Genomic DNA, 55,449 nt, shown 5'->3' on the forward strand with positions numbered 1-55,449 from the left:
ATCGCCGTGGGCATCTCGGGCGCCATCCAGCACTTGGCTGGGATGAAGGACTCGAAGATCATCGTCGCGATCAACAAAGACGAAGAAGCACCGATCTTCCAGGTTGCAGACTTCGGCCTGGTTGCCGACCTGTTCGACGCTGTGCCGGCCCTGACCGACGCCGTCTGATCGGACACCGCAAAAGACACGAAAGGCCCGCCCACCCGGCGGGCCTTTTCCGTTTCAGACCCTGTGAGTCGACAAGCTGGCCAGAAGTTTGTTGGCAAGCCGCACAACTTATGTTTCACGCAGCCGGTATTAGGGACGCTGGCCAAAAATGATCTCTGCCACCGTCGCATCTGATAGAGAAAACCACCAGACAGTTATGCGCCTGTGTCAAAAGTACGGCTTGCTTGCATCTGGTTTCCAACTGAATCGCAGAACCAAATAGACGAAGAAAAAAGGCGGGTATGGCGGACAAGGGGCAAATACGTGGTCACCAAGGAAGGCAACAAATCACCTAACCAATTGTTTTATTTAATTAATTGAGATGGCGGTGCTGTCAGACGAATTCGAACTCGTCTCAAAATGCTAGATGCTCTAACTTCTAGCAAGCAAACAAATTGCACCAATCGGTTAACGATTGGGCGCGGAGTTCTTTAAATCTGATACGGGTCTCGAGGTGACGTTGGTGGCTGAACTGGTTAAAAATAGCGGCGTGGATTGAGGTGAATTTCTGTAAGCTTCGCATCGATCTAAAGCGGCACATCGCGCGTTCTCGTCGTCGAAAATGTAAGTGCGAGTTTTCTGATTGGTTGTTCTCGTACTGTCCAGTTTCGTGGCGACCGAGCAGATTCAAATCACGCAAGGCTGCGCGATATGAACCCAATTTATCGGTCACAATTTCATGTGGCGAGCCATGAGCGGAAAGCAATTTCCTCAGCATTTTAAGGGCAGCTCGGCGATCACGCCGCTTCGAAACGAAACTTTCGAGAACCACGCCCTCGTGATCGATAGCGCGCCATAAGTAGAAGCGCTCGCCATTGATTTTCACAAATACTTCATCAATGTGCCAACGCCAATTCGAGTGGCCCCCTACCCTTCGCCGCCGGATTTCCTTCGCGAACATCGGCCCGAAACGGTTCCACCAAAATCGGATCGTCTCGTGTGTGATGTCGATACCGCGCTCATGCAGAATGTCTTCGACCTGGCGCAAACTGAGCGGAAATCGGACGTAATACATCACTGCAAGCTTGATGATTTCGGGACTGGTTTTGAAGTACTTGAACGGGGAACGCTTACTCATGGATCGAGAAATCGCAGATCAAGCTTGGATCGGCAAGTTCCTCTGACAGGATCCTCCAGAAGCCACTGGTCAATCTTGTCTGTGAAACCATCAAGCATAGGGCGACGAATATCCTGAACCCGCTGATAGCCCGGCGGCAAAGGATATGCGCACATCTTCTTGACAGTGCCCCGCGCCAAACCAAAATCCCGCGCGATCGAACGTTGACTACGACCCTCATCAAAATGCGCACGGCGCACCTGCAAATAAACTTCCACGGTGTAAATCCTCCAGCCCTCCCTGCNTAGTAGTATTGGAGAAAATCATGCGAAGAAAAAGCGTCGTAGGGATAGCAATGGCAGCCATGCGATTTGCGACCATTTCAGAGGCAGAACAATTCGACGGAAAAATGAACTGTCAGGTCAAGACCAATACGGTGATTGAAATCGAAGAAGGGCTTCCCAGTACCTATACAGGTATTGAGGATAGATTTGAGGTTGGTGATACGCTTGAACTAACCTATGAATTTGGCGATAGCTTGCCTGAGTTTTACCTGTCTTTAGAAGACGTCAAGCGTGGCATACCCGTCACGTACTCTTATGTAGGTGGCGATGATTTACTCGAAGCCATTTCAGCGCCCAAACGAAGCGACATCCTAGTTTTTGAAGATGACTTTTCTCAAACTTCGTTTGGCAAAGACTACATTCGCATCGAAGTTATCGGACATCCTGAACTTCGCTTGACGCGCTACTATAAGAGCGACTGGCAGGGAATTGCATCGGGGTTTATTGCGGCCGCTCATGCGGCCCAAATATATACATTAGATTGCAGAACAGTTTCAGGTGATATCGACAATACACTAGAGGCGCTATTCGAGCTTTCAACAAACGAAAACTATGGAGAGTAAGGGCGTCTAGTTGATCAATAATGAGCGCACCCTTTACTATCAATAGCACTCCAGCAGCCTCGGAGCTCGCAACACAAGGTCATCTTCGGAGCAAGCATCTTATTGTTCGTCGGCTGGAGACAAACTTGGAGGAACTGAAGTGAAGTTTACCTTTTTTTCTGCTTTTCTTTTGTCTTCCGGCGCGTGCTGGGCTTCGGAAGATAACACGATTAAGACAAGCAATCTGCTGGAAGTATGTACCCGAGCAGACATGCACTGGATTGACTTTTGCAATGGGTTTTTCCAAGCCGCTCACGACGCGGCAACAATCCAAGGCTATGTGTGCACACCCCTTGGGGTCACCCGTACAAATTTAGTAGAACTCTTTGAAACGGAAGTGACTAAACTAATCTCTATCGATTCCAGTATCTCTGAGGCAAGTGGGCTAGCTACCGCCATTTCCATCCTGACTGATGCCTTCCCGTGCAACAACTGAAAGATTGAGTTTTACACTGCTCCACCTAGAGCTTCGATCAAGTTAGCCCCAACCTTCCGACAGGAACTAGAGGTACTGTGCAGGTCACGGGAGCGGCGAACTAGCAATAGGGAGCCTGACGGATGTATCGCCGAGCATCTTTGGTCTCGAATTTCCGATACCGTCCACCCGAGTATCTGGCGCAATCGAGTGCGTTGCCTGTCGCGATGACGGAGGCGGCAAGGTCGTGCTCACCGACATAACAAATGCCAACATAGCGGTCGTAAGTTTTGTCACCATTCAAATGGCACACGACGATTTTCCCAGCGACCAGCTTCTGGAGCGCTTGCGTGGCCGCCCTATACCGTGCCTTACCTCGCTCGGGTGCGTCGATGCCGTTTAGCCTAATCTTGATCTTCCCAACCCAAAGGGTGTCTCCATCGATGACACGGGCGCGCCCTTTGATTTCAGCCGCCTGCGCAGCAGTCGCCAAGGTGGCGAGTGCAAAAATCAGAAGAAGAAGTCGTGTCATCGCAAACTCCGATACAAAACGGCGGGCGAAATGGGGGACAGCAGCTTTTCTATAATGACTAACATGTTGGAAAATTATAGTTATTCCGAGATTAATGGCGGAGGAGGTGGGATTCGAACCCACGGTAGACTTTCACCTACGTCGGTTTTCAAGACCGGTGCATTCAACCACTCTGCCACTCCTCCGACGGGTTGAGGCTTAACTTCCATCAAGCGATTCTGAAAGTGAAGAATTCACGCGGGAAGGTGCTCATGGGGGATGGATGTAATTGCCACTCTTTTCTCGCGTGGATGTTGTGTTTAGACTGCCTGCAAATCCGGGGGATACCCTGTACGAGCAGTCTGGATCCAACGATCCCAAATCAGAGAACCTAGGGGCGCAAAATGTCGATAAAGACCACCGTGAAAGTGGCCATGGCACTTGGAGGTGCCTTTCTTGTTGCTGCATGCGACGACACCAATCTTCCCGGCTTCATGAAAAACGCCAATTCAGGCGAGAAAAGCGTGCAAACGGCGGCCCGTCAGGGAAAAGTCATCGAGCGTGACGTCGAAGCGCCCGAGGTCTTTCAGGTGACCGAGAAAGGTCTTTGGGACGGACGCCCCAGCCTTGGTGGCGTCTGGGTCGCGCACCCCAATGCGACAGATCCGGAACGCGTGATCATTCGAAATCCTGCAAATGGGAAAACCGCCGTGGCGGCCCTGTTCCGTCGCGAACGAGAAATTCCGGGACCGCGCCTGCAAGTATCGTCTGAAGCTGCTGCCGAGCTTGGGCTTTTGGCTGGCGCACCCGCCGAATTGACCGTGACAGCCTTGCGCAAAGAAAAGGTCCCTGTGGCGCCCCCGCCCGAGGCCGAACCGGTTCTTGAAGATCCGGAAGAGATCTCGCAATCGACGCTAGATGATCCGATTGCTGCTGCTGAAGCCGCACTGGACCGGACCGAGAAAACGACGCGACGCATTGGCACACGCCCCGCGCCCAAGCCCGCCGCCAAGCCCGAGGCCGGTGCAAAACCTGCCGCCGCGGCCAAGCCCGCAGCTGATGCCAAGCCCGCCGCCCCTGCTCCGGCAAGCAAGCTTTCCAAGCCCTTTATCCAGATTGGCATCTTCTCGGTCGAACAGAACGCGAAGAACACGGCAGAGTCTCTGCGCGGGGTCGGGATTATTCCGACCATCAAACCGGGCGACTCGAACGGCAAGAAGTTCTGGCGCGTGGTTGCTGGCCCGGCGACAAACAAGGCCGAGCTCGCTACTTTGCTGAAGAAGATTGAAGGACTTGGCTTCGTCGACGCCTATGCCGTCTCGAACTGATACCGGAACGCAGATATCGGGCCCAAGGCCCTACAGAGCAACCAAAGGACACACCCTGACTATGTTTCGTCGCCTGACTTTGCGCATTTCGACCCTTGTGGCGTTGGTTTTCCTTGCAGCACTGCCCGCGCACGCCTTTGATACGCGCGCCACATCGGCTTATGTGTTGGATGTGACCACGGGCACCGTTCTGCTTGAGAAGAAAGCGGATCTTCCCCTGCCGCCAGCGTCGATGTCCAAGCTTATGACGGTCAACATGCTGTTCGAAGCGCTGGCAGATGGCCGCGTGACGTTGTCGACCCCGTTTGGCGTGTCTGACCGGGCGGCTAATATGGGCGGCTCGACCATGTTCCTGACCCAAGGCGACCGCCCCACGGTCGAGGATTTGCTGCAGGGGATCATCGTTCAGTCGGGCAATGACGCCTGCGTGGCTGTTGCCGAAGGCCTGGCGGGCACCGAAGACGCTTTTGCCCGCATGATGACCGACCGCGCCCGCAACATGGGGCTGGAAAACACCAGCTTCGGCAACGCCTCGGGCTGGCCGCATCCGATGCAGCGCATGTCGATGAAAGATCTGGCGCTTCTGGCACGCCATCTGATTGTCGAGTTCCCGGACTACTACCGTTACTTCTCGCAGACTGAATATCATTACAAAGACCGCGCGCCGGACAACCGCTTCAACCGCAACCCGCTTCTGCGGCTTGGCATCGGTGCAGACGGATTGAAAACCGGTCACACGCAGGAAGCGGGCTATGGTCTGGTTGGCTCGGCCCGTCAGGGGGATCGTCGCATCGTCTTCGTGATCTCGGGCATGACCTCGGAAAAGGAACGCGCGGAAGAGGCCGAGGCCATCGTCAACTGGGCCTTCCGTCAATTCACCATGAAAACCACGGTCAAAGCCGGTCAGCGCGTGGCCGAGGCGCCCGTTTGGCTGGGTTCAAGCGCCTCTGTTGGGCTGGTCCCGGCCGAGGATGTGAATATGCTGATCCCCGCAGGGCAGCGTGGCGACATGACCGCAACGGTCAGCTGGACCGGCCCGATCCCTGCGCCGATCGCACAGGGGCAAGAACTGGCCCAGATGGTCATCAGCCGCGATGGGTTAAGCGACACGGTCGTGCCCCTTTATGCCGAACACGGCGTCGGCAATGCGGGCTATACCAAGCGCCTGACCACCGCCGCCAGCAAGGTTCTGACGATGGTCATGGGTGGCGACGCCCCGCCCCCGCTGGCGCTTCCCGGCGCGTCGTCGACGACAAACTGATCTGACATGGGCGGGTTATTCATCAGCTTCGAGGGCATCGACGGCTCGGGCAAGTCGACGCAAGCGCGCCTGCTGGCCGAGGCTTTGCGCGATGCGGGTCACGATGTGGTCCTGACCCGCGAACCCGGCGGGTCCGCCGGGGCCGAGGAAATCCGCGCGCTTGTGCTGGAAGGTGACCCCGACCGCTGGTCGGCCGAGACCGAGCTTCTGCTCTTCACCGCTGCCCGCCGCGACCATTTGGAGCGACTGATCAATCCGGCCTTGGCCGAAGGCAAGATCGTCATCACCGACCGTTTCGCCGACAGCACGCGCATGTATCAAGGCACGCGCTCGGGTGACAAACGTGCACAGGTCGACGCGCTGCATGATCTGATGATCGGCTGCGAACCGGATGTGACCTTCCTGATCGACATGGACCCGGATCTTGGTCACGCCCGCGCCAAGGGCCGCGGCGGCACCGAAGAACGGTTCGAGGATTTCGGCGCCGAGTTGCAGCACAAAATGCGCGCAGGTTTTCTGGAGCTTGCCCAAGACCACCCCGACCGCTTCCGCGTGATCGACGGCACCCGCGACATTGATGTGGTCGCCGCCGATGTGCTGGCGACGGCACTGAACGACATCAAGGCGCACGCATGAGCACCGATCCCGACGACATCCCACAGCCCGACCGGATCGAAGGCGCCCCGCATCCGCGTGAGGCGACCCAGCTGATCGGACAGGACGCCGCGGAACAGGCGTTTTTGTCGGCCTATAACTCGGACCGGATGCACCACGGCTGGCTGATTTCCGGCCCGCGCGGCGTCGGCAAAGCGACATTGGCATGGCGCATCGCGCGCTTCCTGTTGGCCACCCCACCCGATGACGGCGGCATGTTCGCGGCCCCTGCCCCGGACACGTTGGACATTTCGCCCGACCACCCGGTCGCTCACCGGATTGCGGCCCTGTCGGAACCCGGCCTCTTCCTGCTGCGCCGTCCATGGGACGAAAAAGCCAAGCGCCTGAAGGGCGAGATTACGGTGGACGAGGTGCGTAAGCTGAAAAGCTTCTTTGCTCTGTCCTCGGCCGGTGGTGGGCGCCGCGTGGTGATCGTCGATGTGGCGGACGAGATGAACACCAACGCCGCCAACGCGCTGTTGAAACTCCTGGAAGAACCGCCCGAGGGTGCTGTGCTCCTGCTGATCAGCCACCAACCCTCGCGCCTTCTGCCCACGATCCGCTCTCGCTGCCGCGAGTTGCGTCTGCCTCCCTTGACGCCGGACGCACTGTCACAGGTCATGGCAGGGCTGGATGAAACGCCATCAGTGGACGAGGTTCTGCGTCTGAATGAGTTGGCCGCTGGATCCGCAGGCGATGCCCTACGCCTTTTACACCTGAACGGCTTGGGCACCTATGGCGACTTGGTCCAGATCTTTCAAAACCGCGATTTCGACCGCCCCCGTGCGTTGAAACTGGCAGAAAGCGCGGCCGGCAAAGCCAATGCCGAGCGCTATGCGCTGATCCTGCATCTGTTTGACCTGTTTCTGGCCCGACTGGCCCGCCACGGGGCCGGGTTTCACCCAGCGGCCGAGGCCGCGCCGGGCGAAGCTGCTTGCCTTGCGCGCCTATCGCCCCACTCCACTGCGGCGCGCTCTTGGGCCAGCCTGCAACAGGAATTGTCGGCCCGCGCAAGCCATGGACGGGCGGTGAACCTTGACCCGGCTGCGCTCATCCTTGATATGGTTTTCAAGATCAACGACACGGCCGTGAAATTGGCGGCCTGAGGCAAGGACGCCCCCTATGAGCACGCCGAAAATCACCGACAGCCACTGCCATCTGGACTTCCCCGATTTCGAAGGGCGTCTGGACGAGGTGATTGCCAATGCCGCCGACGCAGGCGTGGCCCGCATGGTGACGATCTGCACCAAGATGGCCAATCTGCCACAAGTGCAGCCCATAGCCGAAGCCCACGCGCCCATCTTCTTCGCCGCTGCCACCCACCCGATGAGCGTAGCGTCGGAACCAATGGTCTCGGTCGAGGAACTGGTGGCGCTGGCCGCTCATCCCAAATTCGTCGGCATTGGCGAAACCGGGCTCGACTATCACTACACCGCCGAAAGCCGCGACGTGCAGATCGAAAGCCTGCGGATCCATATCGAGGCCGCGCGCCAAACGGGTCTGCCCCTGATCATCCATTCGCGTGACGCCGATGACGACATGGCCCGCATCCTGACCGAGGAACACGGCAAAGGCGCGTTTGACTGCGTGATGCATTGCTTCAGCTCTGGTCCCGAAATGGCGCAGGCCGCACTGGATCTGGGCTTTTACCTGTCCATGTCCGGCATCGCCGCTTTCCCGCGCAGCAAAGAGGTACGCGAAATCTTTGCCGCCGCCCCGGTCGATCGCATTCTCGTCGAAACCGACGCGCCATATCTGGCCCCGCCGCCCCATCGCGGCAAGCGCAACGAGCCGGCTTTCACCGTACACACTGCCAAAGTGGGCGCCGAGCTATATGGCCTGAGCTATGAAGACTTCGCTGCGCAGACCGAAGCGAATTTCGAGCGCCTCTTCGCTAAGGCCGCCGCGTATCAGGTGCCCGCATGACGGAGCGCGCGCCCGGTACTTATTTCACCATCCTTGGCTGCGGATCCTCGGGCGGCGTGCCGCGTTTGGGGGGCCAATGGGGGGATTGCGACCCGGATAACCCCAAGAACCGCCGCACCCGCTGCTCGGCGCTGGTCACCCGCGTGGGCGAGGATGGAGGCGTCACCCGCGTTCTGATCGACACCTCGCCCGATATGCGCAGCCAGCTTTTGGATGCAGGCGTCGGGGCATTGGATGCGGTGGTCTATACCCACAGCCACGCGGACCACATGCATGGCATCGATGACCTGCGGATGATCGTCTACAACATGCGCAAGCGCGTGCCCGTCTGGGCCGACAGCCCCACGCAGACTGCGCTGATGTCGCGCTTTGGCTATGCGTTCATACAGCCCGAGGGTTCAAGCTATCCGCCCATTCTGGATCTGCACGCGATCCGCGACGACGAAGACGTGGTGATTGACGGCGAAGGTGGCCCGATCCGCCTGACCCCGTTCGAGGTCCGTCACGGCAATATGGACTCGCTGGGCTTCCGTATCGGTGATCTGGCCTATTTGCCGGATGTCAGCGAGATCCCCGAGGACGTGACCCATGTGATCCAAGGGCTGCAGACCTTTGTTATCGACTCGCTGCGTCGCTCGCCCCACCCGACCCATTTCAATCTGGATGATGCGCTGGAGTGGATCAAACGCTCTGGCACCAAGCAGGGCGTGCTGACCAACATGCATATCGATCTGGACTATGACACGGTCCTTGCGGAAACGCCGGACAACGTGACCGTGGCCTATGACGGGATGGTTCTGCCCATTCGGCATTCATGAACGCGCTGATCGATATCGTCCTGCCAGTCTTTCTGGTGGTCGGTTTCGGCTATGTCGTGCGCTGGCGCAATGTGTTGTCGGATGGCGCTGTTGATGGGCTGATGAAGTTCGCCCAAAGCGTCGCGATCCCCTGCCTTCTGTTTCTGGCCATAGCCCGGCTGGATCTGAAATCCGAGTTCAACGCGCCGCTGCTGCTCAGCTTCTATGCAGGCGCACTGAGCGGTTTCTTCGCGGGGCTTCTGGGGGCCCGATATTTGTTTGGCCGACCATGGCCCGACGCGGTGGCGTTCGGGTTCGTCTCGCTCTTCTCAAACTCGCTTTTGCTGGGCCTTCCCATCACCGAACGCGCCTTCGGCCCGGATGCTCTGGCTGGGAACTATGCGATTATCGCGCTGCATGCCCCGTTTTGTTATGCGGTGGGCATCACCGCGATGGAGATCGCACGCGCCCAAGGCAACGGCGCCCTGCAAACGCTGCGCCAAATTGGCCGGTCGATGTCGCGCAACATCTTGGTCTTGGCCATCGCAGCTGGCTTTGTCGTGAACCTGACCGGCCTGCATCTGCCCGGTGTATTCGTCGAGGCCGTAGCGCTTGTGGGTCGCGCCGCCCTGCCGACGGCACTCTTTGCGCTTGGGGGCGTGCTGTATCTGTACCGGCCCGAGGGCGATCTGAAGATCGTGGCGTTCCTGTGCCTGATTTCGCTGGGCCTGCACCCCGCCATCACGTGGAGCTTGGGGAGCACCTTCGCCTTGGAAACCGACGCGTTCCGGTCGGCCATCCTGACCGCCGCCAGCGCACCGGGGATCAACGCCTATGTGTTTGCGAACCTCTATGGCGTGGGCAAACGCGTGGCGGCCACGACGGTTCTGGTGGGCACGGCGCTGTCCATCTTTACCGTCTGGGGCTGGCTTGCCCTTTTGGGCGCTGCCTGACCCATCCCACAACTGCTTTCCTAGGTATTGTTACCAATAGAAGTGCGAGAATAATTTCTCGTAACATATCTATTGTGGCGAATCGTCAATCAGACTATATTCGACCAAACGGTCAGCAATACTCCAAGCCGCCGCAAGCTTATCCCGCGCCGCGCTTGGACATTCCGGGAGGGATATATGGAAGCTTTCATCTGCGACGCGGTGCGCACTCCGATCGGTCGATATGGCGGGGCGCTGTCCAGCGTTCGGGCCGACGACCTTGCCGCACTGCCCATCGCCGCTTTGAAAGAGCGCAACCCAGATGTGGATTGGGCGTCGATTGATGACGTGATCTATGGCTCGGCCAACCAGGCAGGCGAAGACAACCGCAACGTGGCGCGCATGGCCGCCCTTCTGGCCGGTTTGCCGGTCGAGGTTCCGGGCACCACCATCAACCGCCTGTGCGCATCCGGCATGGATGCTGTGGGCATGGCGGCCCGTGGTGTGAAAGCAGGCGACTATGACCTGTGCATCGCAGGCGGCGTCGAAAGCATGAGCCGCGCGCCCTTCGTGATGCCCAAGGCCACCAGCGCCTTCACCCGCGCCAATACGGTTTACGACACCACCATTGGCTGGCGTTTCGTGAACCCGAAGATGGACAAGCTGCACGGCACCCATTCGATGCCGCAAACCGCCGACAACGTGGCCGAGGACTATAACGTTAGCCGCGAAGACCAAGACGCATTTGCAGCCCGCAGCCAAGCCCGCTGGGCCGCTGCGCATGAGGCTGGCATGTTTGCGGATGAGATCATTCCGGTGACCATCCCTCAGCGCAAGGGTGATCCGATTGTTGTCGACACCGACGAACACCCCCGCCCCGGCACCACCGCTGAAAAGCTGTCTGGCCTGCGTGGCGTGAACGGCCCGGACCTGACGGTTACGGCGGGCAATGCCTCGGGCGTGAATGATGGGGCAGCGGCGATGCTAATCGCGTCAGAGACCGCAGCCAACGCCAACAACCTGAAACCGATGGCCCGCGTGGTGGCCATGCAGGCGGCCGGTGTTGCGCCCCGCGTCATGGGCATCGGACCGGTTCCGGCCAGCCGCAAGGCGCTGGATAAGGCTGGTCTGACCATCGACCAGATCGATGTGATAGAATTGAACGAAGCGTTCGCAAGCCAAGGTCTTGCCACGCTGCGCGAACTGGGTGTCGCGGATGATGATCCGCGCGTGAACCCGAACGGCGGTGCGATTGCACTGGGCCACCCGCTGGGCATGTCCGGCGCGCGCCTTGTACTGACCGCCGCATATCAACTGCAACGCACCGGTGGGCGCTATGCGCTGTGCACCATGTGCGTAGGTGTGGGACAGGGCGTTGCCCTTATTCTGGAAAGGATCTGACGATGTATGCACAGATGATCACAGCCGAGGCCTCGGACGAGGATCCCAAGCTGCTTGAAGAATTTCAGGCGCGGATTGACCGCGACGAAAAGATCGAGCCGAAAGACTGGATGCCGATGGCGTATCGCAAGACGCTGATCCGCCAGATCGGCCAGCACGCGCACTCGGAAGTCGTGGGTCAGCTGCCGGAAGGCAACTGGATCACCCGTGCGCCGACGCTAGAGCGTAAGGCGATCCTGCTGGCGAAAGTGCAGGACGAGGCCGGACATGGTCTGTATCTGTATTCCGCCGCGGAAACGCTGGGTGTGTCGCGCGATGAACTGGTCGAGCTCTTGCACGAAGGCAAGATGAAGTATTCGTCGATCTTCAACTACCCCACCCTGAACTGGGCCGATATTGGTGCCGTGGGCTGGCTGGTGGATGGCGCGGCCATCGTGAACCAGGTGGCGTTGCAGCGGACATCCTATGGCCCCTACAGCCGCGCGATGATCCGGATCTGTAAGGAAGAAAGCTTCCACGCACGTCAGGGCTATCACGCGATCATGCAGATGGCGTTTGGCACGCCTGCGCAGAAAGCCATGGCACAAGACGCCGTGAACCGCCTGTGGTTCCCCGCGATCATGATGTTCGGCCCGTCGGACAGCGAAAGTGTCCACTCGGAGCAGTCGATGCAGTGGAAGATCAAAGTGCGTTCGAACGACGACTTGCGCCAGCAGTTTGTCGACCAGACCGTCCCGCAGATCGAGTATCTGGGTCTGGATCTGCCTGATCCCGGGATCAAGTGGAACGAGGAACGCGGTCACTATGACTATTCGGACCCCGACTGGTCCGAGTTCTTCAACGTTATCAAAGGCAAAGGCCCCTGCAACGTGGACCGTCTGAACGACCGGACCAACGCTTGGGAAGACGGCGCATGGGTGCGCGATGGTCTTCTGGCCCATGGCCGTAAAAAAGCCGCTGCACGCACAGCCGCCGAATAAGGAGAGATCACATGTCGAAAGAATGGCCCCTCTGGGAAGTTTTCATCCGCGGCCAGCACGGCCTGAGCCACCGTCACGTGGGCAGCCTGCACGCGCCGGACGCTGAAATGGCAATCAAGAACGCCCGCGACGTCTATACCCGTCGCAATGAAGGCGTGTCGATATGGGTTGTAGAAGCCCAGCACATCGCAGCCTCGTCGCCTGAAGAAAAAGGTCCACTTTACGAGCCCTCGAACTCGAAGGTCTATCGTCACCCGACCTTCTTCGACATCCCCGAAGAAGTGGGGCACATGTAATGGCTGACAACGCACTCTTTCAATTTCTGCTGCGGATGGGCGACAACAGCCTGATCCTCGGCCATCGCGTCAGCGAATGGTGTGGCCACTCGCCGGTGCTGGAAGAAGACATCGCTCTGGCCAACACGGCGTTGGACCTAATCGGCCAGACTCAGTTCTGGCTGGGCCTTGCTGGTGAAGTTGAAGGCAAAGGCCGCTCGGCTGACGATCTGGCTTTCCTGCGCGACGCTTGGGATTACCGAAACGTCCTGCTGTGTGAGCTGCCCAACGGTGACTTCGGCCAAACCCTGATGCGTCAGTTCCTGTATGACGCATGGGCGTCGGTGATGATGGGTCGTCTGATGACCTCGTCCGACGAACGTGTGGCTGCGATTGCGGCCAAGGCATCCAAGGAAGTGGCCTATCACGTGGAACGCTCGGGCGACACGGTGGTTGGTCTTGGCGACGGGACCGAAGAAAGCCACGCCCGCATGCAGGCCGCGCTCGATTACCTCTGGCCCTATGTGGGCGAGATGTTTGATAGCGACGAGGTCGACGCGGCCATGGTTAAGGCAGGTATTGCCCCCGACCCTGCAAGCTTGCGCGAAGAATACGACGCGCTGGTGGGCAAGGTTCTGGGTCAAGCAACCCTGACCATCCCGACCGACACGTTCCACCACAAGGGCGGGCGCACGGGCTATATGCATACCGAGCATCTGGGGCACCTTCTGTGCACCATGCAATGGCTGCAGCGCGCTTATCCGGGCGCGACCTGGTAAGATGGGTCAGCCGTCAGTTGATACGATCTGGGACTGGCTGGACCAGGTGCCCGACCCCGAGATCCCCGTGATCTCGCTGGTCGACCTGGGCATCATCCGGGATGTGAAATGGGAGGGCGACACCCTAAAGGTTGCCGTCACCCCCACCTATTCCGGCTGTCCGGCCACGTCCGTGATCAATTTCGATATCGAAACCGCGTTGCGCGACCGCGGGATCGAGAAGCTGACCCTGACACAGCAGCTGTCCCCCCCGTGGACCACCGACTGGCTGTCGGAAAAGGGCCGTGCGAAGCTTGAAGAATACGGCATCGCCCCACCCTCGCCCAAAGGCGAACCAGACCGCTGCCCCAATTGCGGCGGCCACAATCTGGAACGCACCAGCCAATTCGGCTCGACCCCATGCAAGGCGCTCTGGCGATGCCGCGACTGCCTTGAACCCTTTGACTATTTCAAGTGCATCTAGCGCACTGAGGAGACCCATTATGGCGCGCTTCCACAATCTTACTGTGACCGATATCCAGAAAACCATCCGCGATGCGGTGGTGGTAACGCTCACCCCTGACGACCCCGAAGCCTTTGACTTCACCCAAGGCCAATACATCACCTTCCGTCGCGACTTTGACGGGCAGGAACTGCGCCGCTCCTACTCGATCTGTTCGGGTCTGGACGACGGCAAGCTGCAGGTGGGTATCAAACGTGTCGATGGCGGTGCGTTCTCGACCTGGGCCAATGAAGAGCTGACCCAAGGCGCGACCATCGAAGCCATGACGCCGATGGGTAACTTCCACATCCCGCTGGATGCGACCACCAACCGCCACTATCTGGGCTTTGCCGGTGGCTCGGGCATCACGCCGGTTCTGTCGATCATCAAGACCACGCTGGCCCGCGAGCCGCAGTCGGAATTCACCCTAGTTTACGCCAACAAGGCCGTAACCACGATCATGTTCCGCGAGGAACTGGAAGACCTGAAGAACCGCTATATGGGCCGCTTCAACGTGATCCATATTCTGGAGAGCGACGCGCAGGAAATCGACCTGTTCACCGGTCTGGTGGACGAAGCGAAATGCGCCGCGCTGTTCAAGAACTGGATCGACATCAAATCCGTCGACACCGCCTTCATCTGTGGCCCCGAGCCGATGATGCTGGGCATTGCCAAGGCGCTGCGCGATCATGGGCTGGACGACGCACAGATCAAGTTCGAACTGTTTGCATCCTCGCAACCGGGTCGTGCGGCCAAGAAAGCCGCCAGCTCGACCGCTGCAACCGGCGACGGCATCGAGGCTGTGATCGCGATGGACGGCGCCAGCCGCACCATCACCATGGATGGCGAGACCTCGATCCTGGACGCAGCCCTCGCCAACGACATGGACGCCCCTTACGCCTGTAAGGCCGGTGTTTGCTCGACCTGCCGCTGTAAGGTTCTGGAAGGCGACGTGGACATGATCACCAACCACGCGCTGGAAGATTACGAGGTCGAGAAAGGCTATGTCCTCTCGTGCCAGTCCTTCGCGCGTTCGGGCAAAATCGTCGTCGATTTCGACCAATAAGGAGACCCCAATGTCTGATATGAGCATCACCGATTATCTGGCTCAGGGCGGTGTCCTGACCAATCCCGAAAACGTCCCCGCGCGCTATCGTGCCGAACTGATGCGCCTGATGGCCACCTTTGTGGACAGCGCGCTGGCAGGGGCTGCCGGCTTTGCCGACATCATCAATGACGGCCCGGGCATCAAGGAACGCATCGCAGCCGCCAAGATTGTGCTGGAAAAGACCGACAATGCCGACAAGGTTCTGTCGATCATGGGCGACTTCGGCGCCAACACCGCGCGCTATGCCAACCACCACCCGTGGACGGATCGTCTGGACCGCGACGCCGATATCGGCACCTCGCGTACCGATACGGACATGCGCCTGTCGGTCTTCAACTACCCCATGCAGGGCTGGTCGGATGCCGTGGTCATGAACCTTCTGATGGGTCTGGCCGTGGGCGTGCAAATGAGCGAGTTTAAACGCGTGTCCTATGCGCCGCTCGCCGAAGCCTTCCGCGCCGTTGGCCCGGTCGAGGCCCGTCACGCCGAACTTGCCGCCGAGGGCATCGAACGTCTGGTGGAAACCGGCACCAGCATGGCCGACCTGCAAGCCAGCGTCGACTATTGGTGGCCCCGCGTGGCGGCAAGCTTTGGCAAAGACGTGTCTACCCGCGCCAGCCAGCTGCAGGCCTTCGGGCTGCGCCATTCCAGTAACGCGGAACTGCGCGAGGAATGGGAAGCTGCTGCGGCCGCTCAACTTGAAAAACTGGGGCTGAGCGCGCCTTAAGCGCCGCCCCGACCGCATACGAACAGAGGACAGAGAATGACCCTGATGAAAGTCTCCAGCTTCGCGGCTGGTCAATGGATTGCACCGGGTGCGAATGCCCGCCCCATCGCCTCGGCCATCACCGGGCTGCCGCTTGCAGAAGCGGGTGGCGCGGATCTGGATATGCAGAAGATGATCGACTATGCGCGCAATGTGGGCGGCCCAGCGCTCCGCGAGATGGGCTTTCACGACCGCGCCAAGATGCTGAAGGCTCTGGCGATGCATCTGGGTCAGCACAAGCAGGAACTCTACGACCTCAGCTTCGACACAGGCGCCACGCAATCGGACCACATGATCGACATCGACGGCGGAGTGGGCACTGTGTTCGTCTTCGCCTCTAAGGGTCGACGCGAGATGCCCGATGGCAAGATCTATATCGACGGCGAACTTGAACAGCTGTCTCGCCACGGCACCTTCATGGGCATGCACATCGCGACCCCCCTGCAAGGTGTGGCCGTGCATATCAACGCCTTCAACTTCCCTGTCTGGGGGATGCTGGAAAAGCTGGCGCCGACGCTTCTGGCCGGTGTGCCCGCCATCGTGAAACCTGCGACGGCCACGTCCTATGTGACAGAAGCCGCCGTGCGCATCATGCTGGACAGCGGCATCTTGCCTGAAGGTGCGTTGCAGCTGATTTCTGGCGGTACGGGCGACCTGCTGGACCGCCTTGGTCCGCAGGATATCGTCAGCTTCACCGGCTCGGCGCAAACCGCGTCAATGCTGAGATCGAACCCGAATATCCTGAAAAACTCGGTGCGTTTCGTGGCCGAACAGGACAGCCTGAACGCGTCGATCCTTGGCCCGGACGTCACGCCCGACACCCCCGAATTTGACCTCTTTATCAAAGAGGTACATCGCGAGATGACCACGAAGGCCGGTCAGAAATGTACCGCCATCCGTCGCATCATCGCGCCGGAGGCACAGGTTCAGAACGTGATCGAGGCGCTATCGGCCCGTCTGGACAAAACCGTCATCGGCGACCCGCGCGCCGAAGGCGTGCGCATGGGGGCTCTGGTCTCGGCCGGTCAGAAAGCGGATGTGCTGGAAAAGGCCGCCGCGATTGGGTCAGAAAGCAAGCTTGTCTATGGCAACCCGGATGACAATGACTTCGCCGGAGACGTGGATGCAGGCGCCTTCGTAAAGCCGATGCTGTTCCACTGTGAAACCCCCGACACCGCGACCATCGTGCATGAATGCGAGGCGTTCGGCCCCGTGTCGACCATCATGGGATACCGCGACATTGCCCACGCCATCGAGCTGGCGAACAAAGGCGAAGGCTCGCTGGTGGCATCCGTGATTACAGGTTCGGGCGACGTTGCCCGCGAAGTGGCGATGGGCGCAGGTGCCTTCCACGGGCGCCTTTACTTCAACAACGCGACCTCGATGAAGGAATCGACCGGTCACGGCTCGCCCCTGCCCCACATGGTGCATGGTGGCCCCGGTCGTGCAGGCGGCGGCGAGGAAATGGGCGGCGTGCGTGGCGTGCTGCACTATATGCAGCGGACTGCTATTCAAGGCAGCCCCGACATCCTGACGTCCATCGGCAACCGCTGGGTGCCGGGTGCTGCCGAGATCAAAGGCCCCGCCCACCCGTTCACACGTAAATTTGGCGAGCTGTCGATCGGCGAAACCCTGCACACCAAATCGCGCGAGATCACGCTGGATGATATCGAGCACTTCGCCAACTTCACCGGCGACACCTTCTATGCGCACATGGACAGTGCTGCTGCCAAGCGGAACCCGTTCTTCCCGGACCGCGTGGCGCATGGCTATCTGCTGTTGTCCTTCGCCGCTGGCCTGTTTGTGGAGCCTAACGAAGGTCCCGTTCTGGCCAACACCGGCCTTGACAACCTGCGCTTTATGAAGCCGGTTGAGGCTGGTGACAGCATGAAAGTCCGCCTGACCGTGAAGGCCAAAACACGCCGCACGGACGAGTATGGCGAGGTGCGCTGGCATGTCACCCTGACCAATCAGGATGACGAACTGGTGGCAGAATACGAGCTGCTAACAATGAACGCCTATTGAGGACCCGATGACACTGACCGACCCGCTTCATGACACTCTGGCGCAGTTGCGCGACAGCAGTGATTTGCGCGTCTGGTCGGTGATCGTCACCTTGATGGGGGATCTGACCGTTATGGGTACGCCGGGCGCAGATGCGTCCGGCGTTTCCGGTCAGGCCTTGGGCAAAGTCATGGCTGCCCTTGGCATCCGCCCCGAGGCCACCCGCGTGGCGCTGCACCGGCTGCGCAAGGATGGCTGGATTGAAAGCACCCGACACGGGCGCCGGTCAGTCTATCACCTGACACCGGACGGGCTGGCCCAGACCAAAGCGGTGGCGGATCGCATCTACGGCCCAGCCCGGCCCACGCCTGACCAATGGCACCTGCTGGTCCTGCCCCCACAGGCCGAGGATGATGGCAGCTTTGACAGCCTGATCGCCGAAGGCTTCAGCGAGCTGATCCCCGGCGTATTCCTGGGCACATCTGCTCCGCAAACCACGCCCGACGCCCTGCATCTTTCTGATCCGAATACCGAGCTGCCCAGCTGGGTCATCGCAACGCTCGCGCCGCCAAAATTGCAAATAGATTCGGAACAGTTGCGAAACGCAATTGACCGCCTGCCCCTTGATGCATTGCACGACTTACCTGCGCTGGATCGCGCCGCGCTCCGCTTGGTTTTGCTGCATGAATGGCGCCGTATTGCCCTGCGTTTGCCCGACCTTCCCGTCGAGGCGATCTGCCCCGCGCTTCAAGTGCGTGGTTTAGTACAAGAGGCACTGTCCGCACTTGGCCCTCTGTCGATTGAAGAGCTGACCTCCTAAACGAAAACGGCCCCGCGCAATCTGCACAGGGCCGTTCCATCAATTGCATTCCAGATCAGGCGTGTTCCAGCATGCCCTTCTCAGAAGCAAGCTCTTGCATGCGTTTTTGCAGCTTCTCGAACGCGCGCACCTCGATCTGACGGATGCGCTCGCGGCTGACGTCATAGACGCCCGACAGGTCCTCAAGCGTGACCGGTTTGTCCTGCAGACGACGCTGGGTCAGGATGTCTTTCTCGCGGTCATTCAGAACCTCCATAGCCTGCGCCAGCAGCTCGCGACGGACGTTCATCTCGTCGGTTTCTGCATAGTCGCCTGCCTGGTCAGCATCTTCGTCTTCCAGCCAGTCCTGCCACTGCATCGCGCCTTCGCCGTCGTTGGACACAGTCGCATTCAGCGACGCATCCCCGCCCGACAGACGACGGTTCATGGAAATCACCTCTTCCTCGGTCACGTTCAGATCTTCAGCGATTTTCTGAACGTTCTCAGGACGCAGATCCCCCTCTTCCAGCGCACCAATGCGCGCCTTCGCCTTACGCAGGTTGAAGAACAGCTTTTTCTGGGCCGAGGTAGTGCCAAGTTTCACCAGCGACCACGAGCGCAGGATGTATTCCTGGATCGAGGCACGGATCCACCACATGGCATACGTCGCCAAACGGAAGCCCTTTTCCGGGTCAAACCGCTTCACGGCCTGCATCAGACCCACGTTCGCTTCGGAAATCACCTCGGCCTGCGGCAGTCCATAGCCGCGATAGCCCATAGCGATCTTGGCCGCCAGACGCAGGTGCGAGTTCACCATCTGGTGCGCCGCATCACGATCTTCGTGATCCGCCCAGCGTTTGGCCAGCATATATTCCTCTTCCGGCTCCAGCATCGGGAACTTCCGAATCTCCTGAAGGTAGCGGTTCAAACCGCCTTCGGGCGTCGGGGCCGGTAAATTCTTATAGTTGCTCATTGGCGCAAACTTCTCCTGTCCGTTACCCTCATGTTTAAGGGCTTAACATCGAGATAAGCCTTACAACACTGTTTTCAAGAGGGTGTCGTCGAATTTCGTTACCAGAGTATGAACCTATGAGGGCGATTGTAAGAGGATGACACATTGCCTCACGGATTCGTGCAGAAAGTTGCAAATGCAAATTATAGCAGCGGAGCCATCATTCCAACCCCGTTGATCAGAACCCGTCTGGTAATGGACCAGCTTTCAACCTTCTTGCGCGACACGGGCAGCGAGGCGTTCAGGAAAAGCTCTTGCTTGGCCACAATCGCGCCAACCGTGTCCGGATCTGCCAGCATCATGCAATTCTCATAGTTCAGATCAAAACTGCGTCGGTCCAGATTGGGCGAGCCGATCAGAGCAACCTGCCCGTCCACGGTCAGGATCTTCGCGTGCAACAGGCCGGGTTGGAATTCGTGAATCTCAACCCCCGCCTTCAGTAGCGCACGATAGAAGCTGCGCGAAGCAAAACCGACGAAGTGACTGTCATTGTTGGCGGGCAGGTTCAGCCGCACCCGCACTCCGCGCACGGCGGTGGCGCAGATCTGCTGCTGCAGCGCCTCGGACGGCACATAATAGGGCGTGGTAATCACCACCTCTTCCTGTGCCGAGGCCAGAAGCATCTGCGCCATATCCGGCACACCCTGCACGCTGATATTCGGGCCAGTGCCCGCGACAACGGCTGGGAACCCCCCGTCCGGCACCGGCGTCTCGCGCTGCAGCACAGACGAGATGTCCGCCCCGCCATTCACCATCCAATCCGAAACAAACAGCCGTTGCGACTGCCACGCAACCGGCCCCGTGATGCGCATCATAATATCGACCCAGGGCGCGAATTTTTTCTTCACCAGAAAGGCCGCATCGGCGCAGTTCTGGCTGCCCACATAGGTCGTATCATGGTCGATCACGATGATTTTGCGGTGGTTGCGAATATCAAGGCGGCGGAAGAAGGCAGCGAACAGGGCGAAGCGGAAGGCGAAGGCCACGACGGTCTCGACCCCGGCCTCTTTCATGCTTTTCCACAGGGGATTGGCCAGCAACCCGCGCGACCCCAGCCCGTCAACGATGACCCGACAGGTCACACCCCGTGCGGCGGCTCGCTTCACGGCCTCAGCCACGCGGGTCCCGTTGCGGTCCGTCAGCCAGATATAGAACAGCAGATGCACGTGATCGTGGGCCGCGTCGATATCCGCGATCAGCCAATCAATGCTCTCGTCGCTATCCGTCGTGACCTTGGCGTGATTGCCTGCCACCGGCTGAAACCCGTTGACCGACGCCGCGCGCGCGAAAGATTGGCGATACAGCAAGGGTAGCTCGGGCTGCGGAAGTTCCCCTTGTGGTCGCTTGGGAAGTTCGCGTCGCAAGTCTTTGAGTTTTTTGTCAGACCGACGATCCGAGCTTGTATCCCCAAGGAAAAAATAGGCGATAACCCCCACCAGCGGCAGAGACAGAATCACAACGACCCACGCCAGACGTGACGCGGCCGAGCGGTGCTCGCGCGTAACGGCGCGCGCAATGGTTCCGATGTCCAGAAGCACCAAAACCACGGCCCAGATACCGCCCCAGGATGCCCAGGAAAGCTCGGTCATGCTCGCTCTGCCTCACGCGTATGCGTGCAGTTCAGCCCGCACGCAGGGTTTCAATTAGCTCTAGCATATCGTCAGGAATGGGCGCTTCAAAGCTGAGTTTTTCGCCCGAGACCGGATGCACAAACCCCAATGTCGCGGCATGCAGGGCTTGACGTGGGAAGGCGCGTGCGGCCTCAACAGCCTCGGGGCCGATCACCTTCACGTTCAGCTTACGCCGCCCGCCATAGGTGGGATCTCCGATCAGCCCATGTCCTGCATGAGCCATGTGCACGCGAATCTGGTGGGTTCGGCCCGTTTCCAGCCAGCATTCGATCAGCGCGGCCTGCGCCGGCGTGCCGAAGCTTTCCAAAATCCGCGCTCGCGTCACCGCGTGGCGTCCGCCCGAAAACAGCACCGCTTGCTTCTGACGGTCTGTCTTGTGACGTGCCAGCTGGGTGGTGATCTTCAGGATGTTGCCCTTCTCAAAGCTCGTTCCCTTGATCCCGCCCAGACGCGGATCCGCCTGATCCGGCGCACCGTGGGTGACAGCCAAATAGTGCCGCTCGGCCGAGTGCGCTTCGAACTGTTTTGCCAGCCCGTGATGCGCGGCGTCCGATTTCGCAACCACCAGCAGGCCAGACGTGTCTTTGTCGATCCGATGCACGATCCCGGGGCGCTTTTCGCCGCCGACACCGGACAGGTTGCCGCCGAAGTGATGCAGCAGAGCATTCACCAGCGTGCCCGTGGGCGTGCCGGGCGCGGGGTGTACCACCATGCCCGCCGGTTTGTTCACCACGATCAGATCATCATCTTCGTAAACGATGTCCAGCGGGATATCCTCAGGGCCGATATGGCTTTCATTGGCCTCGGGCACGCGGATCTCCAACTCGTCGCCCTCAGCCAGTTTCGCGCGCGGATCATCCATCACCTGCCCGCCCATCATGACCGCGCCTTCGGCGATCAACTTGGCCAAACGGGACCGCGACAGGTTTGCTTCCTCTGGCACATCGCGCGCAATCGCCTTATCAAGACGCTTGGGCGGGTTCTCGGCTATGATGACCCGGACAATCCGGTGCGAGGTAGACATGGACAAAACTCCTGAACAGGAACTAGACGCGGCCCTAGAGGACAGCGTGGGCCTTGGCACCGTGCGCTATCTGAAAACGATTGTCACGGCAATGACAGTGGCAACGATTCTGGGAATGATCGTGCTGATCACGGTTGTGGTGCTGCGATTCTCTCAGACGTCGCCCGAGGCGACATCCCTGCCCCTGCCCGACCAGATCACCCTACCTGAAGGCGTCAGAGCCGAGGCCGTTACGCTGGGCCGCGACTGGATTGGCATCGTGTCGGGCGATGAAATATTGATCTACGAGACAGACGGACAGCTGCGAAAACGTATCAACCTGCGCTGAAGTGGTCTGTTTTTAAGGGGGGATGGTACCGACACCCCGGCTCGAACGGGGGACCTCTTGATCCACAATCAAGCGCTCTAACCTACTGAGCTATGTCGGCACGCTGGATGCGTTTACCCCCACCCGCGGGGCATTGCAAGAGGTCCCGGCTTGAAAAATGCACGAAAGCGCACTAACCCGATCAGAAGAAATTCAGGAGGCCACACATGGGCATCAACGACGAAAGCGACATCGACGCAAACCTTCAGATCGGGCCGACCTCGATGGGTATGGTGCGCCTTTATGTAGAAGGTGGCGGCGTGGAACTGCCGATGGATTTCGAACCGGAAGAGGCCGAAGAAATCGCGGAAGAGATGCTGGCCGCCGCCAAGCAGGCCCGCGCCTTGGCAGACAGCACCAAATCGAAGAAAAAGTAACGTTTTCTAGACGTTGACCAAAGCCGCCACGCCGGGATCGCGGAACCCCTGCAACCGGCGTGCGGCATGGGTTGCGAATTTATGCACCATCACTTTGCGCCGGGCTGGGGCCAGCTTGTCTTCCGGCCCCATGCGCAAAATCTCGGCATCATAGCTGTCTGCGATAATCAGCCCGGTGTCGTCCGGTAAAAGTTCGGTCGGAAAATCGGAATCAACGGCCCAGAAATAGCGGTCGCACCATTCCAGATAGCCTTCCCATTTATTGTCCGAAGTGAAATCCACGCGCGAGGATTTGCATTCAATCACCCAGACCTCGCCCTTTGGCCCCAAGGCCATCACATCGACCCGCAACCCGCGTGCCGGCACCAGTTCTTCGACCGTGACAAACCCGTGGCTCAGCATGTGGCGACATACGCCGCGCGCCAGCAATTGTCCGGGCATCAAGATTTGCGATTGGCTGTCCATGCCCCACACGAACATTTCATGAACAAAATGTCAATGCAGCGTGCGTGGCGGCCCGCCCCCTTGCGCCCAGCGCCCCCCGCGCCTATCTAGGCCAAGGCGGCTTCTGCCCTTCGCGTCACATGCGGGTAAAATTCCGGTGGCCTTAAGCAATTCCGAGGGAGCTGGCTCTGTTTGGGCCGTGGTCCACTTACCCGGCGCCCACCTGTATATACAGGTCCTCGGGAATTCAGACCCCGACGGTTGCGGTGGGGCCGCCACTTCCCCTCTCATGCCAGTGCAATCGCGCTTATTTAATCTTGTCCAGAAGCTGAACACGCACGTCATCGGGAACGAACTTGCTGACGTCACCACCCAGCTTCGCGATCTCTTTCACCAGCTTCGACGCAATCGCCTGATAGCGCGCTTCCGCCATCAAGAACACGGTCTCCACACTGTCATCCATCGCGCGGTTCATGCCAACCATCTGATATTCATACTCAAAATCCGTCACAGCTCGCAGGCCGCGAATGATAATCTGCGCGCCAACGTCATGGGCGCAGTCGATCAGAAGGTTCTGGAACGGATGCGCAACGATCTCTGTCCCGGTTTCGGCGGACAGTTTCGCGCATTCGCTTTCGACCATCGCCACGCGCTCTTCCAAGGAAAACAGAGGCCCCTTGCCCGTGTTGATGGCAACACCAATCACCAGCCGATCCACCAGCGCACAGGCACGACGAATGATGTCCGTGTGCCCCAAGGTGATCGGGTCGAAAGTTCCGGGATACAATCCAATGCGCATGATATGATCTCCTTGCAGTGGGCGCACGCAACATTATGGCGCGCCCAAATGCAAGCTTTTTCCGCAGCGCAGCGTATTCCTACGTAAAGCATTTCGAAGCAAACTTGGGCCTCATGTTTGTTTCGAAACGCCCGCCACACGGAAATCCGGCTCTGCGCTTCGGCTTTTCCCTTCACAGGTCAAATCCGAAACGCTTTTATTTGCCTTAATAGCCCATGATCATGTTTTTCAGGGCATCCGCCTGCTGTGACAGCTCTTCCAAACGCGCCTTGACCACGTCCCCGATGGACACCAGACCGACCATCTCGTCGCCTTCCATCACCGGCATGTGGCGGAAGCGACCCTCGGTCATGGTTTGCAGCACCTGAATGGCGCGGTCGCCCGGCGCACAGGTGATCAGCTTCGCTGTCATCAGGTCGTCGACCGGCTGATCCAGACAGCCCGTGCCGACCTTGCCAAGCTCGGACACAATATCGCGCTCGGACAGAATACCCGCAGGATGCACTCCGTCATTGGACACGATGACCGCACCGATTTTCTTCTCAGACAAAAGCTGTGCCGCATCTGCCACCTTGCTGCCCGGCTTGACCGTTGCAACGCCCTCGATGTTCTTATCTTTGAGGATCTGGTGAATGAGCATAGGCGCCCTCCTGACTGTATGTATTGTATTTTTCTGTCCCCAGCGTCACCCTTTGCGCAACAAAATGTCAAGTGCTCTTTGCAGCTGCAGCACTAAACTTCCACCATTCCTTCAAGACGGGCCACTTCGTCGCGAATGCCGCGCAAAAGCTCTTCGCCCACGCGCGCGAACCGCTCCATGCGGGCGTCGCCTTCGTGACGCACCAGATAGAACGACCGTTTGATCGACAACTCGTCCGTCAACACGCGTTTCAGTTCTGGCGTCGAGGGCAAGATGAAGTCATGCGTAACCCCGATGCCGCCGCCCTGCTTCACCAGCCCCAGCTGCACCGACACCAGATTCGACGCCAGCGCCGTCTTCTCCACCCCGAGGTCTTCAAGGAAATCCAACTCGGGGTACGAGATCATGTCCTGAATATACCCGACCACCGGATGATTGCGCAGATCCGCCAAACTGTCCAAGGGTGCGGCCTGTGCCAAATAGCTGTGCGCGGCCGCCAAATGCAGATGGTAATCCGTGATCTTCTGCACCGTGATCCGCCCCGTTTGCGGCGGAGACACCGTGATAGCCATATCCGCCTCGCGCTTGGACAGGTTGATCACGCGCGGAAGGGCCACGATCTGCAACTCCAACTCTGGATGATCGCGCTGAATGGCCGCGCAGACCTGCGGCAAGATGAAACTGGCCACCCCATCCGTTGCGCCGATCCGCACCTGCCCGGACAATTGCCCCGACTGCCCTGCCAGCTCGTCCACCCCAGACATCACCGCCTGCTCGGCCCGTTCGGCATGGGCCATCAAGCGCAACCCTGCATCTGTCAGCGCATACCCTTGCGGAGATTTCGTGAACAAGGGCAGCCCTAGATCCGCCTCGAGCTTCGACACCCGCCGCCCGACCGTGGCCGCATCCCGCTTCAACACACGCCCAGCACGCGACAGGCTTTCCCCCCGCGCCACCGCCAAAAACACTTTCAGATCGTCCCAATCCACCGCGACCGCCCCTTCCTCTTGCGCCAAATACCTTGGGGTGAATGCGCGCAGCGCAGAGGGGCAAAGCCCCTAACCACTCTCGCACCACACCCGAACCATTGCAAAAATGCAAAACGCTTTTGGAAAACTACCCCTTTTCCCGGCAATTCTGCAAGACTATCCTGCGCTGGAAATTTGGGAGACTTACCATGCAGAAACTTGGACACTGGATCAACGGCCAGATGGTCGAAGGTACGTCGGGCCGCTACGCCGACGTCTACAACCCCGCCACCGGCGAAGTGCAGGCACAGGTTGCTCTGGCCACCAAAGCCGAGCTGGACGACGCCGTCGCCAAAGCCGCAGAAGCTCAGAAAGCCTGGGGCGCCACCAACCCGCAGAAACGCGGCCGCGTGATGATGGCTCTGGTTGGCCTTCTGAACCGCGACATGGACAAACTGGCCGAAGCCCTGTCGCGCGAGCATGGTAAAACCATCCCCGACGCAAAAGGCGACGTTCAGCGTGGTCTGGAAGTGATCGAATACTGCATCGGCGCCGCCCAGATGATGAAGGGCGAGTTCACCGACAGCGCTGGCCCCGGCATCGACATGTACTCGATGCGTCAGCCGCTGGGCGTTGTGGCCTCGATCACCCCGTTCAACTTCCCCGCCATGATCCCGCTCTGGGGCATGGGCCCGGCTCTGGCCGCGGGTAACGCGATGATCCTGAAGCCGTCCGAGCGTGACCCCTCGGTTCCGCTGATGCTGGCTGAGCTGTGCAAAGAAGCTGGCCTGCCTGACGGCGTGCTCCAGGTTGTGAACGGCGACAAAGACTCGGTTGATGCCATTCTGGACAACGAAACCGTTCAAGGTGTGGCCTTCGTTGGCTCGACCCCGATCGCGCACTACATCTACTCGCGTGCAACTGCCAACGGCAAACGCGCACAGTGCTTCGGCGGCGCGAAGAACCACATGATCATCATGCCCGACGCGGACATGGAGCAAGCTGCTGACGCGCTGGTCGGCGCAGGCTTCGGTGCTGCTGGCGAACGCTGCATGGCGATCTCGGTTGCAGTTCCGGTTGGGAATGAGACCGCAGACAAGCTGCGCGACGCTCTGGTCCCGCGCATCGAGAAGCTGAAAGTGGCACCTTACACTGCTGGCGACGACGTGGACTACGGCCCGGTTGTGACCGCAGCCGCTAAGGAAAACATCCTGCGTCTGATCAACTCGGGCGTGGAACAGGGTGCTGATCTGGTTGTCGACAACCGCGACTTCACGCTGCAAGGCTACGAAGACGGCTTCTTTGTTGGCCCGCACCTCTTTGACAACGTCACCACCGACATGGACATCTACAAGCAGGAAATCTTTGGCCCTGTTCTGTCGATGGTCCGCGCCGAAACCTATGAAGAAGCCATCGGCCACGCCATGGATCACGAATACGGCAACGGCACCGCGATCTTTACCCGTGACGGTGACACCGCCCGTGACTTCGCCAACCGCATCAACATCGGCATGGTCGGCATCAACGTTCCGATCCCGGTTCCGCTGGCCTATCACACCTTTGGCGGCTGGAAGAAGTCGGGCTTTGGTGACCTGAACCAGCACGGCCCGGACGCGTTCAAGTTCTACACGCGCACCAAGACCGTGACCCAGCGCTGGCCGTCGGGCATCAAAGAAGGTGGCGAGTTCAACTTCAAAGCCATGGACTAAACCCACACGCGGTTTACACGAAACGCCCCGGCCATCCGCCGGGGCGTTTTGCGTTTCAAGCCCCCTGCCTGCTTGTCCCTTCGGCATTCTCTTGCCAAAGTGGACCCGCGCGACGCAGACAGGAGGACAGGTTATGGCCCGAACAGCCCCCACATTCTCGATCGGGATCGAGGAAGAATACCTTCTGGTAGATCGCGACAGTCTTGCCCTGCGCGAAGCCCCTGATGAGATGATGGAGGCCTGCCGCGCGGAACTGGAAGGCCAAGTCAGCCCCGAATACCTGCAATGCCAGATCGAAATCGGCACCCGCGTTTGCGCCAATGTGTCTGAAGCGCGCGATGACCTGAAACGCTTGCGCGCCAGCGTCGCGAAGAACGCGAAAGACTTCGGACTGGCCCCAATTGCCGCGTCCTGCCACCCGTTTGCCAGTTGGAAAGACCAGCACCATGTGAACAAGGACCGCTATAACGATCTGCGTCGCGATCTGGCGGGGGTTGTGCGCCGAATGCTGATCTGCGGGATGCATGTGCATGTTGGCATTTCCGATCCAGACACGCGCATCGATCTTGTGAATCAGCTGTCCTATTTCCTGCCACACCTGCTGGCGATGTCCGCTAGCTCGCCTTTCTGGCAGGGCGAGGATACGGGGCTAGCATCCTATCGCCTGACCGTTTTCGACAACCTGCCCCGCACCGGGCTGCCGCCGCAACTGGGCAGTTGGTCGGAATACGAACGCTCGGTTCAGGCGCTGGTGGATATCGGCGTGATAGAAGACAGCTCGAAAATCTGGTGGGATCTGCGCCCTTCGGCCCGTTTCCCGACGATCGAGGCACGCATTTGCGATGTACAACCCCGGCTGGAAGACACGCTGTCGCTAGCAGCTCTGATCCAATGTCTGACCCGGATGTTGTGGCGCCTGAAAGCCAAGAACCAGCGCTGGCGGCTCTATGACAACTTCCTGGTCGGTGAAAACCGCTGGCGCGCCCAGCGCTATGGGGTCTCGGGCGGGCTGATCGACTTTGGCCAAGGCGAGATCGTAGAGTTTGACGCGCTGCTGGAAGAAATGATCGAGTTGACCGCCGAAGACGCCCAGTTCCTGGGCTGCCAGGCCGAGGTCGAACACGCCCGCACCATCCTGTCCGGCGGTGTTGCTGCAGACCGGCAGCGCGCTGTCTTCCAAGACAGCATTCAAGCCGAAAAACCGAAAGAGGAAGCCCTGCGCGACGTGGTCCGCCATTTGGTCGACAGTTTTCACGAAGGGCTATAACGGCGCGCGATTTCTACGTGGGTTTTCTGATGGTTAGCTTCAGCGGCACCTTGTCACTCGGCGCAACAGTGACAGGGCTTGAAAAACTCCTGTAAGGATTGCCTCATAAGCTCCGTGCAAACACGTGGACGGGAGGACCAGATGGATTTCGCGCTGACCGAAGAGCAGACCCTTATCTTCGACATGGCCAAAAGCTTTGGCGAAGAAAACATTGCACCAAATTCCGAGAAGTGGGAGGCCGACGGCACCATCCCGCGCGAGCTGTGGCCGCAACTGGCCGAGCTGGGTTTTGGCGGCGTTTACGTGTCCGAAGAATACGGCGGCTCGGGCCTGTCGCGCCTTGATGCCACGCTGATTTTCGAAGCGCTGGCGATGGCGGATCCCTCGGTGGGGTCCTTCCTGTCGATCCACAACATGTGTGGCGGCATGATCGACAAGTTCGGCAAGGAAGAAGACAAGCAGAAATGGCTGCCTGCGCTCTGCTCGATGGAGAAAGTTTTCTCGTACTGCCTGACCGAACCCGGATCGGGCTCGGACGCAGCGGCCCTGAAAACCCGCGCCGAAAAGACCGCTGATGGCTATGTGATGAACGGCAACAAGGCGTTCATCTCGGGCGGCAACTATTCGGACGTCTACGTCACCATGTGCCGCACCGGCGACGATGGCCCCAAGGGCATTTCGACCGTGGTGGTGGAAAATGGCACGCCGGGCCTGAGCTTTGGCGCCAATGAACGCAAGATGGGCTGGAAGGCGCAGCCGACCTCTCAGGTGCAATTCGACGACTGCCTTGTCCCGCATGAAAACCTGCTGGGCGAAGAGGGCAAAGGCTTTACCTATGCGATGGCCGGTCTGGACGGTGGACGTCTGAACATCTCGGCCGGTGCTTTGGGTGGCGCGCAGAAAGCGCTGGACTTGACCCTGCAATATATGGGCGAGCGCAAGGCGTTTGGCAAAACCATCGACCAGTTCCAAGCGCTGCAATTCCGTCTGGCCGAGTACGAGACCAAGTTGCAAGCCGCCCGCACATTCCTGCGCCAGGCGGCGTGGAAGCTGGACAACGGCGCGCATGATGCTTCGAAATTCTGCGCCATGGCCAAACTGATGGTGACGGATGTGTCCTTCGAGGTCGCCAATGGCTGTCTGCAGCTGCATGGCGGTTATGGCTATCTGTCCGACTACGGCATCGAAAAGATCGTGCGTGACCTGCGCGTGCACCAGATTCTGGAAGGCACGAACGAGATCATGCGCCTGATCGTTGGACGTCAACTTCTGGCAGAGCGTGATCGCGGCTAATGGCAGACATCCACATCCGAAAAGAAGGCAAGGCTGGGCGGATCACATTGACCCGCCCCGAGGCGCTTAATGCGCTCAGCTATGACATGTGCCTTGAAATTGACGCGGCCCTGATCAAATGGGCCGATGACGACGAGGTCGCGCTGATCCTGATCGACGCCGAAGGCGACCGCGCCTTCTGCGCAGGCGGTGATATTCGCGAGATTTACGAGATCGGCCTATCGGGCGATCACACCCGCGCGCAAGAATTCTGGCGCGACGAATACCGGATGAATGCGCGCCTGTTTGAGTTCCCCAAACCCGTGGTCAGCTTCATGCAAGGCTTCACCATGGGCGGCGGCGTTGGCGTAGGCTGTCACGGCTCGCACCGGATCATGGCGCGTTCGTCGCGCATGGCGATGCCGGAATGTGGGATTGGGTTGGTGCCGGATGTGGGCGGATCAATGATCTTGGCCCATGCGCCGGGCCGGTTGGGCGAATATATCGGCATGACCGGGGCGCGACTGGCGCCGGGCGATGCGATCCACGCGGGCTTTGCAGATTACGTGATCCGTCAGGCCGAATGGGACGCGCTGAAAGCGGACCTGATCCGCACCGGCGACCCCAGCCACATTGACGAAGCCGCAATCCCGCCGATCCCCGGCAACCTGTCGGCCATGCAGCCGATGATCGATGCCCATTTCGGTGGAGGGTCTCTGGGCGAGATCGTGGCGTCCCTGCGCGCCGAAGACAGCCAGTTCGCCGAAAACACGCTGGAGCTTCTGGGTCGCAATTCGCCCCTCTCGATGGCCTGCACGGTCGAGATGTTGCACCGCATGGCGGGCACCCGTGATGTGCGGGCGTCGCTCGAACTGGAATACCGCTTCGTCTATCGCGCGCTAGAACACTCCGATCTGGTGGAAGGCATTCGCGCCGCCGTGATCGACAAAGATCGTAACCCGAACTGGGAATACGACATGGAAAACCTGCCGCAAGAGGCAGTCGAACATATGCTTGCCCCCTTGGGCGACAACAAACTGACATTCTAGGGAGAACCACATGAAAATCGGATTTATCGGACTGGGCAACATGGGTGGCCCGATGGCGGCGAACTTGGCCAAAGCCGGTCACGAGGTCACCGGCTTTGACATGGCCCCGGTCGACATCGAAGGTGTGGTGCTGGCGGCATCGGGTGCAGAAGCCGCTGCGGGCAAAGACGTGGTTGTGACCATGCTGCCCAACGGCCAGATCCTGCGCGCCGTCGCCAATGAAATCGTGCCCGCGATGGACAAGGGCACCGGGTTCGTCGATTGCTCGACCGTGGACGTGGAAAGCGCGCGTGCGGTGGCGGAACAAGCCGCGGCAGCTGGCATGCTGCCGGTAGACGCCCCCGTGTCGGGCGGTGTTGGCGGCGCGGCCGGTGGCACACTGACCTTCATGGCCGGCGGTTCGGAAGAAGCCTTTGCCAAGGCCGAGCCCCTGTTCGACATCATGGGTCAAAAAGCCGTGCATTGCGGCGACAGCGGCGCCGGTCAGGCCGCCAAGATCTGTAACAACATGATCCTTGGCATCACCATGATCGGCACCTGTGAAGCTTTCGCGCTGGCCGACAAGCTGGGTCTGGATCGCCAGAAGATGTTCGACGTCGTGTCGACCTCGTCGGGCTATAGCTGGACGATGAATGCCTATTGCCCCGCGCCGGGTGTTGGCCCTCAGTCGCCAGCCGACAATGACTATCAGCCCGGCTTTGCTGCCGAGTTGATGCTGAAAGACCTGCGTCTGAGCCAGCAGGCTGCCGAAGCTGCAGATGCCGACACCCCGATGGGTCAGGCCGCGACCGAACTGTATACGCAGTTCGTCGAAAACGAAGACGGTCTGGGCATGGATTTCTCAGCCATGTTGCCGCGCTTTGAAAAACGCGGTCGCAGCTAAGACGCGTTCGGTCTAGCCTGTTCCTATGAGTTGGACCGAACATACTGACCAGATCGCCGGGCTGGATGCCCCAGCCCGCGCGCTTCTGGATACGCTTTCCCCGATGGAGGTGCCCGAGGGCGCCGTTCTGTTTTGCCCCGGCGAGGCCGTGAAAGGCTATGTCGTCATGCTTTCTGGGCAGGTCGACGTGAACCTGATCGGCCCCAATGGGCGCGATATTCTGCTTTACCGCGTGGCGCCGGGCCAAAGCTGCATCCAGTCGACGCTGGGTCTGTTGGGTGGCGACGATTATACCGCCGAAGCAACCGCCGAGACCCCTGCCCGTCTGGTCCTGATCCCGCGCGACGTGTTCTTTGCACTTCTGGACAGTTCGCCCGGATTTCGACGTCTGGTCTTCGGGGCGTTCGCCGAACGCATGCAGTCGATGATGCAACTGATCGAAAACGTGTCCTTCATGAGCGTCGAGGCACGTCTGGCCGCGCTGATCCTCGACCGCTCTGGCCCCGATGGGTGCCTGCACATGACGCAGGCCGAGATGGCGACGGCGATTGGCACCGCGCGCGAAGTGATCTCGCGCAGGTTAGACAAGATGGCGCATGCGGGATCTGTGGCCCATGAACGCGGGGTGGTAACGGTTCTGGATCGCAAAGCGCTGAACAAAATCGTCAGCGGCACCGCTTTTTAATCCCCCTATGTGACCACGTCACATGCCTTTCGATTGGCGCCTTGCTAGCAAGGGGTCAGACAAGGAAAGGAGTTCATCATGCTCAAACGTAACGAAGGTAATCTGGATCGTATTCTGCGCGTTGTTGCCGGTCTTGCCCTGTTGGGGTGGTACTTTTTCGCAGGCGGCCCGGTCTGGGCCTTGATCGGTGTGGTTCCTCTGGCCACCGGCGCGCTGGGATCCTGCCCGGTGTATTCGATCTTCGGGATCAACACCTGCAAGCTTAAAAGCTAAACTGGATCCTATTCAGAGAATCTCAACACTCGCCCCCTAAACAGGTCGAAGTAGCGAGTGGATAGGTTTGCGCCGGACCTTTTGGGGCCCGGCGCTGTTTTTTTATTTGGTTATGATTTCCGGCCCCATGAAGGTGTTGGGCAGGAAGGTCGATAGCCACGGTATGTACGTGATCATGATCAGGAAGACGAAGAGCACGGCCAAGAAGGGCAGCGCTGCACGCACCACTGACATCATCGGCATACCGGCAACGCCACTGGTCACGAAGAGGTTCAGACCCACCGGTGGAGTAATCATCCCGATCTCCATGTTCACCACCATGATGATACCCAGATGGATCGGATCGATGCCCAGCTCGATGGCAATCGGGAACACCAAGGGTGCCACGATGACCAGAAGGCCCGACGGCTCCATGAACTGACCACCGATCAGCAGGATCACGTTCACAACGATCAGGAACATGACCGGACCGAAGCCTGCGTTCAGCATGGCACCTGCGATTTGCTGCGGCACCTGTTGCTCGGTCAGCACGTGCTTCAGGATTAGCGCGTTGGCAATCACGAACAAAAGCGTGACCGTCAGTTTCCCCGCCTCGAACAGCGTATGCTTGGTGTCCGGGTGGAAGAGCGATGTGATCAGCGCCTGCGGCTTCTTGAACAGGCTGACTTTCTCACCGGTCGATGCCTCGAGGTTGCCAGCCGACACCCCAGCTGCGGCCCCAGCGAGCGGCCCCATGTCCTTGTAGACGAAGGTCGCAATCAGGAAGGCATAAACAGCGGCAACAGCAGCGGCTTCGGTCGGAGTAAAGATACCGCCATAGATACCGCCCAGAATGATGACAATCAGGAACAGACCCCAACCGGCTTCTCGACCGGACTCGATGATCTCGCCCCAGCCTTTCCATTCGCCCTTGGGCAGGTTTTTGACCTTGGCGATGACATAGATCGTCACCATCAGCATGAAGCCCGCCAGAAGGCCCGGGATCACACCAGCCAGGAACATCCGGCCAACCGACACCTCAACCGAGGCAGCATAGACCACCATCACGATCGACGGCGGGATCAGGATGCCCAGCGTACCTGCGTTACAGATCACACCTGCGGCAAACTCCTTGGAATAGCCCACTTGGCGCATGCCTGCGATCACGATCGAACCGATGGCGACCACAGTTGCGGGCGACGAGCCCGACAGGGCTGCGAACATCATACAGGCGAACACACCCGCGATGGCCAGACCGCCCGGAAGGTGGCCCACACAGGCAATCGAGAAGCGGATGATCCGGCGTGCCACACCACCCGTCGACATGAAGCTTGAGGCTAGGATGAAGAACGGGATGGCCAGCAGGGTGAAGTGCCCCTCAAAGGCTTCGAACAGCGTGCCTGCGACCGATGCCAGCGTGGCGTCCGAATAGAACAGCAGGAACAGGATCGAGCTGAGGCCCAGGCTGACTGCGATCGGCACACCGATCAGCAGAAGGCCGATCACCATTGCAAAAAGAATTACGACGTCCATCAGTCATGCTCCCCCAATTGCTCACGAACTTCCTGGATCTCGTCCTCGACTTCGTGGCTTGCGACCAACCGGTCCGTTTTTCCGCTCCAGATCGCAAGCGAGGCCTGCAGGAACCTAAAGAGCAACAGCATCATCGAGATCGGCAGAACAATGTAAGGCACGACTTTCGGAAGCTTTTCATAGCTTTCGCCGTAGTTGATCAGGTCTTCCAGAAACGCAAAGAGCCCAATCATCGGCACGTCCTGTACCTCGTAAAAGGATTGCGAGCGGAACTTGTCGACAAAGCCCGTCGGGAACCAGCGACCCGAGGTGGGCGGCAGGTCGGCGAACACGGCCCAGTAGTCATACGCGCCCTTCACCATGAACACCGAGAACAGGACACAGGCGGCCGCTGCAATCAGTCCCAGAACACGCGCAACCGCGGGCGGAACCATGTTGACGATCGCATCAACGCCCAAGTGGCTATGTTTCTTCACCGCATAAGAAGCGCCCAGCAGCACCAGCCACCCGAACAGGAACACGGTCAGTTCCAGCGCCCAGAGAATATTTGAATTGAACCCGAAACGGGCAATGACGTTTGCGAAGGTAATCGCCGTCATCAACCCAAGGAGCGTCGCGATAAGCGTCTCCTCGATTCGGTCCACGAAGGTGTGCTTGTGTTGCATGTCCTCGTCCCCGCAGAATTTTTGCTAAAGATGCGGGCCCGATGGGGCACCGCGACACCAGTGGTGTTCCGGGACGCTGATGCGCGTCCCGGAGAGTTTTCTATGGCTTACGAGCCTGCGTTGATGGCTTGTGCCGCGTCGATGTTTTCCTGGCCTACATCGTCCGAGAACTGGTCCCAAACCGGCTTCATCGCATCGACCCATGCCTGACGCTGTGCGGCGTCCAGCTGACGAACTTCACCACCGGCGTCGATGATCGACTGCTTGGCAGCTTCGTTCACGGCAGTCGATTCCGCGTTACGTGCGGTGGTCACTTCCGACAGGATGGTCAGGAACTGATCGCGTACATCGGCATCAAGGCTTTCCAGCCAATCGATGTTGGTCACAACCAGATAGTCGATCACACCGTGGTTGGTCTCGGTGATGCCGTCCTGAACTTCGAAGAACTTCTTACCGTAGATGTTCGACCAGGTGTTTTCCTGACCGTCCACAACACCCTGCTGCAGGCCGCCATAGACTTCCGAGAAGGCCATTTTCTGCGGGCTACCGCCGATGGCTTCCATCTGGGCAACCAGCACGTCCGACGACTGCACGCGGAACTTCAGGCCGGCAGCATCGGTCGGCAGAACCAGCGGCTTGTTGGCCGACATCTGCTTCATGCCATTGTGCCAATAGGCCAGCCCTTGCAGGCCGCGGCGCTGCATGCTGTCCAGAAGGGCCTGACCGCTTTCCGAAGCCTGGAAGGCGTCGACCGCGTTGATGTCGTTGAACATGAACGGCAGGTCAAAGATGCGGAATTTCTTGGTGAACTTTTCGAATTTCGACAGCGACGGTGCAGCCAACTGAACGTCGCCCTGCAGCATGGCTTCCAAAACTTTGTTGTCGTTGTAGAGCGTCGAGTTCGGGAAAACCTCCATACAGGCTTTGCCGTTCATCTCGTCGTTGACACGCTGTTCCAGAAGCGACGCAGCGATCCCTTTCGGGTGCTTGTCGGTGTTGGTTACGTGGCTGAACTTGATCACGATCTCGCCGTCGTCACAGGCCGCCTGCGCGGTGGTGACAGAGGCTGCAATGGCCAGGGCCGAAGCCGCAATGGTCAGGAATTTCATGTGGTGTCCTCCCAGACAGATAGAGTAAGCGCCGCAAAAATGGGCAACTGCTCTATAGGCTCACGGCTTCGTGACGCCGCCAAGGGGAACCAGAAAAAACTCAGGAAATGTTGGTTTTTTCTTTTGTTTACTGCAGGTTGTCGCGCTTGACGCTGAGGAAATAGCGGACTTGCAGCTGCAGCATGGGCGGAAAGTCACACAGGTGATTGTGGGGTTTGTGCGGAAATCCGCACAGTCAGCCGCGAAATGCCTCGGGCCGAATCCCGTGCCGTGCCAGCTTGTCATAGAAGGTCTTGCGCGGCAGTTTCAGCTCTTTCGCCGCCGCACTCGCTCCGCCGCCGTGACGTTTCAGAGCATCCATCAGCAGTGACCGTTCGACCTGCGCCAACTGCTCGGCCAAGCCCAACCCCGTGTCATCCTGAGGGCTGTCCATCTGCCCCAAACCAAGCCCCATCGCAAAGCGCATAGCCGCATTCATCAAGGCCCGCGCGTTGCCCGGCCAGTCCTGAGCCATCAGCTGCGCAATCGCATCCTGCCCGATCTCGGGCGGGGTCAATGCTGCCTGCTCGGACGAGATCGAGACATAGTGGCGGAACAGAAGCGGGATGTCCTCTTTCCGCTCGCGAAGGGCCGGGATGCGAATGCGGAAGAGATCCAGCTTATAATAGAGGTCCGCATTGAAGCGGCCCGCCTGATGCTCTGCTTCCAGATCGCGATAGCTTCCGGCCACCATACGCCAGTTGCCGGGCTGCTCGAGCAGATCCAGCAGTTTGTATTGCACGGCAGCCTCCAGCGCGCCGACCTCGTCCAAAAACAAGGTGCCGCCCTCGGCCCGTTTCACCCCGTCCATCAGATCCTCGGCGGATAACCCCGCCGCCGCCAGTTTGACGAAAGGCCGCGTGGCATCGCCAGACAGTAGGTGTAAAACCTCGGCCACCTTGGACGTGCCCGACCCCGGCTCGCCACAGATCAGGACCTCGGCGTTGGTGGTGGCAGCCGCGCGGATCTGCGCCCTTAGCTCCTCAGCCAGCGCACTTTCACCGATCAATAGACGCGCTGCCGCGTCACCGGTCTGCGCCTTGGCGCGCAGGGCACGGTTTTCCAACACCAGCGCCCGGGTCTGCAGCGCCCGCCCAATCACTGAAAGCAGCGTATTCGGGTCACAGGGCTTTTCCAGAAAATCAAACGCCCCCTCGGTCATCCCGCGCACGGCGGTCGGAATGTCGCCCTCGCCCGTCAACAAGATGACAGGCAAATCAGGATCAACCTCTTGCGCCTGCTGCAACAGCGCGAAGCCATCCTTCCCGGGCATACGAATATCCGACAGAATGGCCCCCGGAAAGTCGGGCTGGATGTGATCCTTAGCTTCGACATAGCTGCCCGCCGCGATCACCGTCAGACCGTTCAGCTCTAACGTCTGGCCCAGCGCTTCACGCACCATCATGTCATCATCAACCAACAACACCGTCTGTGTCATTCCGCGTCCTTCCAATAGGGCAGCTCGACCGTGAACATCGCCCCGTTTTCGCAATTGCGCCCGCGAATATCACCCCCGAAGCTTTGCACAAGCCCATAGGAAATCGACAGCCCCAGCCCCATGCCCTCGTCCCCCACCTGCTTGGTCGAGAAGAAGGGTTCAAAAATGCGGTCAGGGTCTTCAATGCCCGGCCCGCTATCCTGAACCGTCACCGACAGGGTCTTGCCCGCGTTCACAACGATCCGAATATGCCGGTCGTCTTGTTCCATCATGGCGTCCGCCGCGTTGTTGATCAGGTTGACGAAAACCTGAGACAACCGCACCTCGCCCGCCTTAGCAAATACCGGCGTGGCCGGAGGCGTCCAATCAAGCGTAACCCGATCCGCCTTAAGCCGCGGTTCCGTCAGCTCGACCGCCGTCGACACAACCTGTCCCAGATCAACCTTGCCGGTCGGTTCGGCTTCGTTCCGGGCAAAGGCGCGCAGGTTCTTGATGATCCGCGCCATGCGGTGGGACAGTTCGGAAATCCGGGTCAGGTTCTGCCCGGCCTGCTCCTCCTGCCCGCGCTCAAGAAACAGTGTGGCGTTCTCGGAAAAGCTGCGGATCGCCATCAGGGGCTGGTTCAACTCGTGACTAATGCCCGCTGACATCTGCCCAAGCGCCGACAGCTTGCCCGCTTGTACCAGATCATCCTGCGCCTTTTTCAACGCGGCCTCAGCTTCGCGCCGTTCGCGGTTTTCCCGCAGCAGATCGAGGTTCGCTTCGGACAGCGCTTGCGTGCGCTCTGCCACCCGGGCCTCAAGCCGCGCGTTGGCGGCAGCTTCGATGCGCAATCTTTCATTCAACGCACGCCTGCGTTCGCCAACCGCCAGAAGAAGTCCACCGATCCCCAAGCAAATCGCGGCGGCAATGGCCGCCAACAGGGCCGCGCTGCGCTCGGCAGGCGCGGTATCCAGCAGGATTTCACCATTCAACCCGACAGTCGACAGATCGCGGGTCAGATGCAGCGCACTATCGGGAAGGTAGGGTCCAGCTTCGATCGCCCAAACTTCGTGTCCCGTCCAATGGCTGGCGCTGCTGTTCAAAAACCCTTCGGATGGTCGGGCAGCACTAACCAGATCCAGCCGGTTCGACACAAAAACGCGTGTGTCATTCAAGGTGAAAAACAACGCCGAGGCGGTCGACGGCCAGTTCTCTTCAAAATCCAGAAGGTTCGTGCGGGCGATCACCGCGCCCTGGCCCTGTTCTCCCTCACCCAGAACCGGCGCTGCGAAGGAAAACACCCGGCGCAGGCTGTCATCACCCACCGCCTGAAACTCGGCTTCCGACCCCAAAGCACCTGTCAACGCACGGTGCAGCATCGCCCCAGCCGGATCCAACTAGTGCTGTGTCTGATGCGACGCCGCCAATACGCGCCCACTGGCATCGACCAGCAAAAGCTGATGCGCGCCGGTCATATCCGCCATGGCGCGCAGCAGATCATCCGCGGTGCGTGGGTCCTCGGCCTCGCCGCTCAGTCGGGCCCTCAAATCCGGATGGCGCGCCAACACGACGGCCAGTTCCCGATAGCGAAACAGGTGGCGCGTCAATTGGTCGGTCGCCAGCTCCAGTTCCGACGACGCCTGTTCTGCCAGCGGTGTTAATGCCGCCCGCCACGCCACCGCCCAGACCCCGGCACTGATCACCAGCGTCCCGAGAAGAAAGGGAAAAATCCACTTCGTATGCAGAAACCGCAACATGAGGGCAGCATAGGAAAGGCCTCTTGCATTGACCAGCCGCTTTAAGGAACATGCGCGCATGAAGCGACTGAGCCAATCCCCAACGGATCCCGAATTTATCCAGAACCCCTATGCCTTCTATGACCACGCACGTGCGGAAGGGGACCTGTTCTTCTGGACCGATTACGACCTGCCCATGGCGGTCAGCTTTCGCGCGGTGAATGCGCTGTTGCGCGACCGTCGTTTCGGGCGTGAACCCGTTGAGCCACGCCAGTTTCCCGACCATCTGGCCCCGTTTTACGCGGTCGAGGCGCATTCGATGCTGGAACTGGAAGCCCCCCGCCACACGCGCCTGCGCAAACTGGTTCTACGCGCTTTCACTTCACGCCGGATTGCGGCCCTAGGCCCCGAAATCGAGGCCCTGACCCACGACCTGATCGACGCGTTTCCAGACGGCGAATTTGACCTTCTTCCCGCTTTCGCCACCCGTATCCCTGTGATCATCATTTGCCGCCTTCTGGGCGTCCCCGAGACCCGCGCCGATGACCTGCTGCGCTGGTCCAATGCCATGGTCTCGATGTATCAAGCCCGCCGCACTCGCGCGGTCGAAGACGAGGCGATTGCCGCCACCGAGGCCTTCGTCGCTTTCATGCGCGACTACGTGGACCAGCGGCGTGGCGACCCGCGTGACGACCTGATTACCGAACTGATCCAAGCCGAGGAAGAAGGCGAAAAGCTGTCCACGGACGAGCTGATTTCGACCTGCATCCTACTTTTGAACGCGGGCCACGAAGCCACCGTGCACGCGATGGCCATCGCCGTAAAAACCCTTCTGGAACAAGGTACTCCCTCTACCGCCCTGTCCCCAGACGCCATTGACGCAACGATCGAGGAAACCCTCCGCTTCGACCCGCCGCTGCACATGTTCACCCGCCATGTCTATGAAGACACGACGCTCTATGGGCAGGCGTTCAAGCGCGGGGATGAAATTGGATTGCTGCTGGGCGCGGCCAATCGCGACCCGAACATGTGGGACGATCCCAACACCTTTGATCCGACCCGTCGCACCCAACAGAACACCGCCTTCGGTGCCGGGGTACATTTCTGCATCGGCGCGCCGCTGGCCCGGCTAGAGCTCAAATACGCGCTCCCAATACTATTCGACCGTTGCCCGAACCTGACCATCACAGCGCCGCCGAAATACGGAAATGTCTATCACTTCCACGGGCTCTCAGGCTTGATGGTAAAGACCTGACACCTTCCTCTTGCCGAAAATACCTTGGGGTGTCCGAGGGCTTCCCGGAATTGGTCCGGGGGACCAATTCGCCCGAAGGACGCGCGCAGCGCAAGGCGCAAAGCCCCTCAGGCTCACGACGTGAGCCACCGACAGCGTATCAGATCGGCAGCTCGGTCGAAAACTTGATCTCTTCCATAGACAACAGCGCGGTGACGTTGAAGATTTTCACCTCAGAGATCAGCGCTTGATAGAATTCGTCATAGGCACGGGCGTTCTTCACGCGGACCTTCAGGATATAATCAATCTCACCCGCCAACCGGTGCGCTTCCATCACCTCGGGGCGCGCGCGCAGGGCGGCCAGAAACTTCTCTTGCCAGTCGGCCTCATGCTCGGACGTGCGGATCAGAACGAAGAAACAAGCTTCAAATCCAAGGCTTTCGGCATCCATGACCATGGTGTTCTGCCCGATCACCCCATTTTCGCGCATCTTGCGAATCCGGTTCCACACGGGCGTCTTGGATGACCCAACCTTTTTGGCAATTACGTCCAAAGACTGCCCCGCATCGCGCTGAAGCTCGCGCAGGATTTTCCGGTCGATCTCGTCCAGCCGAACAGACATTCCGCTTTTTCCCCTCTTCTGGTCCAAGCGTTCCAACTGACGCGCAAACCGAAACAACATTCCTTATTTACCGCGACACCTCGCGGAATAATGGGAAAATGTCCTATATAAAGCCCGAACGCAACCGGAAAGGACATGCCATGCCCCGCCCTTTTAGCCCCAAAGTGGTAACCGCCAACGATCTGATCGAAGGTGACGTAATCTATATGGCCCGTAACGGGTCGTGGGTCCGCGACATGTGTATGGCATGGCTGATCGAGGACGAGGCCGAGGCAAACACCCAATTGGCACGCGCCACGGACGAGCCCGGTATCGCCGTTGGCCCCTATCTGGCGGACGCCGCCGCAGGCCCCACCGGCCCGATCCCCACCCATTTCCGCGAAGCGTTCCGTGCCACCGGCCCGTCGAACCGTTTCCATGGCAAACAGACACAGCAATCGGCACCGGAGGCCGTGGCCAATGTATGATTACAACAATTTCGACGAAAGCTTCGTGCGCAACCGTGTCGCGCAGTTCCGCGAGCAAGTCGGCCGCCGCATCTCGGGCGCGCTGACCGAAGACGAATTCAAGCCGCTGCGCCTGATGAATGGCGTTTATCTGCAGCTGCACGCCTATATGCTGCGGGTCGCGATCCCCTATGGCTCGCTGAACCCGAACCAGATGCGCCAACTGGCGATGATCGGCGAACGCTGGGACAAGGGCTATGGCCACTGGACCACGCGTCAGAACATCCAATACAACTGGCCGCGCCTGTCGGACATTCCGGATATGCTGGATGCGCTGGCCGATGTGGGCATGCACGCCATCCAGACCTCGGGCAACACGATCCGCAACGTGACCGCCGACCATTTCGCCGGCGCCGCCGCGGACGAGGTTGAAGACCCCCGCCCCACCGCCGAGCTGCTGCGTCAGTGGTCCACCGACCACCCGGAATTCCAATTCCTGCCACGCAAGTTCAAGCTGGCTGTGACCGGATCGAAAGCTGACCGTGCTGTCACCAAGGCGCATGATATCGGCATCCGCATCGTGAAGAACGCGGCCGGAGAGATTGGCTACCAGATCCTCGTCGGTGGCGGCCTTGGCCGTACGCCCGTTGTGGGTCAAGTCCTGAAAGACTTCCTGCCGCGCGAAGATCTGCTGCCTTATGTCGAGGCTGTCGTCAGCGTCTACAACACGCTGGGTCGCCGCGATAACAAGTACAAGGCGCGCATCAAGATCACCACGATGGAGAACGGGATCGAGGCGATCCATGATCTGGTCGAGGCCCGTTTTGCCCAACTGCGCCCGCTCTTCTCGGGTGTGGATCAAGAGCATTTCGCGAATATCGCCGCGGACTTTAAAGCGCCGGAGTTCAAGACCGCATCGCTGGACGGCTACCACGCCGCCCGCGACGCCGACCCGATCTTCCGCTCGTGGAGCGACACCAACGTGGATGACCACCGCGCGGACGGATACGGGATCGTCACAATCTCGATGAAGGCGCATGGCGCCACGCCGGGTGACGCGAGCGCCGATCAGATGCGCGTGCTTGCCGATCTGGCAGAAGAGTTCGGCCACGGCGACATTCGCATCAGCCACGAGCAGAACGTGATCTTCCCGCATGTCCACCGTTCGGACCTGCCCGCGATCTTTGCCGCCCTGCGTGCGCATGGCATGGCGACCGCAAATGCTGGCCTGATCTCGGACATCATCGCCTGCCCGGGCATGGATTACTGCGCGCTGGCCACAGCCCGTTCGATCCCTGTCGCGCAAGAGATTGCGGAACGTTTCGACGCGCTGAAAATCGAGCACGATATCGGCCATCTACAGATCAAGATCTCGGGCTGCATCAACGCCTGCGGGCACCACCACCTGGGCCATATCGGCATTCTGGGTCTGGATCGTGCGGGCGTGGAAAACTATCAGATCACCTTGGGTGGTGACGCCGGCCCGGACACTGTGATTGGCAAGCGGGCGGGTCCCGGCTTTGCCTATGACCAGATCGTCCCGGCCATCGAACGCCTTGTGCACGCTTATCTAGAGCTGCGCGAGGACGAGGGCGAGACCTTCATCGACGCCTATCGCCGCCTTGGCGAAGCGCCGTTCAAGGCTGCTCTGTATCCGGAGGAGGACAAGACCAATGCCGCTTGAACTCCCCCTTCCCCCCGCGGAAGAGCGCGCGGCCGATCTAAATGACCGCTACAAGCACCATTCCGCGACCTCGGTCGTGGAACGGGCGCTGTCGGACAGCACCATCGGCTCGCTTGCTCTGGTATCCAGCTTCGGTGCGGAAAGCGTTGTGCTGCTGCATCTTGTGGCCAAGGTCGACCGCACCGTTCCGGTGATCTTTCTGGACACGCAAATGCTGTTCCAGGAAACGCTCGACTATCAGGTCGAAGTGGCTGAGAAGCTGGGTTTGACGGATGTACGGGTCATTCACCCGGACGCGGAAGATCTGTTTGCCCGCGACCCGGACAACATTCTGCATCTGGCTGACACCGATGCCTGCTGCGAGCTGCGCAAGGTCGAACCGCTGGACCGTGCTTTGAACGGGTTTGACGGCTGGATCACCGGGCGCAAGCGCTTTCAGGGCGGCAAGCGCGTAGATCTGGAGTTCTTCGAAGCTGAAGACGGTCTGCTGAAGGTCAACCCGTTGGCCCATTGGGCGGCATCGGACGTGCAGGATTACCTGATCAACAACCGCCTGCCCAAGCACCCGCTGGTCGCACGCGGCTTCCCGTCGATCGGCTGTGCGCCCTGTACATCGGCTGTGAAACCCGGTGAAGACCCGCGTGCCGGACGCTGGCGCGGGGCCGAAAAGACGGAATGCGGCATTCACTTTGTCGACGGAAAAATGGTTCGCGTAGGAGCAGAAGCATGAGCGTGATTGTAACCGATAACGGCTTTGCCCGTGACGACTGGACCGAAGGGTTCGCAACCCCGGACGAGCGCGCTGCCAATGATACGCGCGGTCTGCACATCGCCTCGGACACGGATCCGGCGGCGCTGGCTGATCTGATGGTGGGCGTGCCTGCCATCCGCATCGACTTCCCGTCCTTCGCAGATGGGCGCGGCTTTACGCTGGGCCGTCAACTGCGCCTTCTGGGCTACGAGGGTCGCCTGCGCGCCCACGGCCACGTGATCTCGGATCAATATGCGATGGCGCGCCGGTCGGGCTTTGACGAGGTCGAGATCTCGGACGAGCTGGCCCAGCGCCAGCCGGAAGCCGAATGGCAGTACCGGGCGGACTGGAAAGCCTATGACTATAGGTCGCGGATGACCGGCTAGACCGCCCTTCGCAACCCCCCTATATACTCTGACAAGAAAGGGCGAGGCACCGTGCCTCGCTTTACGCTGATGAATGAAGTGACGCCCGTTATGGATGCTGAAACCAAAGTAAAACCGGTCCCGACCCTGCCCGACGCGCAGACGGTGACCGAAGTTGAACATTACACCGACCGCCTGTTCCGCTTCCGCTGCACGCGCCCTGCCAGCCTGCGTTTCCGCTCGGGCGAGTTCGTGATGATCGGCCTGATGGGCGACCCGGACCCGAAGACCGGCAAACAGAAGCCGCTTCTGCGCGCCTATTCGATTGCCTCGCCCAGCTGGGATGAAGAGCTTGAATTCTATTCGATCAAAGTGCCGGATGGGCCGCTGACTTCGAAGCTGCAGCACCTTGAAGTGGGGGACGAGATCATCCTGCGCCCCAAACCTGTTGGCACGCTGGTGCATGACGCCCTGCTGCCCGGCAAGCGCATCTGGTTCTTCGCCACTGGCACTGGCTTTGCGCCCTTCGCCTCGCTGCTGCGTGAACCGCAGACCTACGAGGATTACGACGAGGTCATCATCACCCACACCTGCCGCGAAGTGGGCGAGCTGACTTATGGTGCGAACCTGATCGAAAGCCTGAAACACGACGAGCTCTTGAACGAAGTGATCGGCGAAGGCTTCTGGAAGAAGATCAAGTACTACCCGACCACCACCCGTGAAGAGAGCCCGAAAATGGGCCGTATCACCGACTTGATGCGCTCGGGCGAGGCATTTGCGGATCTGGGCGTTGAGCCTTTGAACCCCGACACCGACCGCGCGATGATCTGCGGCAACCTGGCCTTTAACCTAGAACTGAAAGAGATGTTCGAGGAATACGGGCTTGAGGAAGGCGCGAACTCGAAACCCGCGCAATATGTGGTCGAGAAGGCATTCTTGGACTGATCCACGCCGTCCACCGCTGACAGATTTACCGCCCGCTGCGCCTCCGTGTAGCGGGCGGTTTTGTTCCGTATATGTTCCTTTTGGTGACGCGATGCTAATCTGGTCTCATGCAGATTCTCGACCGGCCTCACTTCCCCCCTGCCAAGACCCGCACACACGAGGTCTATGGCCCCGGCGCGCAGGTCTTTGCCTTTGTGCTGGCCGCACGTCTGGGCGGGCCGTGCCTTTGGGTGCGCGGCGGATGGGATGCGGCGCAGATCAATCCCAACGGCTTTGCTCCTTTCATCGACCCGGCAGACTTTGCCCTGTGCAACACCAAGGACCAGATGCAATCCTTGGCCGTCGCAGAGGAAGCGTTGCGCGACGGGGCCGTGCCGCTGGTTGTCATGGCCCTGCACAAGCCCCTTGGCCTGACCGAGGGTCGCCGCCTGCAACTGGCCGCCCGCGATGGGAAATCCACGGGTTTGGCGTTGATTTCCGAAGGCATGGGCAGCAACGCGGCTGAAACGCGCTGGCACTGCGCGCCCGTTTTTGACCCGGAATATGGCGGCGAGGACTCGACTCTGCATCGGTGGGAGCTTAAAAAGAACAAATCAGGAACATTGGGTGTTTGGTATGTTCGATGGGATCGGGCGTCGCGTCGTGTCGTTGTGGTTCCCCCGGCTGGCAAGTGACCGGGTTCTACGCCGCTGCCCGCTGGATGGCCCCTTTGCCCTGACCCAGAAAATCAGCAACACGGATCGGCTCTATTGCCTGAACACGCAGGCGCTGAGACAGGGGCTGCACGCGGGCATGCCCTTCTCTGACGCGCGCGCCTTTTGCCCGGATCTGCAAACCGCCCCGGTGGACCTACCGCAGGACGACCGCTTCCTGCATCTTCTGCGCCGCTGGGCCACGCGCTATTGCCCGTGGGTTGGGCTTGAGGGGCGGGATGGGCTGGTCTTGGACGTGACCGGCGCCACCCACCTGTTTGGCGGCGAAGACCGGATGTTGACCGATATGCGCATGCGCCTGATGCGCGCGGGGCTATCCGTGCAGATCGGGATGGCCGACACCCGCGGCGCAGCGTGGGCCTTGGCGCATTTCGGCGAGGGTGTGGCCCCCGCAGGCGATCCTCTGCCCGTGCTTCAGACACTGCCTGTGGCGGCGCTGCGGCTGGGGGACAAGACCACCACCGCGCTGGAACGGCTGGGCCTGCGCAAGATCGGCGATCTGGCCAGCACCGCCCGCGCGCCCCTTGCGCGGCGCTTTGGGCCGGACGTGTTAATGCGGTTGGATCAGGCCTTGGGCCAGCAGCCCGAGGACGTGACCCCGCTGGCCGACCCGCCCCATTTCGGCATCCGCATGACTCTGCCCGAACCCATCGGCCTGATCGGGGATGTGATGGCCGGCGTTTCGCGTCTGCTGGATCAGCTTTGCGCCAAGCTGCAAACGCACGAGATGGGCGCGCGGGTGCTGGTCGTGACGGTGCGCCGGGTGGATCAGGACAGTCAGGATGTCGAGCTGCGACTGGCCCGCGCCTTGCATGATCCCCAGCGCATCCTGCCGCTGTTTGAGCGTGGTCTGGCCGAGGTCGATGCAGGTTTCGGCATTGACCAACTCCGCCTGCACGCCACCCAAGTCGAGCCCCTGCGCGCCCAGCAGATCACCCATGCCTCGACCACGCAAAACGGCAGCGCGGGGCAGCTTGAAGATCTGGTCACCCGGATCGGCGCGCGGATCGGGCTGGAGAACATCCAGCGTTTTCTGCCCGCCGACAGCCACATCCCCGAACGCAGCTTCCTGATTGCTCCTGTGGCGTATTCCGAGGCCACGCGCGGCGCCCCATGGGCCTGCACGCAGCCCCGTCCCCTGACGCTCTTCCAACCCGAAGCGATTGCCGCCCACGGCCCACAGCCCCCGAAACGCTTTCGCTGGCGGCGCATGTCGCTGACCACCGGGCGCGCCACGGGGCCCGAGCGCATCGCGCCGGAATGGTGGCTTCCCGATGACAACTGGCGCACGGGCCTGCGCGATTACTGGCGGGTCGAGACCACGCAAGGACGGCGGTTGTGGCTGTTCTACACACCGCAAAATCCCGGCTGGTTCGTACAGGGGGAATTCGCATGACCCCACCGCCACCCCATCTGCGCAGCCTGCAGACGCAGGGAAATTCCTATGCCGAGCTTTGCGTCACCACGAACTTCACCTTCCTAACGGGCGCCTCGCATCCTGAAGAGCTGATTGTCCGCGCCGCCGAGCTTGGCCTCTCTGCCATCGCCATCACCGACCACAACTCGCTGGCCGGGGTGGTGCGCGCGTGGTCGGCCCTCAAGCAGCTTCGGCAAGAGGCAGAGGCGGCGGTGAATATCCAGTCGCAACAGCGGGTGGATGCGTCATCGCGGCAGCCCGTGGGGCAAGAGACGCCAATTGCCAAACCCGACACCGTCCAACTGCCCAAGCTCATCGCCGGATGCCGTCTGGTGTTGCAGGACAGCACGGTGGACTGGGTCGCCCTGCCCCGCGACCGCGCCGCCTATCAGCGCCTGACACGTCTGCTGACCTTGGGCAAGCGCCGGGCCGAGAAAGGCCAGTGTATCCTTTACACCAAGGACCTGCTGGAGGCGTGCAAGGGCATGATCCTGATCGCCCTGCCGCAAAAGGGGTTCAGGCAGGCCGTGTCCGAGATCCAGCAGATGCGCCGCCGCTTTCCCGATCACGTCTTTCTGGGGGCGCCCCCCCGCTATGACGGCAGCGATCAGGCCTATCTGACGGCTTGCTCTGACTTGGCGCACCGGGCCTCGGCCCCGATGGTGGCGGTGGGGGATGTGCTGATGCATCACGCCAGCCGTCGGCAGTTGGCGGATGTGCTGACCTGCATGCGCGAGCATATCACCATCGACCAAATTGGCACCCGCGCGCTGCCCAATGCCGAACGGCGCATCAAGCCTGCACCCGACATGATCCGCCTGTTTCGCAACCACCCCGGCGCGATCCGCCGCACGTTGGAAATCGCGGACCGGTGCAGCTTTGATCTGGGCGAGCTGTCCTATGAATACCCCCATGAAGAAGACGCGACCGAGCCCCCCTTTGCCCGGCTGGAACGGCTGGCGCATGAGGGGTTGGCACGGCGCTATCCTAATGGCGCGCCGGACCGCGCGCGCACGCTGATGGCCAAGGAACTTGCGGTGGTGAAAGAGCTGGATTTCCCCGCCTATTTCCTGACCGTCCATGACATTGTGCAGTTCGCCAAATCGCAGGGCATCCTGTGTCAGGGGCGTGGATCGGCGGCGAACTCGATCCTCTGCTATCTTCTGGGCATCACCGATGTCAGCCCCGACATGATCTCGATGGTGTTTGAACGGTTCATCTCGAAATATCGGGGCGAGCCGCCGGATATCGATGTGGATTTTGAACATGAGCGTCGCGAAGAGGTGATCCAGTGGATTTACCAAAAATACGGCCGCCATCACGCGGGGCTGTGTGCCACGGTCATCCACTTCCGCAGCCGCGCCGCCATCCGAGAAGTCGGCAAAGTCATGGGCCTATCGCAAGACGTGACCGCCAGCCTATCCGGCCAAATCTGGGGGATGAGCAATGGCGGCGTCGATCTGGAGCGCATCCGCGAGCTGGGACTGGACCCCGACGATCGCCGCCTGATGCAGACCATCCACCTGATCCGTGAGGTCATCGGCTTCCCCCGCCACCTGTCCCAGCATGTGGGCGGGTTCGTCATCACACGCGGGCGGCTGGACGAGTTGGCCCCGATCGAAAACGCCGCGATGGAGGACCGCACCGTCATCTGCTGGGACAAGGATGACATCGACGCGTTGGGCATTCTGAAAGTGGACATTCTGGGGCTGGGGATGCTCAGTTGCCTGCGCAAAAGCTTTGCGCTGCTCAGCGAATTCGAGGGGCAGGATCTGAGCATTGCCAGCGTCCCGCAGGAAGACCCCACCACCTATGACATGCTGTGTGCCGCCGATGCCGTCGGGGTGTTTCAGGTCGAAAGCCGCGCTCAGATGAACTTCCTGCCCCGGATGAAGCCGCAGACCTTCTATGATCTGGTGATCGAGGTCGCCATCGTCCGCCCCGGCCCCATTCAGGGCGGCATGGTGCAGCCCTATATCAAGCGGCGTCAGGGGCTGGAAAAGCCCGAACCCTTTGGCCCAGAATTGGAACAAGTCACCGCCCGCACCCTTGGCGTGCCGCTGTTTCAGGAGCAAGCCATGCAGATCGCTGTGGTCGGCGCGGGCTTCACTGCGGAAGAAGCCGACCACCTGCGCCGCTCGCTCGCCTCGTTCCGGCGAATGGGCACCATCGGGCAATACCGCGACAAGTTCGTCACCGGCATGCTAAAAAACGGATACAGCGCCGAGGTCGCCGACCGCTGTTTTGGCCAGATCGAGGGCTTTGCCGATTACGGCTTCCCGGAAAGCCACGCAGCGGCCTTTGCCATGCTGGCTTACGTCTCGGCCTGGATGAAATGCCACCACCCGGCGGTCTTTGCCTGCGCGCTTTTGAACTCGCAACCCATGGGGTTCTACGCCCCCGCCCAGATCGTGCGGGATGCGCGCGAACATGGGGTCGAAACGCGGCCCATCTGCGTGAACCATTCAGACTGGGACAACCGGTTGGAACGCCGCCCGGACGGCACGCTGGCGCTGCGCTTGGGCTTTCGCCAGATCAAGGGATTTCGCGAGGAAGACGCTGGCTGGATTGTGGCGGCGCGCGGCAATGGCTATCCGGATCCGCAAGCGCTGTGGCTGCGCGCGGGCCTGATCCCCGCCGCATTGGAACGTCTGGCCGAGGCCGACGCCTTCGCGGACATGGGCCTGACCCGGCGCGATGCGCTGTGGCAGGTCAAGGCAATCCAAAGCCCCAAGCCTCTGCCGCTTTTCAACGACCCAATTGACGGCGAAAGCATCAACGAGCCACAGGTCACTCTGCCCGCCATGCATCTGGGCGAGGAAGTCGTCGAAGATTATGTCGCCACCCGCCTGACCCTGCGCGCCCACCCGATGGAGCTTTTGCGCCCCAAGATCCCCGGCCTGACCCGCCATGACACCCTGCAAGAGGTGCCGCTGGGCCGCCACTCGGTCTGCGGCCTTGTCATCACCCGCCAGCGCCCCGGCACGGCCTCGGGCGTGATTTTCCTGACGCTGGAGGACGAAACCGGCGTCTGCAATGTGGTGGTCTGGCCCAAGGTCTATGAACGCCACCGCCGCATCGTCATGGGCGCGCGGCTATTGCAGGTCACGGGCTATCTGCAACGCGAAGGCATCGTTGTGCACCTGATCGCGCAGGAAATCACCGACCTGTCCTATAAGCTCTACGAGTTGGGCCACCCGATGCCCGAAGCCCTAACGACCGAGGGCGCGCGCACCGACGACACGCCGAAACAGTCCCGCTATCCCTCGCGTGCCATGCATCCGCGCGATCAGGCCAAACGCCTGTTCCCCAGCCGGGATTTTCACTAGGCCCGCCGGGCCTCATCGCCAAACAAAGCACACTCGGCACAAAAAAGAGATCCAAATAGAGTGCGCGCGCGTAAGCGTGTTATGGTACAGGAAATCATAGAACTCACGACATCAAGCGCGCCGGCGACTGGCGCGCGTTTTAACGAGGCAAAATCTGTGCCGCCAGAATGTATCGGTTATTCCGACCAAACCCATTGGATGATCGCCATCCGCGACAATCAGGACCGCGAGGCATTTGCAAAGCTGTTTGATTACTTCGCACCGCGCCTGAAGGGTTTCATCATGAAATCCGGGACAAACGCGGCCCAAGCCGAAGAGATCGTACAGGATGTGATGCTGACGGTCTGGCGCAAGGCCGCGCAGTTTGATCCGCATCGGGCGCAGGTCTCGGCGTGGATCTATCAGATTACGCGGAACCGCCAGATCGACATCACGCGCAAGGAAAGCCGGCCCGTCCCCGAGGAGCTGAAGGAAGATCCGGGAAGCGAGGCGGATGCCAGTCAAGTTGTCGGGCTTGAACAAGAGGCAGGACTGCTGCGACAGGCCCTCGCCAATCTCAAGCCGGAGCAGCGCGAGATCATCGAAAAGGCCTATCTGGGCGAGCTGACGCATCAAGAAATCAGCGCCCAAACTGGCCTGCCACTGGGAACCATAAAATCACGAATACGACTTGGAATGGAACGACTGAGACACGAGCTGAAGGACTTAAAACAATGAGCGCCGTGACCCATCATATCCCCGACGCGATGCTGGCCGCCTATGCCGCCGGTACGCTGCCCCATGCTTTCGCCGTGGTCGTCGCCAGCCATGTTTCGCTTTGCGACCACTGCCGCGTGGCCCTTGCTGCGCATCAAACCGTGGGCGGTGTGGTCCTTGAAGACAGTGACGCCGTGCCGGTGTCGTCGTCGCTGAAGGACAACCTGTTTGCCCAGTTGGACGCGCCTTTCGTCCCCGAACCCGTCTATGATCGCTCGGGCATCTATCCCGGTCCGGTGATGGAGGCCCTTCAGGGCCGCGCGCTGAAATGGAAGACGCTTGGGATGGGTGTACGTCAGGACATTCTGACCGAAGATGCGCATGGATCGGTGCGTCTGCTGTATATTCCACCCGGGCAGGCGGTACCGGATCACGGCCATAACGGGCTCGAGATGACCTTGGTGCTGCAGGGCAGCTTCAGTGATGAGACCGGGCAGTTCGGGGTCGGCGACGTTGAAATCGCGGATGAAGATCTTGAGCACACCCCGATCGCCGACGCAGGCGATCCCTGTATCTGCCTTGCCGCGACGGATGCACGACTGCGCTTCAACGCCTTCCTGCCACGTATTCTGCAGCCAATTTTCCGCATCTGACACACCAGAAAATCTGTATGAAAGAACCGCCGAAATTCGGCGGTTCTTTTTTTGTTTCAAATGCTTAAATCACAATCCTTCACGCATTCGTGAGGTCGTGATCCGGCGACACTTCCCCTGCGTAACCTCCATACGAACCACAGATACATCTCGCGCCACACGCGCATCAACATGGAGAAGTCCTTATGAAAACCGCCCTTAAATCTGCCGCCGCAGCCGCCGCAATTGCCCTGTCTGCAGGCGCCGCCACTGCCGATACGATCGTCGACATCGCCGCCGGCGACGAACGTTTCTCGACCCTCGTCGCTGCCGTTCAGGCCGCTGGTTTGGCCGAAACCCTGTCCGGCCCCGGCCCCTTCACCGTCTACGCCCCGGTCAATGATGCGTTTGCGGCCCTTCCTAAAGGCACCGTGGACAACCTGCTGAAGCCTGAAAACAAAGCTCAGCTGACCAACGTGCTGCTGTATCACGTCGATGACCGCAAGCTGACCGCGGGCATGATCCCCGCCGGATCGAACTACTTCAAACCGGTCCTGGCCAGCGAACGCCTGTGCATCACCGCAGGCTCGGACGGCGTGATGATCGCCGATGGTACGGGCGAGATGGCAAATGTGATCATTGCTGACATCATGGCCGACAATGGCGTGATCCACGTGATCGACAAGGTTCTACTGCCGGGCACCCGCCCTGCCTGCCATTAAGATCAGCGGTCATATCGCAAAGCTTCGGGCGCCTTGGGAACAAGGCGCCCATTTTATTTTCCGCGGTAGACCAGAATGTCCGGAAGATAGGCCAGAAGCCACATGAACCATGAAAACGGCGCGGGAAAATCGGTGCGAAACCGCCGCTTAGTCATGGCGCGCAGCACACGGGTTGCAGCAGCCTCGGGCTTCATCAGCATCGGCATCTTGAAGTCGTTCTTCGCAGTCAGGCGCGTCTCAATGAAACCGGGATTAACCAGACGGACCGTCACGCCCGTGTCTTTCAAATCAAAACGCATGGTCTCGGCCAGACTGACCAAGGCGGCCTTGCTGGCGCCATAGCCGATTGCGGCGGGCAAGCCGCGATAGCCCGCAAGCGATCCCACAAGGGTGACGTCGCCTGCGCCGCGCGCAACGAAGTCCGGAACGACCTCGCCCAAAACCCGCATCGCGCCGGTGAAGTTCACGTCACACATGGCCAACGCGGCGGCGCTGTCCCATTCGGTCGCGCGCATCGGGGTATAGGCGCCCGCGTTGTAGATCACGCCATCAATCGTGCCGACCTGAAGCGCGGCGGCGCGTACGGCGGTCAGATCTGTGACATCCAGCGGCAAGGCGCGTGCGTTCGGCAGACCTTCGCAAAGGCTTTCCAACCGGTCTGCATTGCGGGCCGAGAGGATCAGATGCGCGCCTTCATCGCTGAGTTGCTGGGCCAGAGCACGCCCCAACCCCTCGCTTGCGCCAACAAGCCAGAAGGTTTTGCCTGAGAAGTGGGTCATTTGTTCAGCGCTCCCCCATCAGACACAAGTTGTTCTGCGGGCGGTTGTTTCTTCAGGAACGGCGCACGTTTCAGATAGAGGATGGCCGCCTGCCAGTGGATCAGCGCAACGACCCGCGCCGCCCCAAGCGGACGGCGCACTGCGGCCCACAGCAACGATCCGCTGGTGGCCTTCTTGCGCTTTCCAGCAAGGGTCGCCAGCACGCCTTGATCTCCGTTTCGATAGTCGATCCGGATGTTCACCGCATCGTCGGTCAGGCCGAAATTGAAGTGATACTGCCCCTCGATCTTCTGGAAGGGCGAAACATGCATCAGCTTGCGCGCCGTCAGGCGATCCTTCGCGTCGATCGGCCGGAAATCCTCGTGCGCGCAGACATAGCAATGGCGCTGGCCGAAGGTGCTGTTGACCTCGGCCACAAACGCGCGCGGCGTGCCATCCACAAGCGCCACCCAGAAGCTGACCGGATTAAAATGGAACCACAGAAAGCTGGGCTGCGTCAGAAGCAGCAGCTCGGCCCCTTCGGGATCAAATCCACGCTCTTCCAGCACCTCGCGAAACCACGCGACACCGCGCCCGTCATCGCGCGGTCCGCCATGGCGGCGATCCCAGATCGACCAGAGATTCCAGCGATTGCGCGACAAAAGCCACGGGGTATCCTTTTCGGACAGATCCGTCAGAACGAAGTCCACCCCATAGGTGAACGCGTTCTTCAAAGAGCCCCTGCGAGCATGATGGGTTTTGGCTTGGATATGACTGATCATGATACTTATCCTACGCGCGCGGGCGCACGCCGGATCATATTATTTTGCAAACATTGCGTTTTTTGTGATCCAGCCCCGTACCCCGGCCGTAATCCCTGCATAACAAACGCGAAAAGGGGTTGGCATGTTCGATCAAACACAGGGACAGCGAAAGAGAATTGCAATCGTCGGGGGTGGCATTTCGGGCCTCTCCGCCGCCTACTATCTGTCCCCCTACCACGACGTCACCCTGTTTGAGGCCGCCCCTCGCCTGGGCGGGCACGCCCGCACCGTTATGGCAGGCAAGAATGGCGATCAGCCGGTCGACACGGGCTTTATCGTGTTCAACTACGCCACCTACCCGTTCCTGACCCAGCTGTTTCGCGAGCTTGATGTGCCCGTCATCAAAAGCGAGATGAGCTTTGGGGCCAGCATCGACAATGGGCGTCTGGAATACGGTCTGAACACCCTGCGCGCCATCACTGCGCAGAAAAGCAACCTCCTGCGCCCCCGATATTATCGCATGATCGCCGACATCCTGCGTTTCGGAAAACGTGCCGAGGCCGCCGCGACTGACGACGACAAAACCATCGGGGATCTGGTGGACGAGCTGGGCCTGAGCCGGACCTTTCGCGACGACTATTTGATGCCGATGTGCGGTGCGATCTGGTCCACCCCTGTGGCCGAGGTCGACGAATTCCCTGCAAAATCTCTGGTCCGCTTCTTCCGCAACCACGCGCTTCTCGCCGGTACAGGCGAGCATCAGTGGTGGACCGTCAAAGGCGGCAGCATCGAGTATGTCCGCAGGCTGGAAGCCGCTTTGATCGCGCGCGGGGTCACCTTGCGCACCGGCACCCCGGTGGAGA

Annotated in this window: 57 protein-coding genes, 2 tRNA genes and 1 pseudogene (1 of these 60 only partly in view); 40 read left to right on the forward strand and 20 right to left on the reverse strand. The window is 60.2% G+C overall.

Annotation, left to right across the window (positions count from 1 at the left end; genetic code table 11):
• Positions 1-168 (forward strand): annotated as a pseudogene (locus EOL43_RS09450) (electron transfer flavoprotein subunit alpha/FixB family protein); the annotation flags it as partial.
• A 418-nt stretch (positions 169-586) separates the two neighbouring features.
• Here EOL43_RS09450 and EOL43_RS09455 read toward each other — a convergent pair.
• Positions 587-1,285: an IS6 family transposase gene (locus tag EOL43_RS09455; RefSeq protein ID WP_133487912.1), complete on the reverse strand. Its 699-nt coding sequence runs from the start codon at positions 1,283-1,285 to the stop codon at positions 587-589.
• A 1,025-nt stretch (positions 1,286-2,310) separates the two neighbouring features.
• Between EOL43_RS09455 and EOL43_RS15645 the strand changes: the two genes are divergently transcribed.
• Positions 2,311-2,646 carry a Rap1a/Tai family immunity protein gene (locus EOL43_RS15645; protein ID WP_420867511.1) on the forward strand — a complete coding sequence of 112 codons (336 nt, stop codon included), beginning with the start codon at positions 2,311-2,313 and terminating at the stop codon, positions 2,644-2,646.
• Positions 2,647-2,746: 100 nt separating this feature from the next.
• Here the strand turns inward: EOL43_RS15645 and EOL43_RS09470 are convergent, their stop codons facing one another.
• Positions 2,747-3,157 carry a thermonuclease family protein gene (locus EOL43_RS09470; RefSeq protein WP_133487918.1) on the reverse strand — a complete coding sequence of 137 codons (411 nt, stop codon included), beginning with the start codon at positions 3,155-3,157 and terminating at the stop codon, positions 2,747-2,749.
• A 95-nt stretch (positions 3,158-3,252) separates the two neighbouring features.
• A tRNA-Ser gene (locus EOL43_RS09475) sits at positions 3,253-3,342 on the reverse strand.
• A gap of 198 nt (positions 3,343-3,540) precedes the next feature.
• Here EOL43_RS09475 and EOL43_RS09480 point away from each other — a divergent pair.
• From EOL43_RS09480 to EOL43_RS09555, 16 genes are all read left to right on the forward strand, one after another.
• Positions 3,541-4,464, forward strand: a complete 924-nt coding sequence (locus EOL43_RS09480; RefSeq protein ID WP_133487920.1) for an SPOR domain-containing protein — start codon at positions 3,541-3,543, stop codon at positions 4,462-4,464.
• 61 nt (positions 4,465-4,525) lie between these two features.
• Positions 4,526-5,725 carry a D-alanyl-D-alanine carboxypeptidase family protein gene (locus tag EOL43_RS09485; protein WP_133487922.1) on the forward strand — a complete coding sequence of 400 codons (1,200 nt, stop codon included), beginning with the start codon at positions 4,526-4,528 and terminating at the stop codon, positions 5,723-5,725.
• A gap of 6 nt (positions 5,726-5,731) precedes the next feature.
• Positions 5,732-6,361 carry a dTMP kinase gene (gene tmk, locus EOL43_RS09490; protein WP_133487924.1) on the forward strand — a complete coding sequence of 210 codons (630 nt, stop codon included), beginning with the start codon at positions 5,732-5,734 and terminating at the stop codon, positions 6,359-6,361.
• Positions 6,358-7,485 (forward strand): DNA polymerase III subunit delta', encoded by a 1,128-nt coding sequence (locus EOL43_RS09495; protein WP_133487926.1) that lies wholly within the window; start codon positions 6,358-6,360, stop codon positions 7,483-7,485. The genes tmk and EOL43_RS09495 overlap by 4 nt, the downstream gene beginning before the upstream one ends.
• A gap of 16 nt (positions 7,486-7,501) precedes the next feature.
• Positions 7,502-8,305, forward strand: a complete 804-nt coding sequence (locus EOL43_RS09500; protein ID WP_133487928.1) for a TatD family hydrolase — start codon at positions 7,502-7,504, stop codon at positions 8,303-8,305.
• Positions 8,302-9,123, forward strand: coding sequence for an MBL fold metallo-hydrolase (locus EOL43_RS09505; protein ID WP_133487931.1), 822 nt, complete (start codon positions 8,302-8,304; stop codon positions 9,121-9,123). The genes EOL43_RS09500 and EOL43_RS09505 overlap by 4 nt, the downstream gene beginning before the upstream one ends.
• Positions 9,120-10,055: an AEC family transporter gene (locus tag EOL43_RS09510; protein WP_133487933.1), complete on the forward strand. Its 936-nt coding sequence runs from the start codon at positions 9,120-9,122 to the stop codon at positions 10,053-10,055. The genes EOL43_RS09505 and EOL43_RS09510 overlap by 4 nt, the downstream gene beginning before the upstream one ends.
• Positions 10,056-10,232: 177 nt before the next feature.
• Positions 10,233-11,435, forward strand: coding sequence for a 3-oxoadipyl-CoA thiolase (gene pcaF, locus EOL43_RS09515; RefSeq protein WP_133487935.1), 1,203 nt, complete (start codon positions 10,233-10,235; stop codon positions 11,433-11,435).
• Positions 11,436-11,437: 2 nt separating this feature from the next.
• Positions 11,438-12,415 (forward strand): 1,2-phenylacetyl-CoA epoxidase subunit PaaA, encoded by a 978-nt coding sequence (gene paaA / locus EOL43_RS09520; RefSeq protein ID WP_133487937.1) that lies wholly within the window; start codon positions 11,438-11,440, stop codon positions 12,413-12,415.
• Between the two features lie 11 nt (positions 12,416-12,426).
• Positions 12,427-12,711, forward strand: a complete 285-nt coding sequence (gene paaB / locus EOL43_RS09525) for a 1,2-phenylacetyl-CoA epoxidase subunit PaaB (RefSeq protein ID WP_108856777.1) — start codon at positions 12,427-12,429, stop codon at positions 12,709-12,711.
• Entirely contained in the window at positions 12,711-13,469 is a 759-nt protein-coding gene (gene paaC / locus EOL43_RS09530) for a 1,2-phenylacetyl-CoA epoxidase subunit PaaC (RefSeq protein WP_133487939.1), read from the forward strand. The genes paaB and paaC overlap by 1 nt, the downstream gene beginning before the upstream one ends.
• 1 nt (position 13,470) lies before the next feature.
• Positions 13,471-13,932, forward strand: a complete 462-nt coding sequence (gene paaD / locus EOL43_RS09535) for a 1,2-phenylacetyl-CoA epoxidase subunit PaaD (protein WP_133487941.1) — start codon at positions 13,471-13,473, stop codon at positions 13,930-13,932.
• A 19-nt stretch (positions 13,933-13,951) separates the two neighbouring features.
• On the forward strand, positions 13,952-15,016 hold the full coding sequence (locus EOL43_RS09540; RefSeq protein ID WP_133487943.1) for a 2Fe-2S iron-sulfur cluster-binding protein: 1,065 nt from the start codon (positions 13,952-13,954) through the stop codon (positions 15,014-15,016).
• Positions 15,017-15,026: 10 nt separating this feature from the next.
• A complete protein-coding gene (locus tag EOL43_RS09545; RefSeq protein WP_133487945.1) occupies positions 15,027-15,785 on the forward strand; it encodes a Phenylacetic acid catabolic protein in 759 nt (252 codons plus the stop codon).
• Positions 15,786-15,821: 36 nt separating this feature from the next.
• The gene (gene paaZ / locus EOL43_RS09550) at positions 15,822-17,849 is read left to right on the forward strand and encodes a phenylacetic acid degradation bifunctional protein PaaZ (protein ID WP_133487947.1); all 2,028 of its coding nucleotides are present in this window, start codon (positions 15,822-15,824) and stop codon (positions 17,847-17,849) included.
• A 7-nt stretch (positions 17,850-17,856) separates the two neighbouring features.
• On the forward strand, positions 17,857-18,648 hold the full coding sequence (locus EOL43_RS09555) for a PaaX family transcriptional regulator (protein WP_133487949.1): 792 nt from the start codon (positions 17,857-17,859) through the stop codon (positions 18,646-18,648).
• A gap of 55 nt (positions 18,649-18,703) precedes the next feature.
• Here EOL43_RS09555 and rpoH read toward each other — a convergent pair whose 3' ends face one another.
• The 3 genes from rpoH to EOL43_RS09570 all read right to left on the reverse strand — a co-directional run bounded on the left by rpoH (position 18,704) and on the right by EOL43_RS09570 (position 22,294).
• On the reverse strand, positions 18,704-19,600 hold the full coding sequence (gene rpoH / locus EOL43_RS09560) for an RNA polymerase sigma factor RpoH (protein ID WP_133487951.1): 897 nt from the start codon (positions 19,598-19,600) through the stop codon (positions 18,704-18,706).
• Between the two features lie 182 nt (positions 19,601-19,782).
• Positions 19,783-21,228: a cardiolipin synthase gene (cls, locus tag EOL43_RS09565; protein ID WP_133487953.1), complete on the reverse strand. Its 1,446-nt coding sequence runs from the start codon at positions 21,226-21,228 to the stop codon at positions 19,783-19,785.
• 31 nt (positions 21,229-21,259) lie between these two features.
• Positions 21,260-22,294, reverse strand: a complete 1,035-nt coding sequence (locus tag EOL43_RS09570) for an RluA family pseudouridine synthase (RefSeq protein WP_133487955.1) — start codon at positions 22,292-22,294, stop codon at positions 21,260-21,262.
• Here EOL43_RS09570 and EOL43_RS09575 point away from each other — a divergent pair.
• On the forward strand, positions 22,293-22,622 hold the full coding sequence (locus EOL43_RS09575) for a DUF6476 family protein (protein WP_240686514.1): 330 nt from the start codon (positions 22,293-22,295) through the stop codon (positions 22,620-22,622). The two genes, EOL43_RS09570 and EOL43_RS09575, sit on opposite strands and share 2 nt — an antisense overlap.
• Positions 22,623-22,645: 23 nt before the next feature.
• Here the strand turns inward: EOL43_RS09575 and EOL43_RS09580 are convergent.
• Positions 22,646-22,722, reverse strand: a tRNA-His gene (locus EOL43_RS09580).
• Positions 22,723-22,828: 106 nt separating this feature from the next.
• Between EOL43_RS09580 and EOL43_RS09585 the strand changes: the two genes are divergently transcribed.
• Positions 22,829-23,038 carry a DUF6324 family protein gene (locus EOL43_RS09585; protein ID WP_133487957.1) on the forward strand — a complete coding sequence of 70 codons (210 nt, stop codon included), beginning with the start codon at positions 22,829-22,831 and terminating at the stop codon, positions 23,036-23,038.
• 6 nt (positions 23,039-23,044) lie between these two features.
• Here EOL43_RS09585 and EOL43_RS09590 read toward each other — a convergent pair whose 3' ends face one another.
• The 4 genes from EOL43_RS09590 to EOL43_RS09605 form a co-directional block, all read right to left on the reverse strand.
• The gene (locus EOL43_RS09590; RefSeq protein WP_166636225.1) at positions 23,045-23,503 is read right to left on the reverse strand and encodes an MmcB family DNA repair protein; all 459 of its coding nucleotides are present in this window, start codon (positions 23,501-23,503) and stop codon (positions 23,045-23,047) included.
• 286 nt (positions 23,504-23,789) lie between these two features.
• Positions 23,790-24,281, reverse strand: coding sequence for a pantetheine-phosphate adenylyltransferase (gene coaD / locus EOL43_RS09595; protein WP_133487959.1), 492 nt, complete (start codon positions 24,279-24,281; stop codon positions 23,790-23,792).
• 205 nt (positions 24,282-24,486) lie between these two features.
• A complete protein-coding gene (locus EOL43_RS09600; RefSeq protein ID WP_133487961.1) occupies positions 24,487-24,921 on the reverse strand; it encodes a CBS domain-containing protein in 435 nt (144 codons plus the stop codon).
• A gap of 92 nt (positions 24,922-25,013) precedes the next feature.
• Complete coding sequence (locus EOL43_RS09605) at positions 25,014-25,910, reverse strand: LysR family transcriptional regulator (protein WP_133487963.1); 897 nt, start codon at positions 25,908-25,910, stop codon at positions 25,014-25,016.
• Between the two features lie 188 nt (positions 25,911-26,098).
• Here EOL43_RS09605 and EOL43_RS09610 point away from each other — a divergent pair, with 188 nt between their 5' ends.
• The 7 genes from EOL43_RS09610 (at position 26,099) to EOL43_RS09640 (ending at position 33,027) form a co-directional block, all read left to right on the forward strand.
• A complete protein-coding gene (locus tag EOL43_RS09610; protein WP_133487965.1) occupies positions 26,099-27,598 on the forward strand; it encodes a CoA-acylating methylmalonate-semialdehyde dehydrogenase in 1,500 nt (499 codons plus the stop codon).
• A gap of 133 nt (positions 27,599-27,731) precedes the next feature.
• The gene (locus EOL43_RS09615) at positions 27,732-28,865 is read left to right on the forward strand and encodes a carboxylate-amine ligase (RefSeq protein WP_133487967.1); all 1,134 of its coding nucleotides are present in this window, start codon (positions 27,732-27,734) and stop codon (positions 28,863-28,865) included.
• 141 nt (positions 28,866-29,006) lie between these two features.
• Positions 29,007-30,158 carry an acyl-CoA dehydrogenase family protein gene (locus tag EOL43_RS09620; protein ID WP_133487969.1) on the forward strand — a complete coding sequence of 384 codons (1,152 nt, stop codon included), beginning with the start codon at positions 29,007-29,009 and terminating at the stop codon, positions 30,156-30,158.
• Positions 30,158-31,186 (forward strand): enoyl-CoA hydratase/isomerase family protein, encoded by a 1,029-nt coding sequence (locus EOL43_RS09625; protein WP_133487971.1) that lies wholly within the window; start codon positions 30,158-30,160, stop codon positions 31,184-31,186. The genes EOL43_RS09620 and EOL43_RS09625 overlap by 1 nt, the downstream gene beginning before the upstream one ends.
• A gap of 10 nt (positions 31,187-31,196) precedes the next feature.
• Positions 31,197-32,069, forward strand: coding sequence for a 3-hydroxyisobutyrate dehydrogenase (mmsB, locus tag EOL43_RS09630; RefSeq protein WP_133487973.1), 873 nt, complete (start codon positions 31,197-31,199; stop codon positions 32,067-32,069).
• Positions 32,070-32,094: 25 nt separating this feature from the next.
• Positions 32,095-32,754, forward strand: a complete 660-nt coding sequence (locus EOL43_RS09635; RefSeq protein ID WP_133487976.1) for a Crp/Fnr family transcriptional regulator — start codon at positions 32,095-32,097, stop codon at positions 32,752-32,754.
• Between the two features lie 78 nt (positions 32,755-32,832).
• On the forward strand, positions 32,833-33,027 hold the full coding sequence (locus EOL43_RS09640; protein WP_133487978.1) for a YgaP family membrane protein: 195 nt from the start codon (positions 32,833-32,835) through the stop codon (positions 33,025-33,027).
• Between the two features lie 102 nt (positions 33,028-33,129).
• On the opposite strand, the gene EOL43_RS09645 is transcribed toward EOL43_RS09640, so the two are convergent.
• From EOL43_RS09645 to EOL43_RS15545, 6 genes are all read right to left on the reverse strand, one after another.
• A complete protein-coding gene (locus EOL43_RS09645) occupies positions 33,130-34,539 on the reverse strand; it encodes a TRAP transporter large permease (RefSeq protein ID WP_133487980.1) in 1,410 nt (469 codons plus the stop codon).
• Positions 34,539-35,204, reverse strand: coding sequence for a TRAP transporter small permease (locus tag EOL43_RS09650; RefSeq protein WP_133487982.1), 666 nt, complete (start codon positions 35,202-35,204; stop codon positions 34,539-34,541). The genes EOL43_RS09645 and EOL43_RS09650 overlap by 1 nt, the downstream gene beginning before the upstream one ends.
• Positions 35,205-35,311: 107 nt before the next feature.
• A complete protein-coding gene (locus EOL43_RS09655) occupies positions 35,312-36,313 on the reverse strand; it encodes a DctP family TRAP transporter solute-binding subunit (RefSeq protein ID WP_133487984.1) in 1,002 nt (333 codons plus the stop codon).
• A gap of 235 nt (positions 36,314-36,548) precedes the next feature.
• On the reverse strand, positions 36,549-37,790 hold the full coding sequence (locus EOL43_RS09660; RefSeq protein WP_133487986.1) for a sigma-54-dependent transcriptional regulator: 1,242 nt from the start codon (positions 37,788-37,790) through the stop codon (positions 36,549-36,551).
• A complete protein-coding gene (locus tag EOL43_RS09665; protein WP_240686515.1) occupies positions 37,787-39,151 on the reverse strand; it encodes a sensor histidine kinase in 1,365 nt (454 codons plus the stop codon). The genes EOL43_RS09660 and EOL43_RS09665 overlap by 4 nt, the downstream gene beginning before the upstream one ends.
• A gap of 18 nt (positions 39,152-39,169) precedes the next feature.
• Positions 39,170-39,529, reverse strand: a complete 360-nt coding sequence (locus EOL43_RS15545; RefSeq protein ID WP_240686516.1) for a hypothetical protein — start codon at positions 39,527-39,529, stop codon at positions 39,170-39,172.
• Positions 39,530-39,587: 58 nt separating this feature from the next.
• On the opposite strand from EOL43_RS15545, the gene EOL43_RS09670 reads away from it, so the two are divergent.
• Entirely contained in the window at positions 39,588-40,763 is a 1,176-nt protein-coding gene (locus EOL43_RS09670) for a cytochrome P450 (protein ID WP_133487988.1), read from the forward strand.
• Between the two features lie 139 nt (positions 40,764-40,902).
• Here the strand turns inward: EOL43_RS09670 and EOL43_RS09675 are convergent, their stop codons facing one another.
• On the reverse strand, positions 40,903-41,364 hold the full coding sequence (locus EOL43_RS09675) for an Lrp/AsnC family transcriptional regulator (protein ID WP_133487990.1): 462 nt from the start codon (positions 41,362-41,364) through the stop codon (positions 40,903-40,905).
• A gap of 140 nt (positions 41,365-41,504) precedes the next feature.
• Between EOL43_RS09675 and EOL43_RS09680 the strand changes: the two genes are divergently transcribed.
• The 11 genes from EOL43_RS09680 (at position 41,505) to EOL43_RS09730 (ending at position 53,064) form a co-directional block, all read left to right on the forward strand.
• Complete coding sequence (locus EOL43_RS09680) at positions 41,505-41,831, forward strand: DUF2849 domain-containing protein (RefSeq protein ID WP_133487992.1); 327 nt, start codon at positions 41,505-41,507, stop codon at positions 41,829-41,831.
• A complete protein-coding gene (locus EOL43_RS09685; RefSeq protein ID WP_133487995.1) occupies positions 41,824-43,494 on the forward strand; it encodes a nitrite/sulfite reductase in 1,671 nt (556 codons plus the stop codon). Before EOL43_RS09680 ends, EOL43_RS09685 begins: the two co-directional genes overlap by 8 nt.
• Entirely contained in the window at positions 43,484-44,224 is a 741-nt protein-coding gene (locus tag EOL43_RS09690; protein ID WP_133487996.1) for a phosphoadenylyl-sulfate reductase, read from the forward strand. Before EOL43_RS09685 ends, EOL43_RS09690 begins: the two co-directional genes overlap by 11 nt.
• Positions 44,221-44,631 carry a DUF934 domain-containing protein gene (locus tag EOL43_RS09695; protein ID WP_133487998.1) on the forward strand — a complete coding sequence of 137 codons (411 nt, stop codon included), beginning with the start codon at positions 44,221-44,223 and terminating at the stop codon, positions 44,629-44,631. Before EOL43_RS09690 ends, EOL43_RS09695 begins: the two co-directional genes overlap by 4 nt.
• Before the next feature lie 69 nt (positions 44,632-44,700).
• Positions 44,701-45,555, forward strand: coding sequence for a ferredoxin--NADP reductase (locus EOL43_RS09700; protein ID WP_133488034.1), 855 nt, complete (start codon positions 44,701-44,703; stop codon positions 45,553-45,555).
• Positions 45,556-45,662: 107 nt separating this feature from the next.
• Positions 45,663-46,229 carry an ImuA family protein gene (locus tag EOL43_RS09705; RefSeq protein ID WP_133488000.1) on the forward strand — a complete coding sequence of 189 codons (567 nt, stop codon included), beginning with the start codon at positions 45,663-45,665 and terminating at the stop codon, positions 46,227-46,229.
• Complete coding sequence (locus tag EOL43_RS09710) at positions 46,171-47,664, forward strand: Y-family DNA polymerase (RefSeq protein WP_133488002.1); 1,494 nt, start codon at positions 46,171-46,173, stop codon at positions 47,662-47,664. Before EOL43_RS09705 ends, EOL43_RS09710 begins: the two co-directional genes overlap by 59 nt.
• Positions 47,661-51,014 carry an error-prone DNA polymerase gene (locus tag EOL43_RS09715; RefSeq protein WP_133488004.1) on the forward strand — a complete coding sequence of 1,118 codons (3,354 nt, stop codon included), beginning with the start codon at positions 47,661-47,663 and terminating at the stop codon, positions 51,012-51,014. Before EOL43_RS09710 ends, EOL43_RS09715 begins: the two co-directional genes overlap by 4 nt.
• A gap of 198 nt (positions 51,015-51,212) precedes the next feature.
• On the forward strand, positions 51,213-51,731 hold the full coding sequence (locus EOL43_RS09720) for a sigma-70 family RNA polymerase sigma factor (RefSeq protein WP_205669542.1): 519 nt from the start codon (positions 51,213-51,215) through the stop codon (positions 51,729-51,731).
• Complete coding sequence (locus EOL43_RS09725; RefSeq protein WP_133488008.1) at positions 51,728-52,363, forward strand: ChrR family anti-sigma-E factor; 636 nt, start codon at positions 51,728-51,730, stop codon at positions 52,361-52,363. The genes EOL43_RS09720 and EOL43_RS09725 overlap by 4 nt, the downstream gene beginning before the upstream one ends.
• Positions 52,364-52,548: 185 nt before the next feature.
• A complete protein-coding gene (locus tag EOL43_RS09730) occupies positions 52,549-53,064 on the forward strand; it encodes a fasciclin domain-containing protein (protein WP_133488010.1) in 516 nt (171 codons plus the stop codon).
• A gap of 53 nt (positions 53,065-53,117) precedes the next feature.
• Here EOL43_RS09730 and EOL43_RS09735 read toward each other — a convergent pair whose 3' ends face one another.
• Together EOL43_RS09735 and EOL43_RS09740 are read right to left on the reverse strand one after the other, a co-directional pair.
• Positions 53,118-53,843, reverse strand: a complete 726-nt coding sequence (locus EOL43_RS09735; RefSeq protein ID WP_133488012.1) for an SDR family NAD(P)-dependent oxidoreductase — start codon at positions 53,841-53,843, stop codon at positions 53,118-53,120.
• On the reverse strand, positions 53,840-54,604 hold the full coding sequence (locus EOL43_RS09740; protein ID WP_133488014.1) for a DUF1365 domain-containing protein: 765 nt from the start codon (positions 54,602-54,604) through the stop codon (positions 53,840-53,842). Before EOL43_RS09740 ends, EOL43_RS09735 begins: the two co-directional genes overlap by 4 nt.
• A 124-nt stretch (positions 54,605-54,728) precedes the next feature.
• Between EOL43_RS09740 and EOL43_RS09745 the strand changes: the two genes are divergently transcribed.
• Positions 54,729-55,449, forward strand: partial view of an NAD(P)/FAD-dependent oxidoreductase gene (locus EOL43_RS09745; protein ID WP_133488016.1) — the 5' portion only. 623 nt of this gene lie beyond the right edge of the window; 721 of the gene's 1,344 nt are visible here — the first part of the coding sequence; its start codon is at positions 54,729-54,731; its stop codon lies beyond the right edge, outside the window.

Origin of the sequence: Aliiroseovarius marinus (genome assembly GCF_004360145.1) — a bacterium.
Taxonomy (GTDB): Bacteria; Pseudomonadota; Alphaproteobacteria; order Rhodobacterales; family Rhodobacteraceae; genus Aliiroseovarius; species Aliiroseovarius marinus.

Excerpts from the sequence above, each read along its gene's own strand:
- EOL43_RS09455 (WP_133487912.1), bottom strand. The coding sequence starts at position 1,285 with ATGAGTAAGCGTTCCCCGTTCAAGTACTTCAAAACCAGTCCCGAAATC.
- EOL43_RS09470 (WP_133487918.1), bottom strand. The coding sequence starts at position 3,157 with ATGACACGACTTCTTCTTCTGATTTTTGCACTCGCCACCTTGGCGACT.
- EOL43_RS09480 (WP_133487920.1), top strand. The coding sequence starts at position 3,541 with ATGTCGATAAAGACCACCGTGAAAGTGGCCATGGCACTTGGAGGTGCC.
- EOL43_RS09485 (WP_133487922.1), top strand. The coding sequence starts at position 4,526 with ATGTTTCGTCGCCTGACTTTGCGCATTTCGACCCTTGTGGCGTTGGTT.
- tmk (WP_133487924.1), top strand. The coding sequence starts at position 5,732 with ATGGGCGGGTTATTCATCAGCTTCGAGGGCATCGACGGCTCGGGCAAG.
- EOL43_RS09495 (WP_133487926.1), top strand. The coding sequence starts at position 6,358 with ATGAGCACCGATCCCGACGACATCCCACAGCCCGACCGGATCGAAGGC.
- EOL43_RS09500 (WP_133487928.1), top strand. The coding sequence starts at position 7,502 with ATGAGCACGCCGAAAATCACCGACAGCCACTGCCATCTGGACTTCCCC.
- EOL43_RS09505 (WP_133487931.1), top strand. The coding sequence starts at position 8,302 with ATGACGGAGCGCGCGCCCGGTACTTATTTCACCATCCTTGGCTGCGGA.
- EOL43_RS09510 (WP_133487933.1), top strand. The coding sequence starts at position 9,120 with ATGAACGCGCTGATCGATATCGTCCTGCCAGTCTTTCTGGTGGTCGGT.
- pcaF (WP_133487935.1), top strand. The coding sequence starts at position 10,233 with ATGGAAGCTTTCATCTGCGACGCGGTGCGCACTCCGATCGGTCGATAT.
- paaA (WP_133487937.1), top strand. The coding sequence starts at position 11,438 with ATGTATGCACAGATGATCACAGCCGAGGCCTCGGACGAGGATCCCAAG.
- paaB (WP_108856777.1), top strand. The coding sequence starts at position 12,427 with ATGTCGAAAGAATGGCCCCTCTGGGAAGTTTTCATCCGCGGCCAGCAC.
- paaC (WP_133487939.1), top strand. The coding sequence starts at position 12,711 with ATGGCTGACAACGCACTCTTTCAATTTCTGCTGCGGATGGGCGACAAC.
- paaD (WP_133487941.1), top strand. The coding sequence starts at position 13,471 with ATGGGTCAGCCGTCAGTTGATACGATCTGGGACTGGCTGGACCAGGTG.
- EOL43_RS09540 (WP_133487943.1), top strand. The coding sequence starts at position 13,952 with ATGGCGCGCTTCCACAATCTTACTGTGACCGATATCCAGAAAACCATC.
- EOL43_RS09545 (WP_133487945.1), top strand. The coding sequence starts at position 15,027 with ATGTCTGATATGAGCATCACCGATTATCTGGCTCAGGGCGGTGTCCTG.
- paaZ (WP_133487947.1), top strand. The coding sequence starts at position 15,822 with ATGACCCTGATGAAAGTCTCCAGCTTCGCGGCTGGTCAATGGATTGCA.
- EOL43_RS09555 (WP_133487949.1), top strand. The coding sequence starts at position 17,857 with ATGACACTGACCGACCCGCTTCATGACACTCTGGCGCAGTTGCGCGAC.
- rpoH (WP_133487951.1), bottom strand. The coding sequence starts at position 19,600 with ATGAGCAACTATAAGAATTTACCGGCCCCGACGCCCGAAGGCGGTTTG.
- cls (WP_133487953.1), bottom strand. The coding sequence starts at position 21,228 with ATGACCGAGCTTTCCTGGGCATCCTGGGGCGGTATCTGGGCCGTGGTT.
- EOL43_RS09575 (WP_240686514.1), top strand. The coding sequence starts at position 22,293 with ATGGACAAAACTCCTGAACAGGAACTAGACGCGGCCCTAGAGGACAGC.
- EOL43_RS09570 (WP_133487955.1), bottom strand. The coding sequence starts at position 22,294 with ATGTCTACCTCGCACCGGATTGTCCGGGTCATCATAGCCGAGAACCCG.
- EOL43_RS09585 (WP_133487957.1), top strand. The coding sequence starts at position 22,829 with ATGGGCATCAACGACGAAAGCGACATCGACGCAAACCTTCAGATCGGG.
- EOL43_RS09590 (WP_166636225.1), bottom strand. The coding sequence starts at position 23,503 with ATGGACAGCCAATCGCAAATCTTGATGCCCGGACAATTGCTGGCGCGC.
- coaD (WP_133487959.1), bottom strand. The coding sequence starts at position 24,281 with ATGCGCATTGGATTGTATCCCGGAACTTTCGACCCGATCACCTTGGGG.
- EOL43_RS09600 (WP_133487961.1), bottom strand. The coding sequence starts at position 24,921 with ATGCTCATTCACCAGATCCTCAAAGATAAGAACATCGAGGGCGTTGCA.
- EOL43_RS09610 (WP_133487965.1), top strand. The coding sequence starts at position 26,099 with ATGCAGAAACTTGGACACTGGATCAACGGCCAGATGGTCGAAGGTACG.
- EOL43_RS09615 (WP_133487967.1), top strand. The coding sequence starts at position 27,732 with ATGGCCCGAACAGCCCCCACATTCTCGATCGGGATCGAGGAAGAATAC.
- EOL43_RS09620 (WP_133487969.1), top strand. The coding sequence starts at position 29,007 with ATGGATTTCGCGCTGACCGAAGAGCAGACCCTTATCTTCGACATGGCC.
- EOL43_RS09625 (WP_133487971.1), top strand. The coding sequence starts at position 30,158 with ATGGCAGACATCCACATCCGAAAAGAAGGCAAGGCTGGGCGGATCACA.
- mmsB (WP_133487973.1), top strand. The coding sequence starts at position 31,197 with ATGAAAATCGGATTTATCGGACTGGGCAACATGGGTGGCCCGATGGCG.
- EOL43_RS09635 (WP_133487976.1), top strand. The coding sequence starts at position 32,095 with ATGAGTTGGACCGAACATACTGACCAGATCGCCGGGCTGGATGCCCCA.
- EOL43_RS09640 (WP_133487978.1), top strand. The coding sequence starts at position 32,833 with ATGCTCAAACGTAACGAAGGTAATCTGGATCGTATTCTGCGCGTTGTT.
- EOL43_RS09645 (WP_133487980.1), bottom strand. The coding sequence starts at position 34,539 with ATGGACGTCGTAATTCTTTTTGCAATGGTGATCGGCCTTCTGCTGATC.
- EOL43_RS09650 (WP_133487982.1), bottom strand. The coding sequence starts at position 35,204 with ATGCAACACAAGCACACCTTCGTGGACCGAATCGAGGAGACGCTTATC.
- EOL43_RS09655 (WP_133487984.1), bottom strand. The coding sequence starts at position 36,313 with ATGAAATTCCTGACCATTGCGGCTTCGGCCCTGGCCATTGCAGCCTCT.
- EOL43_RS09660 (WP_133487986.1), bottom strand. The coding sequence starts at position 37,790 with ATGACACAGACGGTGTTGTTGGTTGATGATGACATGATGGTGCGTGAA.
- EOL43_RS09665 (WP_240686515.1), bottom strand. The coding sequence starts at position 39,151 with ATGCTGCACCGTGCGTTGACAGGTGCTTTGGGGTCGGAAGCCGAGTTT.
- EOL43_RS15545 (WP_240686516.1), bottom strand. The coding sequence starts at position 39,529 with ATGTTGCGGTTTCTGCATACGAAGTGGATTTTTCCCTTTCTTCTCGGG.
- EOL43_RS09670 (WP_133487988.1), top strand. The coding sequence starts at position 39,588 with ATGAAGCGACTGAGCCAATCCCCAACGGATCCCGAATTTATCCAGAAC.
- EOL43_RS09675 (WP_133487990.1), bottom strand. The coding sequence starts at position 41,364 with ATGTCTGTTCGGCTGGACGAGATCGACCGGAAAATCCTGCGCGAGCTT.
- EOL43_RS09680 (WP_133487992.1), top strand. The coding sequence starts at position 41,505 with ATGCCCCGCCCTTTTAGCCCCAAAGTGGTAACCGCCAACGATCTGATC.
- EOL43_RS09685 (WP_133487995.1), top strand. The coding sequence starts at position 41,824 with ATGTATGATTACAACAATTTCGACGAAAGCTTCGTGCGCAACCGTGTC.
- EOL43_RS09690 (WP_133487996.1), top strand. The coding sequence starts at position 43,484 with ATGCCGCTTGAACTCCCCCTTCCCCCCGCGGAAGAGCGCGCGGCCGAT.
- EOL43_RS09695 (WP_133487998.1), top strand. The coding sequence starts at position 44,221 with ATGAGCGTGATTGTAACCGATAACGGCTTTGCCCGTGACGACTGGACC.
- EOL43_RS09700 (WP_133488034.1), top strand. The coding sequence starts at position 44,701 with ATGAATGAAGTGACGCCCGTTATGGATGCTGAAACCAAAGTAAAACCG.
- EOL43_RS09705 (WP_133488000.1), top strand. The coding sequence starts at position 45,663 with ATGCAGATTCTCGACCGGCCTCACTTCCCCCCTGCCAAGACCCGCACA.
- EOL43_RS09710 (WP_133488002.1), top strand. The coding sequence starts at position 46,171 with ATGTTCGATGGGATCGGGCGTCGCGTCGTGTCGTTGTGGTTCCCCCGG.
- EOL43_RS09715 (WP_133488004.1), top strand. The coding sequence starts at position 47,661 with ATGACCCCACCGCCACCCCATCTGCGCAGCCTGCAGACGCAGGGAAAT.
- EOL43_RS09720 (WP_205669542.1), top strand. The coding sequence starts at position 51,213 with ATGATCGCCATCCGCGACAATCAGGACCGCGAGGCATTTGCAAAGCTG.
- EOL43_RS09725 (WP_133488008.1), top strand. The coding sequence starts at position 51,728 with ATGAGCGCCGTGACCCATCATATCCCCGACGCGATGCTGGCCGCCTAT.
- EOL43_RS09730 (WP_133488010.1), top strand. The coding sequence starts at position 52,549 with ATGAAAACCGCCCTTAAATCTGCCGCCGCAGCCGCCGCAATTGCCCTG.
- EOL43_RS09735 (WP_133488012.1), bottom strand. The coding sequence starts at position 53,843 with ATGACCCACTTCTCAGGCAAAACCTTCTGGCTTGTTGGCGCAAGCGAG.
- EOL43_RS09740 (WP_133488014.1), bottom strand. The coding sequence starts at position 54,604 with ATGATCAGTCATATCCAAGCCAAAACCCATCATGCTCGCAGGGGCTCT.